The organism is Paraburkholderia sp. NPDC080076 (assembly GCF_050281145.1).
Classification (GTDB): Bacteria; Pseudomonadota; Gammaproteobacteria; order Burkholderiales; family Burkholderiaceae; genus Paraburkholderia.
This window is the reverse complement of the sequence record NZ_JBNNWQ010000011.1, coordinates 227,059-283,271: the sequence shown is the minus strand read 5'-3', so window position 1 is coordinate 283,271 and position 56,213 is coordinate 227,059. Positions and strand designations below refer to the sequence as shown.

Annotated in this window: 55 protein-coding genes (2 of these 55 only partly in view); 16 read left to right on the top strand and 39 right to left on the bottom strand. The window is 60.1% G+C overall.

Annotated elements, in window-relative coordinates; all coding sequences use genetic code 11:
* From ACQKRQ_RS34480 to ACQKRQ_RS34450, 7 genes are all read right to left on the bottom strand, one after another.
* Positions 1-3,107 carry the 5' portion of an alpha-2-macroglobulin family protein gene (locus ACQKRQ_RS34480; RefSeq protein ID WP_427481957.1) on the bottom strand. The gene continues 1,711 nt to the left of window position 1, outside the view, so the window shows 3,107 of its 4,818 coding nt (coding positions 1-3,107); its start codon is at positions 3,105-3,107; its stop codon lies off the left edge, out of view.
* The gene (locus tag ACQKRQ_RS34475) at positions 3,104-3,760 is read right to left on the bottom strand and encodes a DUF1175 domain-containing protein (RefSeq protein ID WP_427481955.1); all 657 of its coding nucleotides are present in this window, start codon (positions 3,758-3,760) and stop codon (positions 3,104-3,106) included. Before ACQKRQ_RS34475 ends, ACQKRQ_RS34480 begins: the two co-directional genes overlap by 4 nt.
* Before the next feature lie 45 nt (positions 3,761-3,805).
* Positions 3,806-5,590: a DUF2138 domain-containing protein gene (locus ACQKRQ_RS34470; protein ID WP_427481953.1), complete on the bottom strand. Its 1,785-nt coding sequence runs from the start codon at positions 5,588-5,590 to the stop codon at positions 3,806-3,808.
* Positions 5,591-6,047: 457 nt separating this feature from the next.
* Positions 6,048-7,244, bottom strand: a complete 1,197-nt coding sequence (locus ACQKRQ_RS34465; protein ID WP_427481979.1) for a PLP-dependent aminotransferase family protein — start codon at positions 7,242-7,244, stop codon at positions 6,048-6,050.
* A 122-nt stretch (positions 7,245-7,366) separates the two neighbouring features.
* Positions 7,367-8,539 carry an NAD(P)/FAD-dependent oxidoreductase gene (locus tag ACQKRQ_RS34460; RefSeq protein WP_427481951.1) on the bottom strand — a complete coding sequence of 391 codons (1,173 nt, stop codon included), beginning with the start codon at positions 8,537-8,539 and terminating at the stop codon, positions 7,367-7,369.
* A gap of 129 nt (positions 8,540-8,668) precedes the next feature.
* Positions 8,669-10,168: an L-piperidine-6-carboxylate dehydrogenase gene (amaB, locus tag ACQKRQ_RS34455; protein WP_427481949.1), complete on the bottom strand. Its 1,500-nt coding sequence runs from the start codon at positions 10,166-10,168 to the stop codon at positions 8,669-8,671.
* Positions 10,169-10,500: 332 nt separating this feature from the next.
* Positions 10,501-11,388, bottom strand: a complete 888-nt coding sequence (locus tag ACQKRQ_RS34450) for a LysR family transcriptional regulator (protein ID WP_408178606.1) — start codon at positions 11,386-11,388, stop codon at positions 10,501-10,503.
* 447 nt (positions 11,389-11,835) lie between these two features.
* Between ACQKRQ_RS34450 and ACQKRQ_RS34445 the strand changes: the two genes are divergently transcribed.
* Entirely contained in the window at positions 11,836-12,204 is a 369-nt protein-coding gene (locus tag ACQKRQ_RS34445) for a response regulator (protein WP_132383951.1), read from the top strand.
* Between the two features lie 177 nt (positions 12,205-12,381).
* On the opposite strand, the gene ACQKRQ_RS34440 is transcribed toward ACQKRQ_RS34445, so the two are convergent.
* From ACQKRQ_RS34440 to ACQKRQ_RS34415, 6 genes are all read right to left on the bottom strand, one after another.
* On the bottom strand, positions 12,382-13,761 hold the full coding sequence (locus ACQKRQ_RS34440) for an MFS transporter (protein ID WP_427481947.1): 1,380 nt from the start codon (positions 13,759-13,761) through the stop codon (positions 12,382-12,384).
* A 244-nt stretch (positions 13,762-14,005) separates the two neighbouring features.
* Complete coding sequence (locus ACQKRQ_RS34435) at positions 14,006-14,818, bottom strand: HpcH/HpaI aldolase/citrate lyase family protein (RefSeq protein WP_427481945.1); 813 nt, start codon at positions 14,816-14,818, stop codon at positions 14,006-14,008.
* Positions 14,815-16,203, bottom strand: a complete 1,389-nt coding sequence (locus tag ACQKRQ_RS34430) for an MmgE/PrpD family protein (protein WP_427481944.1) — start codon at positions 16,201-16,203, stop codon at positions 14,815-14,817. Before ACQKRQ_RS34430 ends, ACQKRQ_RS34435 begins: the two co-directional genes overlap by 4 nt.
* Positions 16,204-16,272: 69 nt before the next feature.
* Positions 16,273-17,451 (bottom strand): CaiB/BaiF CoA transferase family protein, encoded by a 1,179-nt coding sequence (locus ACQKRQ_RS34425; protein WP_427481942.1) that lies wholly within the window; start codon positions 17,449-17,451, stop codon positions 16,273-16,275.
* An 18-nt stretch (positions 17,452-17,469) separates the two neighbouring features.
* Positions 17,470-18,633, bottom strand: coding sequence for an acyl-CoA dehydrogenase family protein (locus ACQKRQ_RS34420; protein WP_427481941.1), 1,164 nt, complete (start codon positions 18,631-18,633; stop codon positions 17,470-17,472).
* 30 nt (positions 18,634-18,663) lie between these two features.
* Positions 18,664-19,506 (bottom strand): FAS1-like dehydratase domain-containing protein, encoded by an 843-nt coding sequence (locus ACQKRQ_RS34415; RefSeq protein ID WP_427481939.1) that lies wholly within the window; start codon positions 19,504-19,506, stop codon positions 18,664-18,666.
* A 289-nt stretch (positions 19,507-19,795) separates the two neighbouring features.
* Here ACQKRQ_RS34415 and ACQKRQ_RS34410 point away from each other — a divergent pair, with 289 nt between their 5' ends.
* Together ACQKRQ_RS34410 and ACQKRQ_RS34405 are read left to right on the top strand one after the other, a co-directional pair.
* Positions 19,796-20,614 (top strand): 2OG-Fe(II) oxygenase, encoded by an 819-nt coding sequence (locus tag ACQKRQ_RS34410; protein WP_427481938.1) that lies wholly within the window; start codon positions 19,796-19,798, stop codon positions 20,612-20,614.
* A gap of 313 nt (positions 20,615-20,927) precedes the next feature.
* On the top strand, positions 20,928-22,847 hold the full coding sequence (locus ACQKRQ_RS34405; RefSeq protein WP_427481936.1) for an FUSC family protein: 1,920 nt from the start codon (positions 20,928-20,930) through the stop codon (positions 22,845-22,847).
* Positions 22,848-23,047: 200 nt separating this feature from the next.
* Here the strand turns inward: ACQKRQ_RS34405 and ACQKRQ_RS34400 are convergent, their stop codons facing one another.
* A complete protein-coding gene (locus ACQKRQ_RS34400; RefSeq protein WP_427481934.1) occupies positions 23,048-23,299 on the bottom strand; it encodes a PAAR domain-containing protein in 252 nt (83 codons plus the stop codon).
* The gene (locus ACQKRQ_RS34395) at positions 23,296-23,871 is read right to left on the bottom strand and encodes a hypothetical protein (RefSeq protein WP_427481932.1); all 576 of its coding nucleotides are present in this window, start codon (positions 23,869-23,871) and stop codon (positions 23,296-23,298) included. The genes ACQKRQ_RS34400 and ACQKRQ_RS34395 overlap by 4 nt, the downstream gene beginning before the upstream one ends.
* A 190-nt stretch (positions 23,872-24,061) precedes the next feature.
* Here ACQKRQ_RS34395 and ACQKRQ_RS34390 point away from each other — a divergent pair, with 190 nt between their 5' ends.
* Positions 24,062-24,391, top strand: coding sequence for a hypothetical protein (locus ACQKRQ_RS34390; protein WP_427481930.1), 330 nt, complete (start codon positions 24,062-24,064; stop codon positions 24,389-24,391).
* A 35-nt stretch (positions 24,392-24,426) separates the two neighbouring features.
* Here the strand turns inward: ACQKRQ_RS34390 and ACQKRQ_RS34385 are convergent, their stop codons facing one another.
* The 4 genes from ACQKRQ_RS34385 to ACQKRQ_RS34370 form a co-directional block, all read right to left on the bottom strand.
* Entirely contained in the window at positions 24,427-24,813 is a 387-nt protein-coding gene (locus ACQKRQ_RS34385) for a hypothetical protein (RefSeq protein ID WP_427481928.1), read from the bottom strand.
* Between the two features lie 112 nt (positions 24,814-24,925).
* Positions 24,926-26,680 (bottom strand): hypothetical protein, encoded by a 1,755-nt coding sequence (locus ACQKRQ_RS34380; protein WP_427481927.1) that lies wholly within the window; start codon positions 26,678-26,680, stop codon positions 24,926-24,928.
* Positions 26,681-26,699: 19 nt separating this feature from the next.
* The gene (locus ACQKRQ_RS34375) at positions 26,700-27,218 is read right to left on the bottom strand and encodes a M23 family metallopeptidase (protein WP_427481926.1); all 519 of its coding nucleotides are present in this window, start codon (positions 27,216-27,218) and stop codon (positions 26,700-26,702) included.
* 20 nt (positions 27,219-27,238) lie between these two features.
* A complete protein-coding gene (locus tag ACQKRQ_RS34370) occupies positions 27,239-29,725 on the bottom strand; it encodes a type VI secretion system Vgr family protein (RefSeq protein ID WP_427481925.1) in 2,487 nt (828 codons plus the stop codon).
* Positions 29,726-31,132: 1,407 nt separating this feature from the next.
* Here ACQKRQ_RS34370 and ACQKRQ_RS34365 point away from each other — a divergent pair.
* The gene (locus tag ACQKRQ_RS34365) at positions 31,133-31,597 is read left to right on the top strand and encodes a glycosyltransferase (protein WP_427481923.1); all 465 of its coding nucleotides are present in this window, start codon (positions 31,133-31,135) and stop codon (positions 31,595-31,597) included.
* Between the two features lie 807 nt (positions 31,598-32,404).
* Here ACQKRQ_RS34365 and ACQKRQ_RS34360 read toward each other — a convergent pair.
* The 14 genes from ACQKRQ_RS34360 to ACQKRQ_RS34295 all read right to left on the bottom strand — a co-directional run bounded on the left by ACQKRQ_RS34360 (position 32,405) and on the right by ACQKRQ_RS34295 (position 42,786).
* A complete protein-coding gene (locus ACQKRQ_RS34360) occupies positions 32,405-32,737 on the bottom strand; it encodes a HigA family addiction module antitoxin (protein ID WP_427481921.1) in 333 nt (110 codons plus the stop codon).
* Positions 32,738-32,798: 61 nt separating this feature from the next.
* On the bottom strand, positions 32,799-33,077 hold the full coding sequence (locus ACQKRQ_RS34355) for a type II toxin-antitoxin system RelE/ParE family toxin (RefSeq protein WP_427481919.1): 279 nt from the start codon (positions 33,075-33,077) through the stop codon (positions 32,799-32,801).
* A gap of 394 nt (positions 33,078-33,471) precedes the next feature.
* On the bottom strand, positions 33,472-33,744 hold the full coding sequence (locus ACQKRQ_RS34350; RefSeq protein ID WP_427481917.1) for a hypothetical protein: 273 nt from the start codon (positions 33,742-33,744) through the stop codon (positions 33,472-33,474).
* Entirely contained in the window at positions 33,744-36,143 is a 2,400-nt protein-coding gene (locus tag ACQKRQ_RS34345; RefSeq protein WP_427481915.1) for a DUF6531 domain-containing protein, read from the bottom strand. The genes ACQKRQ_RS34350 and ACQKRQ_RS34345 overlap by 1 nt, the downstream gene beginning before the upstream one ends.
* 386 nt (positions 36,144-36,529) lie before the next feature.
* The gene (locus tag ACQKRQ_RS34340; protein WP_427481913.1) at positions 36,530-36,802 is read right to left on the bottom strand and encodes a hypothetical protein; all 273 of its coding nucleotides are present in this window, start codon (positions 36,800-36,802) and stop codon (positions 36,530-36,532) included.
* A gap of 86 nt (positions 36,803-36,888) precedes the next feature.
* Positions 36,889-37,098 (bottom strand): hypothetical protein, encoded by a 210-nt coding sequence (locus ACQKRQ_RS34335; protein ID WP_427481911.1) that lies wholly within the window; start codon positions 37,096-37,098, stop codon positions 36,889-36,891.
* On the bottom strand, positions 37,095-37,736 hold the full coding sequence (locus ACQKRQ_RS34330; protein WP_427481909.1) for a hypothetical protein: 642 nt from the start codon (positions 37,734-37,736) through the stop codon (positions 37,095-37,097). The genes ACQKRQ_RS34335 and ACQKRQ_RS34330 overlap by 4 nt, the downstream gene beginning before the upstream one ends.
* Positions 37,736-38,101, bottom strand: coding sequence for a hypothetical protein (locus tag ACQKRQ_RS34325; protein WP_427481907.1), 366 nt, complete (start codon positions 38,099-38,101; stop codon positions 37,736-37,738). The genes ACQKRQ_RS34330 and ACQKRQ_RS34325 overlap by 1 nt, the downstream gene beginning before the upstream one ends.
* 53 nt (positions 38,102-38,154) lie before the next feature.
* Positions 38,155-38,769 carry a hypothetical protein gene (locus ACQKRQ_RS34320; RefSeq protein ID WP_427481905.1) on the bottom strand — a complete coding sequence of 205 codons (615 nt, stop codon included), beginning with the start codon at positions 38,767-38,769 and terminating at the stop codon, positions 38,155-38,157.
* A complete protein-coding gene (locus tag ACQKRQ_RS34315; protein WP_427481904.1) occupies positions 38,753-39,070 on the bottom strand; it encodes a hypothetical protein in 318 nt (105 codons plus the stop codon). Before ACQKRQ_RS34315 ends, ACQKRQ_RS34320 begins: the two co-directional genes overlap by 17 nt.
* Positions 39,067-39,471: a hypothetical protein gene (locus tag ACQKRQ_RS34310; protein ID WP_427481902.1), complete on the bottom strand. Its 405-nt coding sequence runs from the start codon at positions 39,469-39,471 to the stop codon at positions 39,067-39,069. Before ACQKRQ_RS34310 ends, ACQKRQ_RS34315 begins: the two co-directional genes overlap by 4 nt.
* Before the next feature lie 3 nt (positions 39,472-39,474).
* Positions 39,475-40,050 carry a methyltransferase gene (locus tag ACQKRQ_RS34305; RefSeq protein WP_427481901.1) on the bottom strand — a complete coding sequence of 192 codons (576 nt, stop codon included), beginning with the start codon at positions 40,048-40,050 and terminating at the stop codon, positions 39,475-39,477.
* A gap of 70 nt (positions 40,051-40,120) precedes the next feature.
* Positions 40,121-41,740: a DUF3560 domain-containing protein gene (locus tag ACQKRQ_RS34300; RefSeq protein ID WP_427481900.1), complete on the bottom strand. Its 1,620-nt coding sequence runs from the start codon at positions 41,738-41,740 to the stop codon at positions 40,121-40,123.
* A gap of 545 nt (positions 41,741-42,285) precedes the next feature.
* Positions 42,286-42,786: a hypothetical protein gene (locus ACQKRQ_RS34295; RefSeq protein WP_427481898.1), complete on the bottom strand. Its 501-nt coding sequence runs from the start codon at positions 42,784-42,786 to the stop codon at positions 42,286-42,288.
* A 130-nt stretch (positions 42,787-42,916) separates the two neighbouring features.
* Between ACQKRQ_RS34295 and ACQKRQ_RS34290 the strand changes: the two genes are divergently transcribed.
* Positions 42,917-43,162 carry a hypothetical protein gene (locus ACQKRQ_RS34290; protein WP_427481896.1) on the top strand — a complete coding sequence of 82 codons (246 nt, stop codon included), beginning with the start codon at positions 42,917-42,919 and terminating at the stop codon, positions 43,160-43,162.
* Positions 43,163-43,418: 256 nt separating this feature from the next.
* Here the strand turns inward: ACQKRQ_RS34290 and ACQKRQ_RS34285 are convergent, their stop codons facing one another.
* Entirely contained in the window at positions 43,419-44,138 is a 720-nt protein-coding gene (locus tag ACQKRQ_RS34285) for a hypothetical protein (protein WP_427481895.1), read from the bottom strand.
* Positions 44,139-44,473: 335 nt separating this feature from the next.
* On the opposite strand from ACQKRQ_RS34285, the gene ACQKRQ_RS34280 reads away from it, so the two are divergent.
* From ACQKRQ_RS34280 to ACQKRQ_RS34265, 4 genes are all read left to right on the top strand, one after another.
* Positions 44,474-45,457 (top strand): SIR2 family protein, encoded by a 984-nt coding sequence (locus ACQKRQ_RS34280; RefSeq protein ID WP_427481893.1) that lies wholly within the window; start codon positions 44,474-44,476, stop codon positions 45,455-45,457.
* A 122-nt stretch (positions 45,458-45,579) separates the two neighbouring features.
* Complete coding sequence (locus ACQKRQ_RS34275) at positions 45,580-45,834, top strand: hypothetical protein (RefSeq protein WP_427481891.1); 255 nt, start codon at positions 45,580-45,582, stop codon at positions 45,832-45,834.
* Between the two features lie 136 nt (positions 45,835-45,970).
* The gene (locus ACQKRQ_RS34270; RefSeq protein WP_427481889.1) at positions 45,971-46,510 is read left to right on the top strand and encodes a hypothetical protein; all 540 of its coding nucleotides are present in this window, start codon (positions 45,971-45,973) and stop codon (positions 46,508-46,510) included.
* A 156-nt stretch (positions 46,511-46,666) separates the two neighbouring features.
* Positions 46,667-48,016 carry a hypothetical protein gene (locus tag ACQKRQ_RS34265; protein ID WP_427481888.1) on the top strand — a complete coding sequence of 450 codons (1,350 nt, stop codon included), beginning with the start codon at positions 46,667-46,669 and terminating at the stop codon, positions 48,014-48,016.
* Here ACQKRQ_RS34265 and ACQKRQ_RS34260 read toward each other — a convergent pair whose 3' ends face one another.
* The 3 genes from ACQKRQ_RS34260 to ACQKRQ_RS34250 all read right to left on the bottom strand — a co-directional run bounded on the left by ACQKRQ_RS34260 (position 48,017) and on the right by ACQKRQ_RS34250 (position 49,798).
* The gene (locus ACQKRQ_RS34260; protein WP_427481886.1) at positions 48,017-48,673 is read right to left on the bottom strand and encodes a hypothetical protein; all 657 of its coding nucleotides are present in this window, start codon (positions 48,671-48,673) and stop codon (positions 48,017-48,019) included.
* A 96-nt stretch (positions 48,674-48,769) separates the two neighbouring features.
* The gene (locus ACQKRQ_RS34255; RefSeq protein WP_427481884.1) at positions 48,770-49,453 is read right to left on the bottom strand and encodes a hypothetical protein; all 684 of its coding nucleotides are present in this window, start codon (positions 49,451-49,453) and stop codon (positions 48,770-48,772) included.
* 45 nt (positions 49,454-49,498) lie between these two features.
* A complete protein-coding gene (locus tag ACQKRQ_RS34250) occupies positions 49,499-49,798 on the bottom strand; it encodes a hypothetical protein (protein WP_427481882.1) in 300 nt (99 codons plus the stop codon).
* 159 nt (positions 49,799-49,957) lie between these two features.
* Between ACQKRQ_RS34250 and ACQKRQ_RS34245 the strand changes: the two genes are divergently transcribed.
* Complete coding sequence (locus tag ACQKRQ_RS34245; RefSeq protein WP_427481880.1) at positions 49,958-50,929, top strand: DUF2971 domain-containing protein; 972 nt, start codon at positions 49,958-49,960, stop codon at positions 50,927-50,929.
* A 237-nt stretch (positions 50,930-51,166) separates the two neighbouring features.
* On the opposite strand, the gene ACQKRQ_RS34240 is transcribed toward ACQKRQ_RS34245, so the two are convergent.
* Positions 51,167-51,349, bottom strand: a complete 183-nt coding sequence (locus ACQKRQ_RS34240) for a hypothetical protein (protein WP_427481879.1) — start codon at positions 51,347-51,349, stop codon at positions 51,167-51,169.
* 53 nt (positions 51,350-51,402) lie between these two features.
* Positions 51,403-52,185 carry a hypothetical protein gene (locus ACQKRQ_RS34235; RefSeq protein WP_427481877.1) on the bottom strand — a complete coding sequence of 261 codons (783 nt, stop codon included), beginning with the start codon at positions 52,183-52,185 and terminating at the stop codon, positions 51,403-51,405.
* Between the two features lie 101 nt (positions 52,186-52,286).
* Here ACQKRQ_RS34235 and ACQKRQ_RS34230 point away from each other — a divergent pair, with 101 nt between their 5' ends.
* From ACQKRQ_RS34230 to ACQKRQ_RS34210, 5 genes are all read left to right on the top strand, one after another.
* Positions 52,287-53,783: a hypothetical protein gene (locus ACQKRQ_RS34230; protein ID WP_427481875.1), complete on the top strand. Its 1,497-nt coding sequence runs from the start codon at positions 52,287-52,289 to the stop codon at positions 53,781-53,783.
* Positions 53,780-54,274, top strand: coding sequence for a hypothetical protein (locus ACQKRQ_RS34225; RefSeq protein WP_427481873.1), 495 nt, complete (start codon positions 53,780-53,782; stop codon positions 54,272-54,274). The genes ACQKRQ_RS34230 and ACQKRQ_RS34225 overlap by 4 nt, the downstream gene beginning before the upstream one ends.
* A gap of 296 nt (positions 54,275-54,570) precedes the next feature.
* Positions 54,571-55,650 (top strand): hypothetical protein, encoded by a 1,080-nt coding sequence (locus tag ACQKRQ_RS34220; protein WP_427481872.1) that lies wholly within the window; start codon positions 54,571-54,573, stop codon positions 55,648-55,650.
* 173 nt (positions 55,651-55,823) lie between these two features.
* Complete coding sequence (locus tag ACQKRQ_RS34215) at positions 55,824-56,096, top strand: hypothetical protein (RefSeq protein WP_427481870.1); 273 nt, start codon at positions 55,824-55,826, stop codon at positions 56,094-56,096.
* Positions 56,097-56,107: 11 nt separating this feature from the next.
* Positions 56,108-56,213: the 5' portion of a hypothetical protein gene (locus ACQKRQ_RS34210; RefSeq protein ID WP_427481868.1), read on the top strand. Its footprint extends 416 nt past the window's final position; 106 of the gene's 522 nt are visible here — the first part of the coding sequence; the start codon lies at positions 56,108-56,110; its stop codon lies off the right edge, out of view.

Here is a 56,213-nt window from a genome sequence, read left to right as displayed (position 1 = left end):
CGCAGCGTCGCATTGATCACACCATCTTTCAACGCGCCGCTCGGCAGACGCAGATAGTTCGCGCCGCGCTTGAGCGTGACCTTCTGATTGAGCGACAGCCCGCCGCCTTCGACCACCCACTGCGCGTCCATGTCCGCGTCGGTCTGATTGAAGGCGATCATGTCGATGGCCGGCTGATCGTTGACGCGGAAGTGCGACGGTCCGCTCCACTTCAGATACAGCGCCTTGTCCGAACGCACGTAAGCGGTGCGCTGACCGACCATGCCGTCCGGCGCCGCCGCGCGCACCGTGATGCGCCAGCGCGCCAGCGAATCCGGCATCTTGAACGTCATGGTGGCATGGCCGTTCGCGTCGGTTTTCAGACTGCCTTCCCACGCGGCCGTGTCCTGATCGTCACGGCGTGGCCGTTCCAGCACTTTCACGCCGCGCTCGTTGTAGTTCGCGCGTTGCGGTCCACCCGGCGCGCCCTTCAGCGGCGAGCGCGCAAGGTCATAAGTGATGAACGACAGGCTCGACGAAGTCCGCACGTTATTGCGGCGCGGGTGATAGAAGAAGTCGACGATATTCGGCGCGATTTCCGGCTGCAACACGTAGACCATTTCATCGACCACGCTCACCGTCAGATTCGCCGCTTCCGGCTTACCGTTCAACGTGCTGTCGAAATTCAGCGTGACCGTGTCGCCCGGACCGTACACCGGCTTGTCGCTCTTCACGTTCAGTTCGATCTGCGGCTGCGCGACCACAATGCCTGCGTTCTGGAACACGTATTCGCCGGCGTGCACGTACAGCACCGAAAACGTCATGTTCGGAGCGAAGTCTTCACCCACCTCGATGCGCGCTTTCCATTGCGACGGCGCCACGCGCTGCAATTGCAGCCAGTCGCCACCCGCCGTGAGCAGCGCGCGACGCTCGACGTTGTCGCGTTCGAGCGTGAGCAACGCGTCGTCCACCGGCATCGGGAAGGTAATCAGGGCTTCGGCGGTATCGCCGATCTTGTACTTGTCGCGATCGAACACGATCTCTACGCTGCCCGGAATCGCCTTCAGGCCATCGCCCGCGACCCAGTGGCTGGACGCGGCGAGCAGGTTGCCCAAGTCGTCCTTGACCGACAACATGTAGGAACCCGGTTCGTCGAACGTCACCGGGAACGACAGCTTGCCGCCCGCGCTCGCGCCCTTCAATGCACCTTCGCCATGCGTTTGCGATTCGAGGCGCGTCCATTCCCATTTCGACGGCGCATGCGACGCCGGATCAATCGCGCCGAGCGCCTGCAGATCGAAGCTGACTGCTTCCTTCGGTTGCGAGAACGATTTGGCGGTGGTCAAACGATACGGCGTCGCGCCACGCGCAATCAGCACTTCGCGCGTCACGCGCACCTTGTATGCCGCGCCGTCCTGCGCGAACAGCGTCAACGCATAGCGGCTCGGCTCCTTCGCGGCCGGCAGCGTGAGACTCGCGTTGCCGTCGCTATCCGTCTTCAGTTCCTGCTGTTCGAGCTTGACCGGAAAGAGTCCCGCATAACGCAGTTCGCCGTCGACGATCGTCACTTTCTGCGCGCGCAGCGTGACCGAGATCTTGCTGTCGCGCACCGGCTTGCCGTCCGGATAGCGCAACTGGATCTTGCCCTTCAGCGTCTCGCCGGTCGCGTAGTCGGCTTTGTCCATCGACAGGTTCACGTCGAAGTGCGGCTTCACATATTCGGCGACGCGAAATGCGCTGCCGTATACATCGCCGTTGTAGTCGAAGCGTAGCGTGTAGCCGCCGGCGGTGGCATCGGCGGGCAGCGTGAACGCGGTGTCCGCGCCCGTGTCCGACGCGAAATGCACCTTGCTGGTCGCCACCGGCGCGCCGTTCGGATCGAGCACGTCGAGCTTGATATCGGCCTCTGCCGGCGCCGACGATTGCGTCGCGTTCTGGAACGTGCGGCCGATGAACTTCACATGCACCGGATCACCCGGCCGGTACATGGGTCGGTCGGTCACTGCATAGATCTTCGTGTTGTAGATCTCGCTGTCGTAGTAGAAATTCTCGGAGACGAACACGCCGCCTTGCGGATCGGTGCCGAGCACATAGCTGCGCTCGGGGCTCACGTGTTGCAGCACCAACGCGCCGTCGTTGCCGGTCGAGCCGCTTTGCAGGACACCCACGCCGTCGGTCCAGTTCACTTCCGTATTCGCCACGGGCTTGCCGTTATCGCGCCGCGTGCTCCACACCAGCATGCCGCTCGATGCCGCTTTCACCACCGCCACCGTGTCCGACACGAACAACAGCGTGTGCGCGCGATAGTTGCCGATCACCGCCTCGACGATATACAGCCCCGGCGGCAGCTTGCCGACCGGAATCATCACGTTGCCCGAACTGGCTTCGATAAAGTTGCTGCTGCTGCCCGCGAGGTTCACGCCCTTGGGCGGTTCGATCACTTTCGCATCCCAGATCGGATAGCGGAAACGCGCGACCATGTCGTAACCTTTGAGCGGCGCGAATTGCGAGTTCGGCTCGAATTGCGTCGGCTTGCCGGTCTGCTCGCCGAGTTTGAATTGCGGCGCCGCTTCGGTCGCCTTGCTGCGGGTCGCGAACGACAACACACGCTGCCATGCGCGGCGTGCTTCGGTAAACCAGCGGTCCCACAGATACGCGAGCGTGTTCGCCAGCCCTTCGCCCTGATAGTTCGGCGCGACATTCAACCGATGCAGATTCTTTTGCGCCTTCAGAAAGTCCAGCGGCTTCGGCACGCGATACACGACGATGTCCGCGCCGCCAAAAGCCTGCAACGCGTCTTTGAAATCGCGGCCGGGCGCTTCGAGCCGCACCTGCGCCAGTTGATCGCTGCCGAAGCTCGCGTCCGAAAGCAGGAAGAACGGCTGACCGTCGACCTTCTGTGAACTGAAATTGCTCGACGGCGCTGTCTGCAGCGTCGGATTTCCGGCGATGTTGGCATCGGCGGCGGCGGCGCTCGAGGCGTCGTCGTCGGCATGGGCGGCCGGTGCGATGGCGAGCATCATGGCCGCGAGCAAGACCGGGAGCAATGCGGCGAACGTGCATGCCGCGCGACGGCGCGCATTGCCCAACCAAGCACTCGATGGCGTGACGGAAATCATTCGGGTCATGGTGTCAAAAAGTCCAAACGAAACACGCCGACGAAATTCGGATTGCCGTCGAGCGGCTGCCAGCGGGAATCTTTCCATTGCATCAGGTCGGAAACGGCGACGGCGCGCAGACCGGTATCGGTCGGCGTGACGGTGCCTGTGTGATAAGCGATGTAGCGATCCAGCCAGATCATCAGATGCTGGTCGTCGCCCTGGTCGAAGAACAGCAGATCACCGGGCAACGCCTGGTTCACGTCCTTCGAAACAAAACGGCTATTGCGTTGAATCAGTGCGATCGCTGATGCGTACGCGCCGGTGGAACCGTCGAGCTGGGTCCAGCGGTTGGCGATCGTGCGCTGCGACGCGGACAGTTGCAGCTCGGGCGGCATGCTGCTGGTATCGGCGAGACTGGTCATGCCGTTGGCGCGCAGCCATTTGGTGTCGTGCGGCCTGAGTGTCTCGCCGACGGCGAAGCGCACGAGACCCGCGCAATCGCGTTGCGTCCAGCGCGGGGTCGGTCCGCGCCGCATCTGCTGGTCGACGATGCGCGCGAACCACGCGCGAAACGCCGCGGATTGTTGCGGTGAGAGTGCGTCGGGGTCAGGGGATGCGGCGGTGCTGGTGAGCGCGCGCGCGCAGGGTGCGAGGCTTGCCAGCGCGCATAGTGAAGCCATGCGCGCGAGCCATGCGCGGCGCGAGGAGACACGAAGGCGGCGCACTCAGTCGCCCTCAGTGCCGGGCTGATCCGCGGGCGTATCGGCAGCGGTGGTATTCGCACCGGCATCGGCCTTCGCGCGATCGAACCACCACTCCACCGGCACCCAGCCCGTCGAGCCCGGCAGGTCCCGCGGCAGCGTCAGCGAAACCGGCGGGTAATGAGCGAGCGCGTGCAGCTTCGGCACCAGGTGCGTGCGCGACGCGTTGCGGAACACCGCTTCCTGATCAGCCGGCAACGCCGCGCCGGCCTCGCGTTCGATCAGCGCGGCAGCCGACGACGGCGTGAGCGTCAGAATCGTGCGCGGCAGACGTTGCGGCGCGAGCGTATCGGCGAGCGCCGGATAGCGCTTGTCGAGCACCGCGAGCGTGTCGTCGACGAGCCGGCCGTCCGGCGAGAAAATCAGATAGCCGTGCGCGAGTGCGAGCGTAACCGGGAAATAGCGTTCCGCCGACAACTGCGACGCGAACGACGCCTTGCTGCTCACCGCCGTGCCCGAACGCGCGCTAACCGGACGCTGCCACACGGTGACATCCGCCCCTTGGTCACGCATGGTGACCGGCAAGCGGCGATAGCCCGAATCGGCGCCGTCGGCTTTGGCCGCCTTCGCTTCATAGGCGCCGATCACGTTGCCGAAAGTCTTGCCGAGCGCGGTCTTCAATGCGGCGATGCCGGCCGCGTCCTGCTGCTTCACGCGCGCGACGAACACCGGCGCGACCAGCGTGGACTTCGCATACCAGCACACCGCCGCGGGACCGGTGAGCTGGTCGCCGATCGCGGCGGCGTTGTCCGCGCCGCCGTCGGTCACCTTGTCCAACAGACCCGAGGCCTCTTTCCCGTCCGCCGGCAAGCTCGTGCAGACCGCCGCATTGGCCGGCAAAGCGCGCCACAGGTCGGCGCCGTTCCATTGCTGCGGCAACTTGCCTGGCTCGATCAGCGCCGAGGTTTGCCAGTTCGCCGCGGCGTTGCCGTTCGGCGAGAACTCAAAGCGCAGCGCGTCGATGCCTGAGAAAAACGCCTGATAACCAAACGACAGGTAATTCGCCGACACCACCAGCCGATGGCCCTTCGGCGCGTCGCCGGACGCGTCGAGCCGATAGGCATGCGCGGCGTCGTCACGGCCCGATGAAAGCATCTCGGACACGGCGTCGGCACGCTCGCTCAGCAAGCCGCCCTTGCCGTCGAGCAATACGCCGGGCGCGGACAGCACTACCAGGCGGTCCTCTTTGGTGGCGAACAACAGCGTGCGGCCGACCGCGAGTTTCAATGCATAGACCGGCACGTCGCCGGAGAGCTTCGCCACCTGGCTCAGTTGCGCATCGCTCGTGGCGAGGTTGCCCACGCCTTGCAGCAGCTTGGCGAAGCCGTTGCGATGCATCGATATCACCCAGTAGCCGAGGCGGCCGTCGGGCGAGCGCCACAGCAGCACGTGCGCGGGTTCGTCGAAGACGCGGCGGATCAGTTCGTCGCGCCAGTCGAGTTGATGTTCGAACGCGAGACGCCGCAGCGCGCCTTCGGCGGACAGCCGCGTATTGCTCGATTCGTAGTAGTCGACGAAGTCTTGCGTCAGCACGTCGTGCAATAGCGGCACGCGCAGAATGTCGCGCGGCAAACGCGAGAGCGCTTCGCTGTCGATCACCGCGTCAGGGTGATGAATATCGAGGACGACTTCGCTATTCTCGGCAACTTTGCGATGCGCAAATGGACGCCACACCGCCTGAATGATCACGCCGGCCACGACCAGAAGACCGACTACCAGGATTGCAATCTTTTTGCGCGACATCTTCATCTGATTTCTTCTGGTTCGATGCGACGGTATTAACGCGGATGCCCGGCTGATTAAGCCAGCGGGATCAATCTCCGAAGGCAGCGATGATAACCGATATTTTTAACTGAAAACCAGCGACGCTTCCTATTTAACAGTCGGACTTGCTTGAGGAGTTTGACAAAAATCGGACATGTGCCTCATTAAGCCATTAGGAAACGTGTTTGTTGGATGCGCCGATTCGGTTCGTTAAACCGGCGCAAGCCAGTGCGGCACTTATAGGCAGGAACACGTGGCACATGGCTCGACGCTTTGCGCACAGGGCCCATCGGCATACATGGCATTACTCGTTCGGAGCCTTTATGCTAAATCCGCTTAATTTAGCGTACGCGTAAAAAAACCCGGCTGCACGCTGTGTGCTCGCCGGGTTTATTTCAAGCATCGTGATTACTACTTTACGCGAGTACTGCCTTAGCCGTCGTCAAAAATGCTCGAGCGCCAGCTTCATTCTCTGCACGCCGGTTTCGATATCGGCCACACCGGGCGCGGCAAATGACAAGCGCAATGCCGACGAATCGATATTGTCTTTATAGAACGCGACGCCCGGCACAAACATGACATTACGCTCGATACAAGCGCGCAGATAATCGGACGCATTCTGACCGGCCTTCAATCGCGCCCACACGAACATGCCGCCCGCAGGACGATGAAACGCGATCTGTTCCGCCAGTTGCGCGTCGAGCGCATCGCACAGCGTGCGGCATTTCACGGCGTAGGCGTCGACGATGCGCGGCAAATGACGCTCCAGCGCACCGCTCGCGAGGTACTCCGCGGCGATCGCCTGGGTCCACGGCGAACTGCACAGATCGACGGTCTGCTTGGCGACGACGCAGCGCCGAAGAATCTCCGCGTGCGCGAGCATCCAGCCGACACGCAAACCCGGCGCGACGATCTTCGACAGACTGGAAAAATGCACGACCCAATCGCGCGAACCTGGCACCTGCTCGCTCAGGGCGAGCAGCGAAGGCAACGCTGTGCCGCTAAAGCGCAGATCGCCGTAGGGATCATCCTCGACGATCAGAAAGCGGTGACGTGCCGCCAGTTTCAGCAAAGCCGTGCGGCGTTCAAGAGACAAAGTCGCGCCGGTCGGATTGGCGAAGGTGGGCACCGTGTACAACAGCTTCGGTGCGCGGCGCAGTGTGCCGGCTTCGAGAAGCGCGGCGAGCGCGTCGACATCGAGGCCGTCCTGATCGACGGGGATGGTGACGACGTCGGCCTCTTGCAGCTTGAGCGCCTGCAAGGTTGCAGGGTAAGCCGGCTGCTCGACCAGCACGACGTCGCCGGGCGCGACCATCACGCGCAGCAGCAGATCGAAGCCTTGCTGCGAACCGGTCGTCACCAGCAATTCCTGCGGCGTACACGACACGCCACGGCGCGCCATCAGCTGCGCGAGTTGTTCCTTGAGAACGAGGAGGCCGTCGGTGGGACCGTATTGCAGGCAGAGCGTGGTGTGTTGCGACGCGCGTGCCGCAGCGGCGTCAAGCCCTTCACGATCGAACAGATCGCTCGCCGGATAACCGCCGGCAAACGAGATCATGCCGGGTTGCGCCAGATACTTGAAAAGCTCGCGGATTGGCGAACCGGTCGGCGCTTCGAATGCGGGATTGAACGTGAACATGGTGACGGGCCGCTTGTTTCGAGAGGGAAGATCGGCGTCGATTGTGGTCGTCGTCAGGATGGGCGGCAAACGATATCTACGCACTACGTATTGCGTTTTCCGCATCACCCCGGCGCGCGCGGCTACACCACGTTCTTCTCCACGATGGGCCGGTTTTCGAGCACGCGCGTGAAGCTCAACGAACCCAGATCGAGTGTGGTGTAGCGGCCATGCAGAATCAGTTCGCTGATGCCGCGCCCCGTTGCCGGGCCTTGCTGCAAACCGTGTCCGCTAAAACCGTTGGCGAAAATGCAGTTATCGACATCCGGGTGATAGCCGATGATCGCGTTCTGATCCAGCACGTTGTATTCGTAATAGCCGGACCAGCAGTTCTGCACACGCAGCGCCTCGAATTGCGGCACACGATGCGCGAGCGTCGGCCAGATCACCTCGTCGAAGAGTGCATGATCGACCTCGTCGAGTGGCAGATCGTCAGGGTCGTTATCCGCTGACGGCGACGTGCCGCAGATAAACGATTTGCCTTCAGGACGGAAATACACGCCGCTCGGATCGATCAGCAACGGACACCGTTCGAGCTGCCCCGGCGACGTGACGTTGAAAATACTGCGGCGCCGCGCGTAGACGGGGATGTCGATGCCGACCATTTGCGCGACTTTGCGCGACCACGCGCCGGCGGCATTGACCACCACATCGCAAGCATAGGTCTCGCCGTTCGCCGTCTGCACTTGCGTGACGCGTTTGCCATCGCGATGGATGGCGGTGACATCGGCGGCAACGTAGCGCGCACCGAGCGACTGCGCCTTCTTGCGCAGCGCCTGCACGAGTCCGTAGCCGTCGAACCAGCCCTCACCACTTTCACCGTATGCACCGGCCACGAGGTCTTCCGTGTTGAGCCAGGGAAAGCGCGCTCGCAACGCGTGGCTGTCGAGCAGACTGATATCGGCGCCGAGACTCGTTTGCAGCGCGTGGTTCTCGCGCAGCGTCGTCTCGCCGGCGGGCGTCGCGAGGAATAGATAGCCGCCTTCGTGCAGATCGATCGACGGCTTGGCGCCGTCGACCTCGAGCCGTTCGCCGATCGAGCGCAGAAACTCGATGCCGAACAACGACATCTGAATGGACAGCGGTGTGGAGAATTGCTGACGGATCGACGCCGCCGACAATGCCGACGACGAGCGCGCATAAGTCGGATCGCGTTCGATCACCGTGACGCTGACTGTCGGATCGGACAGCCGCAAGAAATACGCAATCGAGCTGCCGATCACCCCACCGCCGACGATCACGACTTTGGAACTCACGTCTTACTCCACGAGTAGCGTGGCCGCTCGTAAACGCCGGCGGCGCAAACGGATTGCTGAAGAAGGTTGTGTAAAGCCGCAGCGGCGCAAGAATGCGCCGCTGCTTTTTGGCCGCTGGAGCGAACGGTATCAGCCGATATTGAAGTCGATACCCTGCGCGAGCGGCAGCGCCGACGAGTAGTTCACCGTGTTGGTGGCACGGCGCATATAGGCCTTCCACGCATCCGAACCCGACTCGCGGCCGCCGCCGGTTTCCTTCTCGCCGCCGAACGCGCCGCCGATTTCCGCGCCGCTCGGTCCGATGTTGACGTTCGCGATGCCGCAGTCGCTGCCCGAGTCGGACAGGAAGCGCTCCGCTTCGCGCAGATCGGTCGTGAACACGCATGACGACAGACCGTGCACCGCCGCGTTGTTCGCCTCAACTGCGTCGGCGAAATCGGTGTAGCGCAACACGTACAGAATCGGCGCGAAGGTTTCCTTCAGCACCACCGACGTTTGCGACGGCATTTCGACGATCGCCGGACGCACGTAGTAGCCGTTTTCATAGCCCTTCACGTCGACGCGTTCGCCGCCGAACACTTTGCCGCCTTCGGCGGTGGCCTGTTGCAGCGCTTCCTGCATGCGGCCATACGATTGCTTGTCGATCAGCGGACCCATCAGCGTGCCCTTTTCGAGCGGATTGCCGATCGGCACCTTGCTGTACAACTGCTTCAGACGCTCGATGGTTTTGTCGTACACGCTCTCATGCACGAACAGACGGCGCAGCGACGTGCAACGCTGGCCCGCCGTGCCCACTGCCGAAAACAGAATGCCGCGCATGGCGAGCTCGTGATCCGCGGTTTGCGTGACGATGCCCGCGTTGTTGCCGCCGAGTTCGAGCAGCGAGCGGCCGAAGCGCTTCGCCACTTCCACGCCGACCGTGCGGCCCATTTCCGTGCTGCCCGTCGCGCTGACGATCGACGCGCGCGGATCGGCCACCAGCTTCGCGCCTGCATCGCGGCCGCCGTTGATCAAGGCGGTGAGGCCGGCCGGCGCGTCGCCGAACTCTTGCAGCGCTTCGCTGAGAATCTGATTGACGGCGAGCGCGGTGAGCGGCGTCTTTTCCGACGGCTTCCAGATCACCGCATTGCCGCAGACCAGCGCGAGCGCCGCATTCCACGACCACACCGCGGCCGGAAAATTGAACGCCGAGATCACGACGCAGGTGCCCATGGGATGCCACGTCTCCGCCATGCGATGCCCCGGACGCTCCGAGGCGATCGTCAGACCGTACAACTGACGCGACAGACCGACCGCGAAATCGCAGATGTCGATCATTTCCTGCACTTCGCCCAAGCCCTCCTGAAGAATCTTGCCGGTCTCGAGCGTGATGATGCTGCCGAGCGCCTGCTTTTTCTCGCGCAGACGATTGCCGAGCAAACGCACCAGTTCGCCGCGCCGCGGCGCGGGGACGTTGCGCCAGGCGGTGTACGCCTCTTTCGCCTGGGCGAGGGCCGTGTCGACTTCCGCCACCGTATTGCTGGCCACGCGGCCAATGAGGTCACCGGTGATGGGCGAGTGAACCGCGATGTCGCCGGCTTGCGCCGCGTGGGCGATGCCGAGGTCGGCGAGGATGGTGGAAGCGTCCATGAGAATCCCTTTAATTTCCGATGCGAAACAAGAGTAAGTTCGGAAACTATACACGCGGGTTTTTGCGGCGGCAAGGGTATTTGCCCGAAGCCGGCCTGCGGAAAGCTCGGGAAGGCTTGCTCTGCATGGACTGGCTAGCACGTCGAGCCCACCGCGCCGTACGTTGCCGGCACCGGCACGAACCACGCGCCAGCACGCCAGCCCTGCCGCGCTCGTTTCTTATTGGAAATACGAGGCCTCTGACTTCGACGCGTTCGCACGGGCCGCGCTGGCGGCGCCTTGGCGCAACCGGGCCGACAACGCGCAGGAGTGAACGTCAACGGACGTCGGCCTCAAATGCCCGCCATCAGCCTGTCGACCAGCACACGCGCGAACGGCGGCAGGTCCTTGAGGCTGCGCACGCAGATCTTGAGCTTGCGCTCCGCCCACGGGTCGTTCAGTCCGACCGTGGCGATCTGCATCGTCTTCTTGTGCCGCAGCGCGACCGATTCCGGCACGATGCCGATGCCCACGCCCGCTTCGATCATCCGGCAAGCGGCTTCGAAATTGCCAACCTGAATGCGCAGTTTCAGCCGCGCGCCAAGCGCATCGGCGGCACTGGTGATGAACGCGTGAATCGCGCTCGACGTCGGCAAGCTCACGAAATTGGCCGTGAGCACTTGCGCAAAGTCGACCGACGCCAGACGTGCCAAAGGATGATCGCGTGACGTGACCAGCACCAGCCGGTCGTCGCGATACGGCAGCATTTCCAGATGCTCCGCATGCACATTGCCCGCGACGATGCCGATATCCGTCGCGCTGTCCGCCACGCCTTTGACGATTTCGCCGCTCAACACTTCGCGCAGGTCGATGTTGACGTCCGGATGATCGCGCAAAAAATGGCTCAGCACGGCCGGCATGAACTCGCTGATCGCGGTGGTGTTCGCCCAGATGCGCACGTGTCCCTTGATGCCTTCGCCGTACTCCTGCATGTCGCCGGCCAGATGCTCGACCCGTTCGAGCACGAGCCGCGCGTGATGCACGAAGGCTTCGCCCGCGGGCGTCAGCGTCACGCCCTGGCTGGTGCGATAGAGCAGCTTGAAACCCAGTTGTTCCTCGAGATTCTTGACCCGGTTGCTTGCCGCCGGCGCCGACAGATGCGAGCGCTCCGCCGCGCGCGCGAGGTTTTGCGTGTCGGCGATATTGAGGAGCAAGCGCAAGTCCACGAAATCGAAATGCATGATGAAGGCCTGGGTTGAAGCGCCGCTGGGCGCTCGCAAGACAAAGGCCAATCTTAACCGGGCGTGCGGGAAGCGCTAAACCGTTTCGGCAGAGCTGCCGGTCTCGCCCGCAACTTCATGCATTGGACGCAGCAATACAGGTAAGCGTTGAACCGCTTACCGCTCGCGCTCCGACCTTCATGCCCGGATCGGCGCGCGCGACCTTATCGATTCCCTGCAATGCGCTCTCGTGCCCCCTCCGCGCTGTGTTGCACGGATTCTGGCCGGCGCATTCTGACTCCCCGCAAGCCACGGTTACGCGCCGCCGCATATCTCTAGGCACAGCACTTGCTTTAACCTGTGGCTCGACAGGACAACCCCCATGGCAATTTAGCCCACGTCCCTGTCACGGCTGGCGCCACGAATACCCGAGGCCCAGTCCAACCGAATATTTCAGGCATAAGCAATATGAGTCGCGTATTACTGGTCGACGACCAACCCGAGGCATTGTCCGCGCTGCGCGCCGTGCTGGTCGGCCGCGGTTACACGGTCGCCACGGCGGCGGACGGCGCCGAAGCTTTTGAACGACTGCAACGCACGCGCGTGAGCGCCGTGGTGTGTGACTGGCGCATGCCCAACATGGACGGCGCCGAACTGATCGAATCGATGCAGGCCCGCAGTGAACTGGCGTCCGTACCCGTCATTCTGACGAGCGGCAGCGGCGAAGCGCCTGCCTTACCCGTCAAAGGCTTTCTCAGGAAACCGTTCGCGCTGGACAAGCTGCTTTCGTTGCTGGCCGAATGCGAAAGCGATGCGGCGGCACCGGCCGTCTGCTGAACGCTTTACGTCCGCGGCGCAAGCGTCGTCGATACACGCGCCAGCCAGAAGCGCGCACAAAAGCGGGGCACGCGCTGGTCCGCGAGCGCAGTGGTGCGGCATCGAGGTGCGGTTCCTTTGGAGCGCGATCGCGTCTGAAAGAGCGAATCGACGGACCGCGCTCATGCGCTCAATCGCCTATACCGACTTCTCGAACAACTCTCCGGCTGGCGTCAGATCGGCATCGGGCGAGATGTCCTCGAGCGTCTGCTGACTCGTCTCGATCCGCAGCGCGAGGATCGCCACGCTCAGCAACAGCAGCACCCCGCCGACCATAGTCAGCACGCCGGTCACGCCGAAGTGCGTGTACAACAACAGCGCCACATAAGGCGTGGACATGGACGCGGCGCGTCCGCATGTGCCGGCGACACCCGTTCCCCGCAGCCGATGCGCAGTCGGAAACAACTCCGGGATGTAACCGAACAGTCCCAGCGTGCAGACCGTATAGATCGCCGTCACCAGCGCGAACCCAACCACGGAAATCGCCGCCGGCGTCCGCATCTGCACGTACACGAAGCCGAGCGCGATCGTCACGAGCGAGAACAGCACGATGCCGTTGCGCCGGCCGATCCGATCCGTGACCAGATACCCGACCACCGCGCCGGCCGGCGCGCCGAACGACATCAACAGCACGAATCCCAGCGACTGCACGATCGTCAGCCCTTCCTTGACGAAGAACGTCGGCAACCACGCGACGAATCCATACAGCGACATGTTGATCGCCATGCAGGTCAGCGCCGCCACCAGCGTGCGGCCGATCATGCCGCGCGCGAACAGCGCCGAGAACGGCGCGGCCGGCACCTCATGACTCATCACGCGCGCCACCGGCGGCAACTTGCCCACACGCGCTTCGACTTGCCGCTCGATCGCCGACACCGTCGCCTCGGCCTCGTCGAGCCGTCCGACCGTCTCCAGCCAGCGCGGCGATTCCGGCATCCGATGCCGCAGAAACCACACGACGAGCGCACCGATCCCGGCAATCGCAAACATGTAGCGCCAGCCCAGATGCGGGATCACCCAATAGCCGATCGCCGTCGCGCCGAGCAGGCCGGAATTGATGATCAACGCGAGCAGCGAAGTCCAGCGTCCGCGCGTGGCCGGCGGCACGAATTCGCATAACGTCCCGGCCGCCACCACCAGTTCCGCGCCGAGCCCCACGCCCATGATGAAACGCAGCAGAATCAGCCAGTAGATATTCGGCGCAAAACACGCGGCAATCGACGCGAGGCCGAAAATCGCCAGGTTCGCCTGATACGAATAACGCCGGCCGAACCGGTCGCCGAGATAACCGGACAGACCCGCGCCGATCATCATGCCCATGAAGGTCGCGGAGATGAAAAACGAACCGAGCCTTAGATCGGTGAAGCCGCTCTTGACCATCGCGGCTAACGCGCCGTTGGCCAGATAGATATCGAATGCGTCGAGGAAAGCGCCCGCGCCGATCAGGCCGAGAATATTCCAGTGGAAACGGCTGATGGGCAGGCGGTCGAGCCGCGCGCCGGAATTGACGGTTGCCAAATTGTGTCTCCTCGTGGTCCGTGCGCGGCTGGACCGCGCACGCAAAACAGTTATGCATGGCTGTCTTTATATGGCGACGGCTCTATGCATGGTCTTGGGTAACGCGGCGCGAATGCGCCCCTCCGCGTGACGTCAAGATTGCGTCACGCCGCTTCTTCAGGGAATTGGCATTATTGGAAGCCGATGTTTCGTCGCGGTTAATGACCAGGCCGCGCCTATGCGTCGGCGATTCGCTGGCCTCGGCCTATGCGCCCGCCAGGATCCTTCGCGCCTTCAGAATCACCGGCATATCGACCATCTTGCCGTCCACCGCCACCGCCGCGCCGTGACTTGTTTCCACCGCGGCCAGCACACGTTGCGCCCATGCCTTGTCCGCCTCGCTCCACGCATAGGCGCGATGCACCGCATCGATCTGCTTCGGATGAATGCACAGCTTGCCGCCGAAGCCGAAGCGGCGCCCGCGGCGAGCGTCGGCTTCGATACTGTCGGTGTCGCTGATGGTGGTCGATACGCCGTCCACCGGCGCGCCGATCCCGGCAAGCCGCGAGGCCAGCACGATCTGCGAGCGGAACAGATGCAGTTCCTCGCCGTCGCCGTCGATACCGAGATCGATCTGAAAATCCAGCGTACCGAACACGATGCGCTGCACGCGCGGCGCGGCGCACAACACCGCGAGGCTCGCAAATCCGCGCGCCGTTTCGACGATCGGCAAAACGCTCAGTGTGGAATGCGCCGTCGCCAGCACTGCGTCGATCTGTTCACGCGTCTCCGCTTTAGGCAACACGATCGCGGCGACCCCCGGTTGCCCGGCGAGCGCGGCGACATCCTCGTCGAACCACGACGTGTCCGAGCCGTTGATGCGCACCCATGCGGGCCGCGATGCATCGCCCGATACAGCGGCCAGCACCGCCGCGCGCGCCGCCGGTTTTTCATCGGGCTGCACGGCATCTTCGAGATCGAGAATCACTGCGTCCGCGCCGGCCGCGTGCGCTTTTTCGAAGCGCTCAGGGCGATTGCCCGGCACGAACAGATAGGAGCGCGGCAGCGCGACGCTCATGCGGCCACCGTCGCGTTGGACTCTGCTTCGAAGACCGACCCAACCTGCGTTTGCCCCGCGATTTGCCACGCGTTGCCGAGCAATCGCGCGGCCTCGCCTTCGGTGGCCGCGCCCGCAAACGCCGCCAGTCGATGCAGCTTGGTGGCGATCTCATCGCGTGACAGCGTATTGCCTGGGTCGCCTTTCGGTTCGTCGACGCGGCCCGTGAACGTGCGGCCGTCGGTGGTCGTGACCGTCACCTTGCCGATCCAGCGCGCGGGATAGGCGGCATCGACTTCGGCGTCGAAGGCCATCTCGACGTTGTCGCGGAAGGCGGCGATCGCGTCCGCGTCGAAACCCTGCTCGAATTCGGTCACGCCCGCATAACCGTGATGCGCGACGAGTCCCAGCACCGTGCCCATATTGAACTTCGCCTGATGCACCGTGCGCGGCGTGACGACCGCGCCGAGCACGTCGATCGCGCCTTGATGGACGTGCGCCACGACCTTCGCGATATCACGCGGTGCGAGACGGTGTTCCTGCACCACGGCGAGCAACGCGTCGGCCGCGGGATGTGTATGACGGCATGCCGCGTGATACTTGAACGATGTCTCCGCCGTCGCCCACCGGCTGCCCAGGCGGTCGACGAGGCGCGCCGGATCCGCGTCGCTCGACATGCCCGCCGCCATGCCTTGCGCGCCTTCGAGAATGTGCGTCGCGCCCTTGAAGCCGTCGGCCGCGAGTTGCGCGGCCATCAGTCCGTTGGCCGCGGCCATGGCCGTGTGCAGTTGCTTCGAGTCGGCGGCGTCGCGCAGAAACTCCCACAGGCCGCTTGCCTGCGTGCCCGCCGAGCCGAACGCGTCGAGCATCTGCACCGGCGACAAACCGAGCAGCCGTCCCGCCGTGGCCGCCGCCGCCAGCGTGCCGGCCGTGCCGGTGGTATGGAACACCTTGTAGTGCGAGCGACCCAGAAACTCGCCGATGCGGATGCCGACTTCGTAGCCCGCGACCGCCGCCGCGATCAAATCGCGGCCCGACTTGCGATGCGCTTGCGCCAGCGCGAGCGCCACCGGAAAGACGACCGTCGCGGGATGAAACACCGAGCCGTTGTGCACGTCGTCCTGTTCGGCGAAGTGCGACGCCGCGCCGTTGATCATCGCCGCGAAATACGGCGTGGTGCGGCTGCGGTCGATCAACACTTCGCTCGGGCCGTCGTTCGACGCGCCGCCGGCCTGGCGCGCAAACCGCGCGATCGTCTCGACCGGCCGTGCGCCCTTGCCGGCCAACGCCGAACCGAGCCAGTCGACGTAAAGGTTGACGGTGCGCTCGACCACTGCGTGCGGGATGCTGTCGAAGTCGAGTTGAGCGGCGAAGGTGGCAAGCGTCAGACTGGGATGGTCGTTCATGATGAGATCGCGTCGTATTCGTTCAGGTCGCCGGCGTGGCATCGTTCGCGCGCCGGCACAGCAAAACATTCAGATCGTGCCGGCAGCTCGCAGCGCGTCGATACGCGCGCTGTCGTAACCGAGTTCGCGCAGGATCGCGTCGGTATGCTCGCCGAGCGCGGGAACCGGGTCCATGCGCGGCTCGAAGTCCGCCGGCAAACCTGGCGGCAACAAGGCGGGCACCACGCCCGCCGCCGTGCCGACTTCATGCCAGCGCTCGCGCGCCTTCAACTGCGGATGCGCCCATACGTCGCCGAGCGTGTTCATCTGCGCGTTGGCGATGCCGGCGTCATCGAGCCGTTCGATGACCTGCGCCGCGCTCAGTTTCGCAAAGGCCGCGACGATCACCTCGCGCAAGGCGTCACGCGCGGACGTGCGTTTCGAGTTCGAGTTGAAGCGCTCGTCCGTGGCGAGTTCCGGTTGCACCAGCACGCGCTCGCAGAAGAGCTTCCATTCGCGTTCGTTTTGCAGACCGAGCATCACCGTCTTGCCGTCGCCGGCGGGGAACGGTCCGTATGGATAGATCGTGGCGTGCGCCGCGCCGGAGAGCGCGGGCGGCGGTTGACCGTCGATTGCGTAATAGAGCGGATAACCCATCCACTCGACCATGCTTTCCAGCATCGACACGTCGATGCGGCAACCGCGTCCCGTGCGACCGCGCAGGAGCAGCGCGCTCAGAATGTTCGAATACGCGTACATGCCCGCCGCGATATCGGCAATCGAGCATCCCGCTTTGGCCGGCTCGCCCGGCGAACCGGTGATCGACAGAAAACCGGATTCGCTCTGGATCAGCAGGTCGTAGGCTTTCTTGTCGCGGTAGGGGCCGTCGGAACCATAGCCGGAAATATCGCAGACGATCAGCTTCGGATACTTCTCGCTCAGCGTGTCGTAACCGAGACCGAGCCGGTCCGCGGCGCCGGGCGCGAGGTTCTGCACCAGCACGTCCGCGTCGGCGACCAGAGCGTCGAGAATCTCCGTCGCGGCGGGCTGCTTCAGATCGAGCGCAAGACTCTCCTTCGAGCGATTGGTCCAGACGAAATGCGACGACAGTCCATGCACGCGCTCGTCGTAGCCGCGCGCAAAGTCGCCGACGCCGGGTCGCTCGATCTTGATCACCCGCGCGCCGAGATCCGCCAGTTGGCGCGTACAGAACGGTGCGGCGATCGCGTGTTCGAGCGTGACGACTTTGATACCGTCGAGTGGTCTCATGGTGTTTGCGCCCGAAAGTCAGAATGAACGCGGCAGCCCGAGAATATGCTCGGCCACGTACGAAAGAATCAGGTTGGTGGAAATCGGCGCGACCTGGTAAAGACGCGTTTCACGGAATTTGCGCTCGACGTCGTACTCGCACGCAAAGCCGAAGCCGCCGTGAAATTGCAGACACGCGTTGGCCGCTTCCCACGAAGCATCGGCGGCAAGCAGCTTTGCCATGTTGGCCTGGGCGCCACACGGTTGATGCGCGTCGAAACGGCGCGCCGCCTCGAAGCGCATCAGGCTGGCCGCCTCGACATTGATGAACGAGCGCGCGATCGGAAACTGCACGCCCTGGTTCTGGCCGATCGGACGGCCGAACACGATGCGCTCTTTCGCGTATTCGGTGACCTTGTCGACGAACCAGTAGCCGTCGCCGATACATTCGGCGGCGATCAGCGTGCGTTCCGCATTCAGACCGTCGAGGATGTACTTGAAGCCCTGCCCTTCTTCGCCGATCAGATTCTCGGCGGGGATTTCAAGGTTATCGAAGAACAGTTCGTTGGTCTCGTGATTGACCATGTTCAGAATCGGCTGCACCGTCATGCCGTGTCCGATCGCTTCACGCAGATCGACGATAAAGATCGACATGCCTTCCGATTTCTTCTTCACATCCGACAGCGGCGTGGTGCGCGCGAGCAGAATCATCAGGTCCGAATGCTGCACGCGCGAGATCCACACCTTCTGGCCGTTGATCACATAGCGGTCGCCGCGTCGCTCGGCGGTGGTCTTGATCTTCGTGGTGTCCGTGCCGGTGGACGGCTCGGTCACGCCCATGGATTGCAGACGCAAGTCGCCGCACGCGATCTTCGGCAGATACTTTTGCTTCTGCTCTTCGGAACCGTGGCGCAGCAGCGTGCCCATGTTGTACATCTGGCCATGGCAGGCGCCCGAGTTGCCGCCGGCGCGATTGATTTCCTCCATGATGACCGACGCTTCCGTCAGCCCCAGCCCCGAGCCGCCGAAGTCCTGCGGAATCAGCGCGGCCAGCCAGCCGGCTTTGGTGAGCGCGTCGACGAATTCTTCCGGATAACCGCGTGCTTCGTCGATTTTGCGGAAATACTCGCCGGAAAATTGCTGGCACAGATCGCGTACGGCTTCGCGAATGTCCTGGAAGGAATCCTGCTGCGTGGTTTGCATTAATCGAATCTCTTGTAGGTCAGGCGAAGCTCAGGCAATGGCCGCCGTGGCGCGCATGGTCAGATAGCCTTCGTGGTCTTTGGCCCATAGCTCGATGAGCTTGCCGTCGGCGGAAGGCTTGCCGCACACCGTGAAAGGCTGGCCTGCGAAGGTCGGACGCACTGCCTTGAAGGCGAAACTTTGCAGCGTGGCGTCCGGTTGTTCGCGGCGCACCAGGTCGACCAGCAGCGTTGCAATCAACGGACCGTGAACGATCAGGCCTGGATAGCCTTCGACTTCCGTGACGTAAGGATAGTCGTAGTGGATACGGTGGCCGTTGAAGGTCAGCGCCGAGTAGCGGAACAGCATGACAGCGTCGGCGTCGATCGCGCGGCGCCAGGTTTCGCCTTCCGGCGCGAGTTGCGGCTGCGGGGGCCGCGCGCCTTCCTGCGGCGCGTCGCGATAGACGATGTCGTGCTCTTCTTCGAGCTTCAGTTCGCCACCGGCTTCGATGGTGTGCTGCACCGTGACGAACACGAGACGGCCGGACCGGCCGGTCTTGTCTTCGATATTGGCGATCGTCGAAGTGCGCGTGGCATGCTCGCCCACCTTGAGCGGCGCGTGAAAGGTCAACCGGCCGCCGGCCCACATGCGACGCGGCAGCGGCACGGGCGGCAGAAAACCGCCGCGCTTCGGATGGCCGTCCGGGCCGACTTCGGACATCGGCGCAACCGGCAGAAAGTACAGCCAGTGCCAAAGCGGCGGCACGCTGTCGCCGTTTTCCTCGCGATCGAGCGTGGCGGCCATCGCCTTCAGGGGAAAGGCGGTGATGTCGTCTTTGGCGACCTCCTCCTTGTCAAGCCAGTCGTCGAGTTTCTGCGGGGAAGCAGACATGGGCACAGTCTCCGGATACGCGCATTGGGTTTAATAGGGTCCTACTATGAACGACGCGGCACATCCCGCGAAGTTTGCATTTTCGAAGCGGGCGTTTGGATTTGCTTAAGGCTCGCGGGGCCGCCGTGTGGCGGGCGCTGCCGCCGGATCGCTCTGAACATGATGCGCTCGTTGCCGAGGCGCCGGCCGTGAACAGCACGGAATTGAAAAGCAAGAGTCGGAGTGCGCGGCATGGCGCGCGTGCTTACACTCAATCATCGTTCTGGTGATTGCTTGATGGAGATGGCTTATGGATACGGTTGCGAAGGGTACGCAGTCCCACTCGCTGGCATTGGAGCTCGACTTGAAACCCGGTACGGGACGGAAGCCGGACGTGAAAGACGCTGAGGCGCCAGCGCACCGCTCGCTTGCGCAGCGCGTCGGCGCGATCGACTGGTTCGATGTCGAAGAAGGCTTGAACGCGTATGGCTGCGCGATGCTGCGCAATCTGTTCAGCTCAGAGGAATGCGACGCGCTGACCGCGCTTTATCCGTGCGATGCGCTGTTTCGTAGCCGCGTCGTGATGGCGCGGCACGGTTTCGGCCGCGGCGAATACAAGTATTTTGCGTATCCGCTGCCGTCGTTGATCGGCGACTTGCGCACCGCGCTTTATCCGTGTCTCGCACCCGTGGCGAATCGCTGGAATGAGGTGATGGGTATCGATGTCCGCTATCCGGCGGCGCACGCGGAGTTTATCGAGCGTTGTCACGCGGCCGGGCAGACGCGCCCCACGCCGCTGATGCTTCAATACGCCACCGACGACTACAACTGCCTGCATCAGGATCTCTACGGCGAACACGTGTTCCCGCTGCAGGTCGCGATTCTATTGTCCGAGCCCGGCGCGGATTTCACCGGCGGCGAATTCGTGATGACCGAGCAACGTCCGCGCATGCAATCGCGTACGGAAGTGGTGCCGCTCGGCAAGGGCGATGCGGTGGTGTTCGCGGTCCATCATCGGCCGGTTCAGGGAACGCGCGGCCCTTACCGCGTGAATCTGCGGCATGGTGTGAGCCGCTTGCGCTCCGGCCAACGGCACACGCTCGGCGTGATTTTCCACGACGCGGCCTGAGGTTTGACTTAGCTCGGCTTGACGTGCGCTACTGCGCCGCCTGCTGCTGCGCTGCGGCAAAAATTCGACAATCGCAATTTTGACCCGGTATCATCCGGGAAAACCCGAACCCGCTGGATGCGCTGCGCCACCCTTTGCAGCGCATTCGGCGTGTCTGTTCGCGTGTTATCGCCCATCGTCGGATGGGGCTTTCAGCCGGTGATCCCGGCATGGCGGCCCAGTTCGACGATACGAAGGTGGCGGGGCCACGTGCCCGCCCTGTCGCAATCGGCCAAAAGCCGGTGGCGGCCATTTAGCCTGGATATCATCGATCATGATTGCTGCTGCGTTTTCGCGCGTCACCGACCGCCTGCTAGTTGCGGACCCGGGACTCGTGCGTCTCCATACCGCGCTGCGCGTTGCGCTCGCCTGCCTGCTGACCGGCGTGGTCAGCATCGCGTGGACCGTCTTCCAGGGTCAGCCCATCACGCTCGCCGCGCCCGGCATTCTGTTTGCGATGGTCGCGCCGCTGTTCGTGCGCGAGACGCGGCGGACCGCCTGGTTCAGCACGCTCTTCTACCTGTATCTCTGCGCTTGCGTGTGCTTCGCTACGGCGAGCTTACTGTGCCGTTATCCGCTGGCCGGCGATGCGGGCTTCCTCGTCGTGATGTTCGCCGGCATGCTGTGCCAGGCGTGCGGGTCGCGTGCATTGGGTTGCGCGATGCTGGGCGTGGTGTGCTTTTACCTCGGCCTGTATCTACATCCTTCGACGACGCATCTCGCGCAGTCGCTCCTGCTGTCTGCGTTCGCCCCGTTGATGGTTGCGCTGGTAGGCCGCGTGATCGTGCCGATGCGGACGGCGGCGAGCTTTCGACTCGCCGTTCATACGGTGACGCTGCGCGCGTCGCGTGTGCTTCACGCTCCGGCTGCCGCCGCGCATCTCTCCGCGTTGAACGAAGCCGCACTCTCACTCGAAGAACACTTGGCGCTGCTGAATCCGTCGGATGCTGAAACGATTCGTGAACGGATCGTCGAAGTGGAAGTGGCGGCCGGGCAGCATGCGTTTGCATCAGGACCCGCGGATGGCGGCGTCAAGGCGAGTGCCGATGTATTGCGTCACGCGATTGCGCGGCTCGGGGAGATTGCGCATCGAGGCGACACGCGACGCGCTTCGTCTGCGCCGGCGAGCGGTGCGGTTGCGCTGACTGCGGCGCAGCGCTTTGCCGACTTGCGCAGCAAGCTCTGCTGGCTTCCCGCCACACGCGCCACGACCGCTGCGTTGCTCGCGATGCTGATCGGCCACTCGCTTTCGCCGGAGCGTTGGTTCTGGGCGGTCATCACGACGTTCGTCGTGTTTCTCGGCACGCGGTCGCGCGCCGATACGGTGTATCGCGGCGCGCAGCGCCTCGTGGGGACGTTGGCCGGCGCGCTCGTCAGCGTGTTGCTGGTCGCGCCGCTGCACGACTCGCCGGTGTTGCTGGTGGCCGCGATGGCGCTGTGCGTGTTCGGCTGGGCTTACTACATCCTGAGCGCGTATGCGCCGGGGGTGTTTTTCATCACCGTGCTCGTCGGGTTGGTCTATGGCGAACTGGGGTTCGCGATGGGGCCGCTGGTCGAGTTGCGGATCCAAGAAGTGCTGGTGGGTTGTCTCGTGTCGTTCGCCGTCGCGATTCTGATGATGCCGCTTGCAGCGACGCGGCACGTCGAGGCGAGACTAGGCACGGTGTTGGGCGCGTTGCGGGAGGTGGTGCGTTTGGCTGGGTCGGGTGCGCGAGCGGATGATGCAGTTGCCGCGATGCGTACGCTCGATCGCGGTTGGCACGATCTGCGGATCGCGCTGCGGCCGCTGCAGACGCAGCGGGTGGTGGTGTGGAATCCGGACGTCGAGTTGGCGACTGGTGCGTTGCTGTGTTGCCTGCATTGGGCGCGCGTGTTGAGTGGGTTTGCGCGACGCGGTGGGTTGGAGGATGAGACGGCGCTGAATGCGGCGGAAGTGGGTGCGGCTCATGTCGCGTCGATCGTGGCGCGGCTTGATTCGTTGATTGCGCGTTATGGCGATGCGGCGGCGGGTGCTGCGCGTGGTCGGTCAGATCAGCATGTGCCGGTCGTGCCCGCCGTCGATTTCGACGTGAACCAGGCATCGGCACTTGCGCAATTGGATGGCACGGTCGCGCAGTTGTTCGATCGGTTGATGCAGCCGGTTTTGGATACGCGGCGGGTGTTCAATTGGGCGTTGAGGGGGAGGAGTGTGTAGGGCAACGCGGCAGGACTGCTTGGCTATTTAAGCGGAGAAGGCCCGATACGCGAGTTTTCTTTGTTTGTATTTCCCGCTACCGGTCGAGCCCATCCACGATGAAGGCACCGGCGCTCATGTCCGGCAGGAAACTCAAGGTCATGAACCACACCCTGTGATTTCCATTTCCGGCAGCGACTCTCCAGCATCGAAGCAAGGCATCAGACAAGACTCGAAATCAGGCTGCACCCGCACGTGGCATGATGCCCCTGCCGCGCGACGGGCGTGCCGCGATCCGTGATTTTCCTGTCGCCTTCGAGGATCATATTAGGCTGGACTTCGGGATGCAGCGGGCACTTCACGAGATCGCCCACGCGGGCCACGCGCCGTCCGGCGTAGCGCATGGTTTGCGAAGCGGTGATGACTTCGCCGCCGTGGTCGGTGGTGTCACCGAGCCGGATAAGGTCGATCATTGATCCTCCGCGCGCTGGTGTGCGTCAAACGCTGTGATTTCTTCCGGCGTCGTTGGGTAGTCGTGTGCGAACTCCACATAGTTCTTTTGGCCAGCGAACTCGACATAACCATTTAATGCCTGCGGCTCCGATACCTGCTGAATAGCGACGCTCACTGCAATCAGGTAGCGGCCTTTTTTGAAGAGATTGCTCGGGAAAACCATATATTGTGCATAGCGGGTTTGGCCGGGTTGAAGACGTAGGACTTCGCCTGAGAAATCGCCGTGATTGAGTAGCGCTGACGCACCGATAAATCCAGTGTCGAACTCCAGGCTTTTGTTGTGTACTTTGATATTGTCGTCGCGAACACCAGACACAACGGCCCACGATCTGCTGGCTATTGGGTTATAACGCCCCTCCCATACAGACGGACTGCTAAACGCAATCTCCTCCTTTCCGGAATTCTGGAAAGCCAGTGTGACCAAAAACCCTCCATTCTTGGGGGCAATCGTCGGCTTGACGTCCAACTTGGCAGTTTTTGAGCCTGCATCGTAGAAGGGCCGAAGGTATTTAAGCGAGTGGTAGAAATCCACGTAACCCCGCTCAACCCGCACCGTGTCTACTACTTTCCTTAACCCTTGCGGTTCTGTTAGTTTCACCCTGCCATGTCTGTTTGTTCGGATTGTTCTATGCCAGTGGTACATCGACGGTTCGATCAGACTTGATGTATTGTTTGTGAACCGCACCCCCGTCCCAGTAATATTCGTCTGGAAAACTCAGCAGATGCCCGACTTCGTGGGTTTCAACATGATGGACCGCGATTTCAATCTCGCGGCCAGTCTGTGGGGATATGTACGTCACCTTTTCGGATCAGTTGGCCGAATCTGCGCGCTCCGATTTAATGTGAAGGTTAATACTGGTATGGGCGCGGTTATCAGGGTCTTCGGTCATCAGGTCTACCTTGAAGGACACAGGAATCCGACAGGAGCAGGCACCTCCTTTCGGGCAATCGGCGATGGTAAGCTGATATCCGTTCTGGTTCAAATCTCTTTCCACCTTTGCCTTGGTCAACGACAGACATATTGCCCAAAACAATTTTTACCTTTTTCGTGACCTAGTCCTTAGTCGTTTGACCGTGAGTCAAACGACTATTGATATGCTTCATTGCAGTTGAACGACTTCCAGCGTCCGTCATTCCCTTTGTAGCAATTTGCTGGTACGTAGATCAGATCTTTGGAGTTCCACTTGTACAAAACTTTCATCTCCGGGAAGCCGGGGGGAGCTTGCGTGACAGACGTCCACGTCAATGGCCGCCGCAACGTCGCCGACACAGGACCGGGAACCAAGGCTGCAACAGGCGGTGAGGCTAGAACTACACACCAATTAGTCGAGCTACGTCGCTCGAAAACCGTTTTTTGGGAGTTGGTTCCGGAAGTCGTATCGCTTGCAATTACAAAGTAACGTAATCCCATATGTCGAGGAATTTGCAAGATATTTTTATCTTCTTCAAAACTGATGCCATAGGTGTCAGACATTCCCGCCTTCAACGACGAATAGCATGAAGCGTAGTGAGAGTCGTGCCACGCTTGCGGAAGTACCACCACTTCGGCGGCAATCACGTTGGACCCGATTGCAATCACGGCGATGCTAAGGAATTTGCGGAACATAGTTAACATGGAAGGTTGAAGTTGCCGCGACCGTCTCAGGGGGAAAAGTGTGACATAGCTCTGGCTGGCCTGGAGGGGTTAACGGTGGATAGCAAATGGTCTCCTCATGGACATTACTGGTATCGTCCGCCAGGACGCGGCGGAGCAATGCCGCGAATTGCTGGCGATTTGCGTATCCCGCAGCTCCGCCATTGATAAGCCAGCTAATAAAGCCGACAATCGCTGGCCCCACACCAAGGTCTGCGGCACGGTTAATATTGGTCTTCCCTCGAAAATGTTTGGAAACCCAAAACATGCCAGAAGAATCTGCGGCATCAGTTAGATTGGACGCTATTCGGGCTGGATCGTAGCGTGGGAACCAACGCCGGGGAGGGGCGCCGGTTGACCATTCATGTGTACTCGTAGCGGTGATCCGCGAGTCCGAATAAGTCGACCCACTGATATTCGGCAGCAGTCTGAAGGCTCCATATTCATCGTAGTTACTCGGCCAGGTAAGCTGGAGGTAGCCTCGTCCGTAGAACGGGCCATATGGTCTCTCGTGGCCAGTGCCTCCCTCGTTTATCAGACTCAGGATACCTGTCTCAATGTAGGCTTGCGCGAGGAAATGCACTAGTCGCGGCGTACTTTCGCCAAGATACTTGCGACGGAGCATATTGATCGATTTGTAATGCACGGTGGCCCGCTGGTGCGCCTCGTTCCAGCTAATCTGTCCAGTCAACGAACGACGCGGCAGACATTGGGCCAGTTCTGCCACACCTAGCCAATTGCAAGTTCGCATGTGTCTGATAAAGACGACTGGCGGAAAATGCCAAACCTCATTGGCATGGGGCAGATCGGGATCGCTAATGTCCTCCCAGAAAGCCAGATCACGCGCATGGTCCATCAGCTTGCCGAAATCGGCTTCCGACAACGGACTGGACAATGCCTCATGCGGACTCTTGAGCCAGTGATAGCGTGCCTCCAGGCCGCTTCGGCTCCACTCGGAAGGGAACTTGCACACGGCACGCGCGAGGCGCTGCCGGATCGCATCAACGCCCAATGCCCCCACGGCGTCAGCATGGCTCACATGTCCGGAATGATTGACGTCCAGCCAGTGCCTTACCGTTGGTGAATCGCACAGGCTGTCGGGCGTCGGATCGTCATTGACGAAACTCCAGCCGGCCCATTCGGGGAAATCGGCATCGCTATACACGCGCACTCCGGCCTTCGACAGGTTGATCCAGCCGTCGCCGTCCGGCGTGTTTACCTTGCGCCAGTGATTGAAGCGCGCACCGCTCGCGAGCTGGTCGTCGATGCAACGCCCGAAGCGGATCATCTCGAAGATGGCACTCGGTGAAGGCACCGCGATCCCAGCGGTGATGCTCGCCAGGCTGCTGTCCGTATAGCGCCGACTGAGGGCGGTTGCCCGCGAGAACAGGTTGTATTCTGCCTCGCTTTCCGCAGGCATTGCGCCGCTAACGGACCAGCTCAAATCCATATTCTGCTGGTAGGTCGTCAGCGTGCAGTCCTTCTCGTAATGCATGCGGATAACCAGATCGCGACTGGTTCCAGCCGGAACGAGAGGCGCCTGGGGATGCAGCGTCGCAATAGCCGGAAAGCTATCGTCCTCACGATACGGGTGAGGCTCATTCGCAAAGAGCTTTGTGCCGCGAGGAACGAAGAACCACACGTCGCCGTAGACCGCGTCCGTGCGCGCGGGACTGTTGCCCAGCGATCCAGGGGCGCGCCCGATCATCTTCCTCAGATTTGCCTCGTCACAGACGATTTCGAAATGGATCTGCGGAAACTGCCCGTAAAATCTGGCCAGGGGTGCCGATAAGGTCCTTGCGGTATATTTTCTTGCCCACCGCAACGGACGTAAGCACCTGCTGCATGTGCATGTATACCGAGTAGTAGGTAATCTTCGCGTGATCGCCTTCGCCGATTTCCGTGTCGTGCCGGATGACCACGCAGCCATCATCCGTGCGGACGTTGCGATACTGGAGCGTCGCCTTGTGAGTCGTGTCAGTGCGGCGCACATAGACGATCTTGCCGTCTGCAATGGCGCGCACCGAGGCAGGCTGCGTACCGTCTGTGGGTGCCTTCAGATGTACACCGCCATGCCAGCCGAGGTTGAAGCTGACCGGATAGGCACCGTTGCCTGGCGCGCATTCCAGCATGTTGGAAGTACACACGTCGCTATCGGGCACGACCGTGTTGCCCGCGTCCGCCGTGGTCATCGCGTCATTCTGCTGCGGGTGCGCTGCTGAAAGAAAAGGTGGGCTGATAATCATGAAACCCGATCGCGAAGTGGTCAGAGTGAATGGGTGTACCCGTCAGTCGGCGTGCCGGAACCGAACGGAGCGAAAACGGGCATGCGGGCATCGGGGCCTGGAACGTCCCAGGATGCGGTCTTTTCCAGGATCGGCCCCGGCGACGCATTGATGATCCCGCTGCCGTTGATCTGGATATACGAGCCACCCGCGCCGATCCACACTTCTTTCGCCGCCGTGATGACGACCCGTCCATCCGTGCTGGTGATCGTCACGTCTTTTAATGCAGTGAGCGCTATCTGGTCACTTTGCGCCTGAATCTCGACCTTGCCCTTTGCCGCGATCAGCCTCACGCCGAGCTGATACGCGAACAGCGAAACGGCACCACGCACGGCAGCGAACAGCGAACGGCCCGATGCAATGCTCACGTCTCGCCCGGTCGTGACCGCGAGGTCATAGCTGCTTGCAAGATGGGTGCTCTGCGCCGCCGTCATACCGATCCCCCCCGCGCTCGCGAGCACCATGTCGGGCCGCGCCAGTTCCGGGAATGGATTGCCGTCCGTTATCGCGCTGCCACGGATGGCATCGTTCTGCGCCTTGATCTCGCCAATGGCGTCGCGCTGGTCAGCGCCGTCCTGCTGGGCGTTGTGCTGCCGTGCAACCTCCGCCATATCCTCATGCAGTTCGCGCGCCTGTGTGAGCCGCTGCACCGTCTCGCCCATGTCCTTGACGGGAGCCGTTGCACCCGCGCGCGTTTCGGTGCTGATGAGCATGCCCTGGCCGGCGCGCAGCACGCCCCATGCGTCTGTCGCCAGTTCCCAGCCTTCACCTCGCGCTTCCTTGCGCCCCTTGTTGCCGTCGATGCGCGTGTTGTAGCCGAGCACCAGCCGTGACTGCGCATGGTCGCTGCTGACCTGAACCTGAAGTTTGCCGGGCGTGTCGTCGGCGACGATCTGGTTAGCCTGAAACCCTTTCAGTTCCTGCGTCCGCGTGCCGCTCAGTGCGTAGTTGGCTGGCAGTAACCACGGTGGCTGCCTGAACCGGTTGACCATGCGGTCGGCAATATAGGGCTTGTCGGGGTCGCCCTCGTGGTAGTTGATCGTCACTTCCTGGCCGATGCGGGGCACGTAGATCGAGCCGAACGAATTGCCCTGCCACGGCGAGGACACGCGTACCCAGCAGCTCGCGTTCTCGTCCTTCGGCCTGTCCACGTCCCACAGGTAGCAGATCTTGACCCGGCCGTACGCATCGACCCAGGTCGTCTGGTCCTTGGGACCGACCACCACGGCTGTCTCGGCGTAACAGCGGGGCTTCTTCTTCGGCCTGTTCCTGAAGAACCGGTTCGGCGACTGCAGCACGAAGTCGGTCACGCACTGGTACTGGTCTGCGCCCGGCGTTCTGGCCGATGTTCTGCCCGATATCGTCGTCTCGCTCACGTTGCGGATATCGAGCGTGGTCGACACCACCAGGTACTCGGCATTCACATCTGACTCCGGGTGATCCGTGAGAAAGAACGTCCTGCCCGTCTTCAGGCCGAGCAGGTTGCCCCGCCCCCTGAGACGTTCGTTGCGCGAGTAAAGCGCATGAGCGCGCACGCCCGCGAGATAGTGTGCTTCCTCCAGATAGTTGTTCGGCTGGCCCGACAGACCCGTTGCGCCGGCAAGGGGCTGCGAGTAGTCGCCCCAGTGGCGTTCCTCGGCCTTGTGCAGTTCTCCGAACGCATCATGTTCCTCGACGAACTTCTGCGCTCCACGCGTATAGTCGTAATCGACAACAGTCACCCTGGCCGCCGTGATCCTGCGTGACGCCTTCAGCTTGTGGATATGTTCCTCGTCGATACGCGCACCGTCGGGCGCGTGATAACGGATCGAGTCATAGGCATTCCTGTGCGGCTCGTGGACACCGGGTCCATCGCATAGCACCAGCCTGTTGTTATCCTCAAAGTAATAAATGCCCCATTCTCGCCAAAGCCTGGTCAGGAAATGGAAGTCAGACTCCCACATCTGGCGGACGAAGTCGCGTTCCGGATAGCCGTTTTTCAGTCCGTGAGCGGACACCTTCACATCAAACAGGATCGGGTAATCGCGCAGCACGTCCAGCGTGATATCCAGCACGCTCCTGTTCTGGAATATGCGACTGCGCGAGGTCTTTGTGGTCAGCCACAGGGCGGGACGCACGACAAGGCGGTAGTACGTGTGGCGATCATCGACACCGGTCATCTCGACTCTGGCGATGATCCCCGTAATCGTCCTGACGCCCGCTCCGACATTTCCGGCGCCGCTATCGCCGGGCATCCCCGGAATGAATGTTCCCTTCCCGTCAAACTCGATCGAGATGGTGATTTCCTTGCCGACCAGCCTGGCGGGGACGATCTGAAATCTGGTGTTGTACTGGGAAAGCCCCGGCGTGTACGTTGTCGCCATGTCCAGCGTGTATCTGTACAGCTTGCCGAGCGCCTCCGTACCCCGTAGCCGCACGGGAGACAGGACCGGCACACCGCGATCAATCGGGAACGCCTCGCACGACACGCTCAAGGTGCGTGACTGGCTGGGGCTATACATGGCCCCTCCCTGGACTGACCTGATACAACCGGCTTCCGCATGACTTCATACGCCGCCCCCGTTCAAAAATTCACGTTCTCCATTATCAAAGTGACTTTTATGAGGCGTATATAAGACGACTGTAAAATCTGGTCAAAACAAAAAAATAGATAGGTACTTCGCATAACCAGGAAAACGCTCAATGGAAAAGCAGAAATTTGGGTAACTTTTTTTGAGGTATGCGAGGACAATTCCGTGCTAGGTGAGTGGAGTGCGCCACGCAGAATTTTTCAACTATGGAAAGGGCAATCCAGGTTGTCCCAAAGGTTCATGCAGTGCCCCGGAAATCACACCCAGCGATATTCTGTCCAGTCAGCGCAAAAAAAATCGCACGAGGCGGGCCAAGGCAGCCATGCTTGGAACGCGCAGATACGACGGGGGTTGCTGAGGGAGCTGGATAGTCCTCAGAGACAAGTGACTGGCAGACAGAAACGGGCGACCGGATTCGCCCGGAAGGTTCACGCGATACGGTTGCGGGTACTAGCGCTGTCGCGCGGACATTTCTGTGGGTCGCTGCTCAAGGACTTCGATCCAAGTGCGTGCCGGTGTAACGCGTCCCTTGCTGACGTGATGAAAGAAAGTCCAGTTGAGCCACGACCGGGCGGCGATGTGGTCAAGTGCTCTCCGCGACAAACTGCCGGTTCAGCATCCTCTCGCCATCTGGTTGAAAGTGTTCATTTGGCCGCGGTGTCCCGCGCGCAAAGTTATCAACAGAAATTGTTCGCAAATCTGTGGACAAATCACACCCTGTGATAAACAGCCACGCTGCACAAGGCTTTCCGGGCGACGTGTGGGGAAAATTTCTTTCCCCTCGCGCCCTCAAACATCCATTCCCCCACGTTTCCCCACACGCTGCGGTGCGGGAAAACCTTCGTCCCCCCGCAGAGGGACTGCCCTACATATTAGACATCTGTCTCGTTTGAGATTCAAGCTAACAGCGGTCCCTCGTGAGGACTTACAAGGCACGTGCCTTGTTTAAAGTACGAACAGGTGAACTGTCGATGCTGCGGTGCACGCAGTGCGGGTAACGACGCACGCGTTCCCCCAGGAAGTGTCCGGTCACCATTGCGGCTAAACCTGTGTGACGGCAGCACTCCGCCGTGAATGGCGTGGACCGGATCAGAAAGACGCATTACGGCGTTGCTCAACTAAGTTCGCGCTCCCGACCCGTCTGTTTAATCGCCTCAAAAAGACATCCGTGAGGTCGTTTTAGACATTAGATCGACTTGGTCGCGTGAGCGCTGTGCTGCCTCGGATGACCAGTAATTGAGATAGTCTTTCGCGGGCGGCCGATATATATAATTTGCCGCTCCACGGATACCTCGAAAATTCTTCATGCGAGTCGCCGTCATTAGCGCGTACTACAAAGAGCCGCTTCACGTTTTACGAAGGTGCCACGAAAGCGTCCTTGCACAGCAAGGTGACGTCACTCACTTTATCGTCGCCGATGGATTCCCTGCCGCCGACGTTGATAGCTGGGACAACGTGGTCCACATCAAGATTCCAAATCACGCTGACTTTGGTGATACTCCTCGCGGTGTAGGTGCCGCTTGTGCGGCTGCCAATGGGTTTGATGCGATCTGCTTTCTCGATGCCGACAACTGGTACGAGCCAAACCACGTCGAAACGATGCACACAATAGCCGAGATAACGGGTGCGCACGTGGTCACGGCAGCTCGGACAATTTTTGCGACAGACGGCCGCATGCTCGGCATCTGCAAGGAATCCAACGGAGTCGATTTCAACGACACCAATTGCTATTTCCTCACGCGAACTGCTTTTCCCGCATGCGCAGCATGACTCGTCAAAGACTCGTCTGAAAGCATCGTCGGCGACAAGGTATTCTGGAACGCCGTGCAAACCGGCGGCTACATGCGAGTCCACTCAACTGTGCCAACCGTCAACTACGTGACCACACTCGCATTTCACTACGAAATGTTTGGAGAAACCCCGCCCGACGACTCAAAGCTCATCGTACAGTTGAACGGCCACCAGCATTTTCAGACAATCAGTTACGCGCAGCTTAAAGCGATGCGCCGAGATGCCGGCTGCTAACAACGATCGTGTACCTAGCCATTTTCAGTTGTAGTTGCGCGTCGTGGCCGTCCGCTTAGGCTCCGCGATACGGCACGAGATGCGATAGCCTGAACGCAAGTCTAATACCGTGGTTGCCCGCAAGCGTGGTGGGACTTCTACTCCGCCACGGAGTCGCGCTGACTGAAGCGACGACTACCGAAAAACAGTGGCCCCGACTGGCCGACCGCTTCGTAAGGACCGCAGTGAGGTACGCGTCGTGGGCAACGATGTGCGCGTTCGCCACGGTGCATGATGATAGGGCTACAGGTTCCAGCGCTGGCCGTCGGCTGCAACCAGCCAGGGAACGCGGCAGCAGGGGTCTTCCACCACAGGTATGTTATTGAAGCTGCACGTGTTGTACGTGACGCCAGCACTCCGTACCCGCAACTCGTCGCTCAGCACACGCTTATGTTCCGAGTGAAGAACCAGCTCCGCAGGTTCCTCCCCCTCTTACTCTTTCAGATACCGGTAAAGCCCATCCACGATGAAGGAACAGGCGCTCATGCCCCGCCAGAAACTCAAGATCATGAATCACACCCTACGATTATCAGCGGGACGGCCCGACGCCTCTACCGGTGCCCGCCTGACCGCCCTGGGTGCGTGCTTACGGGCCTGCCACAGATCGTAGTCAAGCTGCATCCCCAGCCAAAGGTCAGCCCGCCCTCCACGCTCCACACCGAGCCACTGCTCGATGCGCAACGCCATTTCAGGGGTGATTGCTGCATGCTCATTCAGAAGCCGCGAAAGCATAACCCGCGACACACCAAGCTGGCTGGCCGCCTCGGTAACGCTCAAATTGAGCGCGGGTAGAATATCCTCACGCAGGATCGCCGCAGGATGCGGCGGATTAGACATACCAGTCATAGCTTTCTTCACTATGCGAACTCAATAGACGCCATGCTTCGGCGTTGGAATATGGAAAATGCTAATGGTAATCTTCGTATTCGACAAGAATCGCGTCCTCGCCGTCAAACTCGAATGTCAGTCGCCAGTTACCGTTCACCTGAACCGACCAGCACGCCTTCCGTTTTCCCTCCAATTCGTGAAGTCCCCAGCCAGGCTGGCTCATATCGTCCGGTGACTTTGCCCTGTTCAGGGCGGTCAGTAGACGACCCAGTTTCGATGCGTGCGCGGCCTGAATGCCGGCTTTGGAGCCGGTCGAGAAGAAGCGCTCCAGACCTTTGTGTTTGAAAGACTTGATCATTCTTAATCGCCTGCAACCGCGCGCCCGACGCGTCGATCAGACCCCAATTTTAATATACATTATAAACTGTAAATTTACACTTTACAAATTAGCGCGCACGTCGCCACTCCGCTATCCGTGCGCGGCGCGCGACCGAGGCCGCCCGTGGATGGGAGGTAATGATAGGGTCGACCCACGACGTTGCAGACAGGTCCAGCGCCAGAAACGGCACGCTGGGCCGCCATTTTTTTTACGGATCGACGAGAGATTGAATCGTACGCCAGCGGGCGACGCCAAGGCGCAGCCTCCCGCTGCAACAAAGTTCACACGCAGTCGTTATCGTCACTGCGACCGGCAAGCCATACCGTCCGAATGAGTGGACGTGGTTCGGCCGAGGCACCGAACCCCAGACGGACTACTCCTCCGACGACCGATCGATCGGGTCATCCGCAACGCTCATGTATTGCTTGATGCTCGGCTGCCCCAGCGCGATCGTGTTAAGCATCCCGACGCCAAGCTGTCGCGCGAATTCATCGTCAAGCTTGAAATCGTCCTCATCAGCCAGCACCACCCCCATTCGCCCGGCCAGGAGGGGAGCCAGCAAGTTTGGCTCAATTGTGTAAGCGATTAACTGTTGCAGGTTCTCGTCGTAGCTCAGAACCACGGAATACGGCGGATGTTTGGCCATCAATAACCTCTGCATTCTTGATATCTTGTGAACGCTTTTGCCATGCACAGCGCTTGCAGACGCCTGCTCCTCGGGCCGGCGAGCGCAGTGCACACGTCCCGATCGTACTCGAATTGGTTGTAGCACTTACTCTCGTGATCTTCTCGACCGCCGCACTTTACTATTCCCCCGTCCCCGCTTCCGGTTCCGGTTCCGGTTCCGAAGAGGGAACTGTAAAGCGTCGACCTCTTCGCCGAACTGGTCAGATCCGGCACAAGCACAGGATACGGGACCTGCGACTGATCGCTCAGCATCAGTTCCGTTGTCTCGCCCCATGCTGGAAGTGTAGCGCTCAGTTCACTTCCGAAAAGTTTCCCCGTCAACGTGGCTTTCCAACGCATGTAGCACTCGACGCAGATGTCTGGTACGAATGCCGGAGTATCCGACTGCAGCCCTGTGAGACTGGCGGACGGTGCAACCGGGTCATTGCCCAGTTCCCAGTTGGTGAGCCACACTCCTAGCTCAGCGTCGCTGATCGGCTGCCACCACGCGCCGCTACTTGAGACCTTCGCTGAATGTGACAAAACAGTGCCATTTGCGGCGTACTGGTAATCGACTGCCAGTACACGGGCGAGTCCACCATTTACCGAACTTGCCGGTTCGCTATACTGAAAAGACTTTACGCGACCACGCTCGTCGTAAGCGATGCCTGCCTGGCCACTGTTACCCGCAATCTGTGTCGCACGGTTCGCGGCATCACGACCGAGTGTTCGCATTGCCCAACCTGATACGGCATCCTGCGTCGTCGCGATATTGCCATGTGCGTCATACGTGTAGGTCCAGTCTTCAGTCTTCGCGCCATTCCGGATGACGGTGGCAGACAGGAGACGGCCGGCCTGATCGTAGCGCGCCCCGACTGTCATCTGATAGCCCGTCCCAACCGCCTGCATTCCCTGTTCGCCCGTCAGGTCGGTTGTCTGCTGCTCTGCGTAGCCAGTGACGTTGCCTCCTGTGTCGTAGACGAACGCCCTGATCTTGCCCGGTGTGGAGACCAGATGCGGGCGCAATGAGCTGCTGTCACTGTACTCAATCGTCGTTACTGTCTTGCTGCCGGCGACTATTGCAATTGCTTTCGTTGGTCGGTTGGCGCCGTCCCACGTGTACTGTGTATTCCCATCCGGGCTAACTCTTTGCTTCAAGTTCCCTGACGTATCCCACGTACGTGACACCGTGCCACCAGGTGTGACAATTGAGCCAGGACGCGACGTGTCTCCGACAGTAAAGGAATAGCTGCTGTTGCCCGACATGTCGCTGACCGTGGTCGCGCTCGAGCCATAACTTAGTGAAACATTGCGTGTCGTGTCAGGATGAGTGACTGAGATTGCACGTCCGCTGGAGTCGTAGGTCCATGTTGCGATCCTCGAGCCGGATTCGTCCTTGACGCCGGTCAATGCATTCGGAAAGCGGACGTCCTCGTACAGATATTGACGAATGTGGTCGTATGGTGCCGTAACCGAAACAAGATTGCCCTTTCCGTCGTACGCATAGGTTGTGGGCATTCCCAAAGGATCGACCAGCATAACGATACGGTCGTTACTGTCATACTCCACGCGGATAGAGGTCGCAGTCTGCGACGTCACGTTATCGACTGGCCACTGGGCTATCGATGACAGGCGCTGCTTGCCGTCGTAGATAGCCTTGCGGATCACTCCCGTTCGGGTCGTCTCAGAGTAAAGCCGACCGGTGCTATCCGAGTAAGCCTCAGTCGTACCAAGCCGTTCGTCTTTCAGGTAGAAGTATCCGTCGCCAGCTTTCGTCAACGAAAGACCCGAAGTTCCCGGCACAGCCCACGCTCCACTGACCCACTTGAATATTAGAGGCTGCCCGTTACCCCGATAAGCGGCGATTTTAGGCACGCTCGCATTGATCGAGGTCAGGTCAAGCCGTCGCTGCCAGTTGCTGACCCAATAGCCCCCCATCGCTGTCTGGGCTTTATCGAACGGCTTCGAAAGATAGCTACGGCTGAACACAAGTGGCGAAGTGTCGCCGCTTGCAAAGTCAGCTTCAGAGAGCGTGACAATCCCGTTTGCCGGAAACACCGGGTCTGCCACGGGGCAGGTATCGTCCGGCGTACCGCCACCCGCACCGCCGCAATAGTCCGACACATAAGACGTATTCCCGCAATTGTAGTAATACATTGCATTATGGGAATCCTCCGGTCCGTTCGTCCCCGGCATGGTGCCTGCGACCTGTACCGCGCACATTGGTGTACCGGGTACTCCTAATGACTTTCTGTACAGACTAAAGCATTCATCCTCTGTTGCCGCATTAATGTGGGCAACAGTCATTAGCAGCCCAGTGGCAACAATGAGGCGAATAACCCCGCCCGATAAACTATTAGTGAATTTCCGCGCTTTCATTTTTCTCCTTCGAATTTTCGCTTTTAAGAACGGTGCGACAACTTTCAGTGAGATTGCAACAGCCGCATATCCGACAACTCCTAAAATTGTTGCTCTCTTGCGCCGACACAAACACGTTCGGCTAACTTACCCAATCGCGCAGGAAAATTCGTACACGTCTGTCAGGGCGGGACGAAATGTGAATGCGGCAAATGAAAAGGCCGGACCAAAACAGAACGTAGAACGCGCGGGGAAATCACACGACCGAACTCAAGAAAAAGCGGGGCGCCTTGATGGACGCCTCGAAATAAAAGTGAAGGCACTGTAGACGTTTACAATTCCGATAGTAATCCGACCTACTATCCCGATAAACTCATGCACTTCGCATCTGCAAGTCACTTGCTGTGCTACCCCCTGCTTCCGCCCCCCGTCTCGTACCACCGTACTCCCGGCATGTCGTCCTCCGTCTGCGCGAGCGCGCGCCGCGCTTCATCGCGCGCATTGCCCTTGCCAAGTTCGGCCCAGCGCTGCAGGCAGCGGTGAATCTCCAGCACCTGCAATGCGGTGGCACGGTCCTCGCGCACAGCCGTGATGGCGGCACTGCGCGACGAGTCGTACGGCGCGGTAGCCGTAATGCGTGCGAGCACGTCCGCCTGCTCGCGTAGCGTCATCGTGTACATGGTGTTCTCCTTCAGACTCTGATCGGTATCATCCTTGCGCCTGCCGTGGCTATGCACAGCACTTCGAAATGACCTGGCTCTGCGCATCACCCGTTCCTCCCTTCCTTTATCTCGTCCATCCGTTCCGCGATGCGCAGTGTGTCGAAGAAGTACCGCCATCGAGTCGAGTCCTGGTCTTCCATCACATGCGAAACACACAGCACACCCTTGAGCATCGCAAACTCATCGGCATTGCCCCTGAAGTAGTCGACCAGCTTTTCCGTGCGCGCCTTGCGGCCTTCCAGACGATCGCTCATACCGTCTCCACGTCGCGCTGGTTCCAGTAGAGGCACTCGGCTGCTTCACGCACCAGCCCCTGCGCCAGCCCCCCGGCCATTTCCCGCGCCGTCTCCCGCAGGCAATCGTCCGCGTCCGACTCCATGCCCCACAGCGAATCGCTTACGCCATCGACCGCATCGCCATCCGCGTCCAGCAGTTCGACCACCAGACCAACCCAATGCCACTGGTCGTCGCACCAGCGGCGCAGCTGCTCGAAGTCCCGGCGTACCGCCTCCACCGTGATCTCACCACGGGTCAATGGCTTCCACGGACCCGGCAGCTCCTGCAGGATGTAGCGCCCACCCGCTCCGGGCTGCGCAACCCTGGTGCGGCGCAGGCGCTCCAGCAGTGACGCCTTGTCATCGTCACCCAGCCCCCAGCCATCACGCCGCGCAAGCTTCATGGTTTCCTGCACGTTGTAATAGCGCCGCGAACGGCGCTCGCTTGCCAGCACGATTTCGCCGGGACGCTTGTCCCGCGTGGTCCAGTCACTGACGACGCCGTGACCGTCGTGTTCTTTCCACGGCTCTCCCATGCCACAGTCCGCCTCGATGCGTGCACGGAACGTGAAACCCATCGCCTCAACTTCGAACGTCTGTCCCGGGTACATGTCCATTACCTCACCCAATACGTCACACCGTCGAATTCGACCGACAGCCAGTCAACGCGCGCGTCATCGGCGGCGCGCTCCCAGTTGACATGCGACATGGGCCAGCCCGTGCCGCAGCGTTCCTCGGCCTGTGCCCTGACGTATTCCGCAAATGCGGTGTCCCGCACCAGGATTTCACCCGACCATGCACGCGCCAGTACATTGCACACATCGCACTCAAGTTTCTTGAGCGTCGTGAACTCGGGCATCAGCGAATCACGTTCATCGTCACAGTCGGCGGCGTCAAGCGCCTTGAGCACTGCGTCCAGCTCCACCAGCCGTTTCTTCACGTCTTCACCCGTGATGAAGCTATCGAATTTTTCGATTCTCATTTTTCGTATTCCTTATTATTTAAATGAAAAAAACACGCCCCGTGGCATTCAAGTCACTTGCTTTCAGCCGCCGTGCGCAGCACACGCATGGCCTCTTCCACCGTCAGCCCGCCAATGGCGAGCTTCACCCTGCCCTCACGACCGACCGTGCCGAACGCCAGCATCCGGCCGTCCGGCCCGATCTGCGCCGCGAAACGCCGGTCATCGCTTGCCACCGGCTTCACGCCGCACGCCTGAACCATCTGGTCAACGGCACTGCGTGAGCGCGCCGACTTCTGCGCCAGTGCGACGCGTGTCATCACCAGTGCGGGCAGATAGAGCGGCAGCAGCAGGTGACGGATCTGTTCCACCATGTCGCGGGTGGAGGACGCCAGCGGCGGAAGCAGGATCAGGAATTCACGCGCGCCCGACACGTCTCCAACCTCGTCGTACGGCATCGGCCAGATGTCACGCCGGTGCAGACTGTGGAAAGGAAAGATGCCGCGGATCGCAACCAGATGGCCGCTTTCATGCTCGACCAGACCCAGCTCAAGATGCGCATCCGCGTCCTCCTTCGGCAGCGCGAGCAGGAACAGCGCTGTCTCGGGCGGCACAGCCGAACCCCGCTCGACCGAGCCCTGAAGTTCGGTAGCGATCTCATGCACCTTCGTTTCAAACTCTGTGTTCATGTGTGTCTCCTGAAAAATCACACCCTGTGATTTCCTGCTCCACGCGCACGAAGTACGACGCGTAGTACCCGGTTTCACTGCAGTTACAGTTGTACGATTCGAAGTCGCGCACCACGTCATCAAACGCGCGGTTTGCGAAGCCCGAACGGTTCGCAAGCATCGACGGCCTCCACCCGCCGAACGGATACAGCCTGTGCGGGCAGAACACCACGTCCTGTCCCGCGTCCCATGCCTTGCGTGCGTGGGTCCTGCTGACACGGCGATAGCGGGTAGCGCCGTCGATTGCGATGTAGCGGTTCATGCGGCGTCCTTCTGCGCGTTCGTGATAGGGGTTTCTCTGTTGCAGGCCTCAAGCGCCTGGATTGCCGACTTCAGTTTCTCGCACCCATACTCCGCACTATTGGCAAGCGAGGTCTGCAGCGTCTCCAGCTCCGCCACCAGTTCCAGCAGTTCCCTGCGGGTGTCGCCCCGCATGCGCTTCGCCAGCTTCTGCATGCGCTCGATCAGTGCGGCGGCACAGTCCTCATCGGGGAAGCCCGCCTTCGCCTCGTCCACGTCACAGGCCACGCCGCCGAGATCGGGCGCAGCCGCCTCGCGGTCGAGCAGCGCCTCGATGCGGTCGATGCTCATGGTGCCGTTCAGGCGGTAGAACTCTGCGTTCGACAGTCCTGATGCTTCGATATACCTGTTTAACGAGTCCATAAATCACACCCTATGATTGTCACAACCCACTGCGAGCAGCAGCGTATGCACACCGGTTCCCTGTTCACTGAACGTGCCAGACGGCAACGCCCGCCACGTGCCTCCGCGTTCCTGCACGAGCGACACGAGCTGCTCCGCCTGACGTGGACCCGCTGCACAGATCGCCGCCATGCGGCCGTCCGGTTTGAGCATCGACAGCGCACGGCGGATATGCACGATGTCCGCGCCGCGTTCGAACGGTGGATTCATGAGGATGCAGTCGAAGCGATAGGCCGGTGCCCATTCGACGAAGTCCGCGTGTATCACATCGCCCTCGGGGTCGATGCGCCTGAGTGCTTTCACCAGATCAGCATTGATCTCCACCGACATGCGCCTGCACGCGGGCTGCGCACGCAGGATGGCGCGCAGAATCTGGCCGGTGCCCGCGCTCGGCTCCAGCACGCTCTCGTCTGGCTGTGGCGACACAAGCTGCACCATGTGGTTCGCAAGTGATGTGGGAGTCGGGAACAGCTGGTTCGCAGCGACCACCTGAATACCTGCCTTCAGCTGCTGTTTCATCGCAGCCATGCGCTGCGCCATTTCATTGCGGTCCATAAATCACACCCTATGATTTTTCTGTGGGGCGCACTGCGCCCCCTGGTTGTCGGAGTTACGCGGCCTGGTCCATTGCGGGCGTAGCAGGTGGGTCGATGCGTTTGGCGTCCGTCAGATAAACTGCGACCAGCCCGCCAGTCCGGACAACCGATCGCACACGGTGCCGCCCGTACTCCGCCGCGCCGTCAACTGCACCCCTGACGTCCGGACGGTAGCCGCCTGGACGACGCGCACCCTGACCGAGTTCGCGCGAACCCTTGTAGTCCTTGCAAGTGCTGTCCCACTCAGCCTTCGTCATGTGGTGAAACCCGTCACCGGGGTAATTGCACATCGGCGGCAGCTTCACTGCGGCCTTCATGCGCGCAGCGTCCTCCGCACTCGGAGCGCGGTAGTCCTGCACCTCCTCGATGCCACGTACCCGCACATAGCGGCACGTGGTGGTTACGCTGACGATCACGCCGTCCTTGCGGGTAACCCGTACGACGGGCAGCCATTCGCCGCGCACCTTTACCTGGCCACCTGGTTCGATCTCGAAGCGATCCGCCATCAGACCACCCTGCTCACCCAGCATCGCGCGCTCGTACAGCAGACGGTTGTCGTAATGGGCGATCCAGCGGCGGTTCCATGTGATGCCACGCTCGTAGGCAGGTACACAGAGATCGCGTGCCTGTTCGACAGTAACAACGCCGCCCTCAAGCGCCGACCAGATGCTCATGTCGCCTTCGTACTGGCTCGCTGGCGGATTGCGCGGGTAGTCGGCTAGCGGGAACGTCCGGTGCAGCGTCGAACGACCTGCCAGCGCAAGCGCATGCTTCATGTCCAGACCGTCCGTGCGCCACAGCTTCACGAACTTCTCACCACCCTGCAGGCTGCGTTCGAACCTGCGACGGTCACTCTCGATACGCTTGATGCGGCGGTGACGGACGTCCGGCCGCTCCTTGTACTTCGCATTGCGCAGCGCACCCTGGGCGCGCTGCTCCCAGTATTCGGACGTCTCCCACATCTTCACGGCATGGCGCATGCCGTTCTCGATGCGCTCGGCATCCTTGCGGGCACGCCGCTCGCTGTGATGGCCCACGAGAATTGGCTGACCGAACGGAATGTGTTCCGTGATGGCAGAGACGGCACGATGGGCGCGATCCGCATCCACGGCACGGCGCTCGCTATATCCCTCGAAGCGGTCGGCACGCTGTTCCGCACGGTCCACCAGACCCGTGTCCTCGTCGCCGATCTCCCCGCACAGTTCAAGCAGCAGGTCCTCACGCAGAGGTGTCCACATGGGGGCGACGAACAGATCCTGCTTCGGTGCCCAGGAAAAGCCCGCTGCCTTCACGCGCCGGTACGTTTCCTCGTCCAGCCTGAACGTGGAGTACAGACGCAGCTTGTTGTCCTCGGGTGAATAGGTTGCTGTCAGGGTCATTTCTTCTTCCCGCCTGGCGATGCCTGCCGCACCCAGCGCACGCTGGACCCAGTACCCCGCCTGGTTCAGCGTCATGCCCTTCGCCTGCATTTCCTCTACCGTCATGCAGCGGCGGCGCGCGGCTTCGCCTGGTGTGCCGAAAGGCCCGGTGCGGTGCGCATCGAATGAGGAAGTGGAATTGAAGAACTGGCCGCAGCCGGGACACTGGTTGCGGTCGCCAGCCAGCCGGCGGTGCGTGTGCTGCATACCGTTCATGGCTTTCTCCGGTTACCCCGTCGAAAACTGCGAACGAATGCACCCACCATGCCGTGAAGGCATGTTCAGAAAATCATGGGGTGTGATTTATTTGGACTACTAAGTACAACGTCGAAAAGAAACCGCGCCGCCCGCTGACTCACGGGACCTTGCAGCGCGGAGTGGGCGCAGAACGTAGCGCCAGGAAGGCCTGCTCTCCATGCAGAACGGGGTGACTGCATGGAGTTTCCAGTATGGGTCATCTTTTCCGTGATTTCAAGACAACGCACACTTTCCTGCTGCGATTGTCCGTTTAAACAAAACAAATGTATTGTTAAACCCGACCCTTTAAACGAATCGCACTGCATGGACATGCCGCCAGCGAAAACCCCGCGTGTCGCCGGACAGTGACGCGTAAAAACCGCTGGCGGGTATAGGCCGGTATCAATACATGGGCGTGGCCAGCGGCCGGAAAATGCCCGCACTGTCCAAAAGTGCGGGCGCGTCATTTATTCAACGGCTTAACTGTCCAATCCGCAAGAGGCGCGGAGCCGGAAAATCACACCCTATGATTTTCCGTACTCCTTATCGTTTGCGGCATGCTCAAGCAGTTCAGGCGAGAACGTGAAGCCGCCCGCGTTGTCCGCAGCGCCGCGCCGGTATTTCGCCATGTCGCCGCGCGAGATACCCAGCACGCGACACGCATCCGCAAACGAGGCGAATATCTGGCCGGTTTCGCTGCACCGCTGGCCGTGCGTGCGGCGCGTGCCAGGGCCGATTGGTTCCGGTTCGGACTGCAGCGGGAATGCCGCATTGAGCCAGCCGCACGCGTTACGGATGATAGGGCTCGTGTCGTGCGGCGTGGCATTGGCAAAGCCCCACTCCAGCCAGGCGAGCGCATGGCGCACCGCGTGCGCTTCGTGCGTGTTGCGGGTTATGCGCTGCAGGCGTGCGAGTGCGCGCCGTGCTGCGCCCAGCGTGTCGGCGCACGGCATCGATTCAAGCGTGACAAGCGCACGGCGCGCGCGGCTGGTTGCGCCTTTGTGCTGCGTGGGATTGGGAAGCATAGGCAAGACTCCAGAGGTTAAAGGCTATCGGCGACTTAACGCGGATAGCTGCGAAAGGAAGAAACGAGGCGAATCAAACAGATAGCGTTTTGCGGCTGGAAAATGCAGGCGTGCAAAGAAAAATGCAGGCGTGAAAACGCAGAATGCAGGTGCAAAACGGCTAAATGCTTTTGGCCCTGATAAGAGAAAGGCTAGAACAATCAATAGTTTAAATTGGGGACATCTGCATTTAAGCAAAATGCAGGTGTTTAAAACAGGAGGCTACACTACCAGCCACTCCAGTCTGCAGGCGCGCGCCTGTGCGCGCGCGTGGGCGTGCGAGCGGGCACGCGTGCAACGTCTTAAATTTTGGAGCCTGCATTTTATGCATATTTAATATATTTATTATTTATTATATTATTATTATGCAGTTTGCCATTTTGCAACAACAAAACACGAACACCATTGGGCACGCATTCGAACAAGTCACAGGCATTTTCGTTTGCATTTTAGAAAAACGCCTGCATTTTGAGTAAATGCAGTATGGGGCATAGCTGCATATCTGCGTATCTGCATGTTTTTTAAGCACACTTGGACCAGGCACGCAGCAAAAAGCCCCGCATGTGCGGGGCGAACGGATCGTAAATGCAGTATCAGGCGGCACGAATCACGCGCGAATCATTCGCTGCTTCTGCACTACTGCGCGCCCATGCCTTGAACATTGCAGGGTTGGCGACGGCGTAGGACAGCGCCGTTGTAAATTCCGGATCGGTGTTGAGGAGCGTGTGAAGTGCGCTCAACAATTCCGACCCTTCGCCTGGCGCTTTCTTGTCGCGCGGCGCGCGGTCAACGTCCGCGTTCGGCGCTTTCGGCGCGACCCAGCCCTCTTTCTCCGCGCGATCTTTCGCCCGCTTCACTGCATTGGCCGCGACCTTGTAAAGCTCGTGCTCACTCTGTTTTTTCAGGCCGAACCATTTCTCTGCTTCCTGCTTACCCGCACGCCCATGGATATAGCCATAGATTGCGTGGCGTGTCGCCTGCTTCAACTCTTCCCACGTGCGGATCGGCTTGAACAGGTCTGCGCACACGGCCGTTTTGCTATCCGTGTTCGTATCGGCCTTTGCCGAATCCGCAAATGCCTTGCGGAATTTTTCAATGTCCAGGTGGAACGCTTCGCGCACGTCGGCGATCTTTGCGGGCGAGTCTTTACCCGATTCGTTCGCCTGGGGTTTTGCGGCCAACTTGACAACCTTGCCGACTTCCTGAATGACTCGCGTTTGTGCGTTTACGTCCTGCTCAACGGTGACACTCTTTACGGTGGCGTTCTTTGCCTTAGCGGTCGTTGCCTTTGCTGCGTTTTTCTTCGTGACCATTTTCTATTCCTTTGCAGTACTGATGTTCTGAAGGTTTGCCCCTTGCGGGTTCCGGGTCTGCTGCATCGCTGCAGCGTTCAATCGTTATCCCGACAGACAAGTGACTTGTCAACACTGCAAATGCACAAAATCACACCCTGTGATTTCTGGCTTCTGTGTGTTTTGTACGTATGCCGCCCCCTAATTGGACCGCGGGGGGTGTTGGGGGGGCGCGTACACCATATAGGGTGGTACACGAGGGTTTTGCGGTTTTCAGCGATATACCCCATATGCTCCAGACCGGCCCGAGATAAAATCGGACAACAGTTCTTACACGACAAAGGAAATTTGAAGTTATGAGTCGCTTGCTTTTGCTTGGTGCTGGATTTAGCCGCAACTGGGGAGGATGGCTTGCATCTGAGGTCTTCGAATATCTGCTCGGTTGTCAAGAAGTCAACATGTCCAGTTCCATCAGGGACTTGCTTTGGAAGTGTCAACAGGACGGCACCGGATTCGAAGGCGCGCTCGCCGAACTGCAGGAGGCCGTGCGTATCGATCCTGAAAGGCGCACCGAGTTGCAGTCGCTCGAAGCATCCGTATCAGCTATGTTCCGAGAGATGAATCGCGGGTTCTCAAAGATAAATATCGACGACAATGGTCCCGTCAGCAAGTCGCTCCGCACATTCCTCTCGCTATTCGAAGCGATTTTTACGTTAAATCAGGACTCGTTGCTGGAATACCAGTATCTGGACGTTATCAATCGGTCTCGTCAGCGAAATCCGCAGGAAGGGCGACGCGTAGAACTTCCGGCGATGCGCGTACCGGAACAAAACCTATATTTCGACCCACAACCGGGCCTGCCTTGGACGGGTCGATGGGTTCCGGTTTCACCGGATGAGTTCGAGGTTGACCCGCGCACCCAGCCCTACTTCAAGCTCCACGGATCGGCTAACTGGCAGGATGGCAATGGTGGATCAATGCTCATCATGGGCGGAAACAAGGTGCGTGAAATCGAACTTTCGCCAGTGCTCCAGTGGTACCAGCAGCAGTTCGAGGAATATCTGTCCAGCGGAAATAGCCGGCTCATGGTAATCGGTTACGGTTTCAGGGATCGGCATATCAATGACGTGATCAAACGAGCGGTTTTGAAAAATAACCTGAAGCTTTTCATCGTCACACCTGACGGATCCAGCCAGGCTGAGAAGGTGGCCGACTTCGATCCGGACCTAGGAGAAGTGTTCAAAATAGGGCTAACTGGCGCCTCGCGGCGACCACTGCGCGAGACGTTGGCTAGCCAAGACTCGGTTGAGTTTTCAAAACTTTTCAGATTCCTGTCCTGACGCGACTTCTGTGTTCCGTGGCCTAGGCAGTACTCATACCCCATACGGTTTTATAGTCCTCAATTGACTTTCGTATGGGGCATTGATATGTACCGTACTAGCGCTTTAATCAGGAGTGCGTGATGCCCGATCTGAAAGTCATGCCCATTCGCGAAGTGTCGCTGTCTGATATCGCGGGAATGCTCCGCAGGCTGGCCGATGCGATCGAGCACGGCGAGCATGAAGGCATCCGGGGTCTGGTGGTCGTGCTCGATGCCCCCGCAATGCCGGTGTTCGGCTTCGGCGACGCGCCGCCCGCCGTCGCGGGCGAGCTGCTCGCCTGCGCGCACCTGAAGATGATCCGCGCGCGGCTGGGCGCCTATGGGCTGGAGCTGTAGCAAGTGACTTGATGGAGTGCCGCCATGGCAGGCAGGTATCGCAACCCTTCGTATCGCCAGTACCTGCCGCAGGAGCTGCTTGACGAACTACGCGCGGTCTCAAAGGCGACGCGCCGCCCGATGCAGCAGATTGTCCGTGTCGCTGTGCGCCGGTTTCTCAGTGAGCTGCGCGCCCCGGGAGAACGTCGTGGATGAGCCTGCCGTCCCCCAGGTCGCCGAACCGCGTGAGTTCGCCAAGGCGTCGTGGGGTTCGCTCGCGTTCGATCTCGTGCTGCGCGTCGCGCCGCTACCGGAGATTCTGGCGACCTACCGCCTGACCCAGCGGCAGTTCGCGGTGCTGCTCGACACGCCGGCATTCGTCGCGGCGCTGCGCGATGCCCAGGCGCAGATGCGTGCGCACGGTGCGCAGGCCGGTTTCGTGTTCCGCTCGCGGGCGCTCGCCGAAGACCTGCTGCCTGATATCTATAACCTCGCGAAGGATGGCCGCACGGATGCGGTGCTGCGCCATCGCATCTTTGAATCGCTCGCGCGTTATGCACTGCTCGATCCGGCCAGCACGAAAAAAGGCGGCGACGGCGGCGGCGGCGTGCAGGTCGTGTTCAACCTCGCGGCGGGTATCCGCGGCATGGAACACATCACCGGGGTTCCGGTGCGCGGAGACAGCGGTGATGACTGAGGCGTCACAGCGCTCACCGACCGGAGCGCTGATCGACTACCGCCCGTCGCCGACGGTACTCGCGCTGCACAATTCGAACGCGTTCATCAAGGCCATTGCGGGTCCGCCTGGCGGCGGCAAGTCGGTCGGTGCGTTCATGGACGGTCTTTTACGTGCATGCGCCAGCCTGCCGACCGTGAGGGGGTGCGGCGCTTCCGTCTCGCCTGTGCGCGCGCGACCTACCCGAAGCTGAAGACCACGACGCTGAAGACCGTGCAGGACTGGATGCCGCACGAGTTCGGCGACGTGAAACTGACCGCGCCGATGGAGGGGCTGTACACGTTCCCGCTGCCGGACGGCACGCGCGTGCGATTTGAAGTGCTGTTCATCGCCTTGGAGGATGAGCAGGACATCGAGGACATGAAGTCACTTGAAGTGAGCATGTTCTGGCTGCATGAGGCGACGGAACTCTCCGAGGCGATCCTGCGCATCGCGGTGCAGCGCGTCGGCCGTTACCCGTCGATGAAGAATGGCGTGATCTGTGCGGAGCCGGGGGTGGTGCTGGACTTCAACCTGCCGGACCAGGCGCACTGGCTGTACAAGCGCTTTGTTGAAGGCGAGCCGCTGCCGGTGATCGAGCTGCTGGACGGCAGGACATTCGTGCCGACACTTGAACTGTTCCTGCAGCCCGCTGCGGTCATCTGCGAGAACGAGGAAAGTGTGGAAGCTGACGGCGCGCCGCCCCGCTTCAGGCTCAATCCTGACGCGGAGAACCTGCATAACCTGCTGCCGGACTACTACGCGAACCAGCTCGCGACGCTGCGCTGGCCGGAAATCCGTTCGTTCCTGCTGATGCGCTGGACCCCGACCGCGCTCGGCAAGCTCGTGCATCCGGAGTTTTCCGCGCAGGCGCATGTGGGGAAGCTGCGCACGGCACCGGTGACCGGCGAGGAAACGCTGATTGGCATCGACACGTCGGGGCTGCATCCCGGCGCGGTGTTCGGCCAGCCGCAGGCGGGCCAGCTCGTCGTGATGGATGAGGGCTATGCGCCGGACATGGCGTTCGAACAGTTCATCCAGGAAGTGCTGCTGACGATCATCGCGAAGCGCTACCACGGCACGCCGCTGCTCGCGGTGTGCGACCCGTCGAACCCGAGGGATGCGAGAACGGGCCTCACGCCCGTGCAACTGCTGCAGCGCTACCAGATCAGGGCGATCCCTGCGGCCACGAACCGCTTCGCGCTGCGCAAGGCGGCAGTCGCGCGGCTACTGAACCGCCGTCACGGCTGCGTGATCGACCCGGCCTGCACGATGCTGATAGATGGCCTGGGCAGGAGCTACGTGCACCGGAAACTGAGGGCGACCACCACGACCAGGCTCGACTATGCGAACGATCCGGTCAAGGGGCCGACTTCACACGTGGTCGAGGCATTCCAGTACCTCGCGGTGCATATCGCCCATATCGGCCCCGAGGAGGAAGTCGTGGACCGGTCGAGGGTACAGGTTGCGAAGCGGCGGGTGGTGTAACTAGCCAAGCCACCCCGCACTATTGCTCGCCTTCGTTTGCGCCGCGACTGGAAAGCGCACCTTCCCCTCTTCGCATATGAGCGTTTGCAAAATATCGAAGTAACTGTCAACAATCCTCGACACCGCCAGGTTGTTCGCCCTGATGCGCATCTTCCAGCTATGTTGTGCAAGTTTATATTCGAAATGAAAGTCCTCGCCCGCTTCATGCCCAACTCGGAGAAAGAGATCCAAATCGGAGATTCTCCGCAACTCCGCGTCTGAATAACGCTCACGGTGAACGTGGTTGCCGCGAATATTTATTATGTTCTCCAGAGGCTTGTAAACGAGATCGTTAACCAGCTTAGGCAAGTCACGAAACCCGTATAATCTGGAGACTTTTTTTCCGTAAGCATCCAGCCTCTGCTGAAGAATGTACATCTCCTGCAGATATGCACCGATAACAAAATTGATGTACTGATTTTTGCTAATGTTCTTCGACCTGGGCGGGGAAGTTGAAACGAGGTGTCCAGCGAGACGCAGGTTATCGATGGTATAACTTATCTCTGTAAATCCCCTAAAGATGCTTTCAAAAGCATCGTCTGAGCTACGCTCAAGACGCTGGCCATTATTGTGCGCCTCGTATGCAGGACGGAGATAGGCTGCTGCAAAATCAGCCATCAATCTTTCGTAACTCGAGTACCCCAGCTTTGCATCCATATGTGTTCTCTGTACTCCTGTTGCCCCACGCTTAGCGGCGGCCGTAGTTTGACATGGTCAAGGCTTGTCCAGCGGTTTCACTCGCGATTGCCGGATAAGCGCGTAATGCCAGTGGCCATCTTTGTATGTGCGCCCCTGACGGAAAAACATGGCGCATGCTGCTACGCTCAGTACGACCAGCGCGCAGTAGAGCCAGTTGAACGTCCCGTGAAAATTCAGTGGCAACGAATAGATAACGAGACACAGCCATAACAGGCAGACATACAGGCTGACGATCTGGTTGATTTTCGAGACCGAGAACGCGGACGGTCCCGTAACAAGGTGGTCCAGACGCTGTACAGCAGTCATGGTCGGGTTGCGCGAGAGCGTAATCTTGTATAGCGGCCCAGTCTCCCTGTCTTCGAGCATGTCAACATGGTTTTCCCAGTTTTCCTGCCAGTACTTGCTGCCTCGATTGACAAGTACCCAAGCGAACGAGAAAACCAAACCCAGGCATGACAGCACAACGGAGAGCATTTCCCGTCTCTCGGACGTGCCCGCTTCGACAGCGATGAAGCCCGCGAGCGTCGCGCCAATGAAAGTCCAGAAGTAGGTAGCGCGCTTCCAGTAAAGGTCAATTTCGAACTTGCGCGTATCCAGTGCGCGCTCCAGTGCGTCCTTTTCCTTTCCCTCGAAGGCCTTGGTATATTCTTCGGGTGAAATTCTTTTGGTTGTCGTTCGGCCCATCTGCTTCCCGTTCATCAAGTCACTTGTGGTTAGTAGTTTGGTGCCAAAAGTATAGCGGGATCAGAACTCGACGTCCCCACTGAGTTGGTCGTCCTCCAAGGTTGGCTTGCCCATCGTCGCGTTGCGCCACCCCTCCTCCAGCAGGATCACGCGCAGGTTTTCGAGCGCGACGAGGTTGCCGCCTACATCGGCCTTCCAGCACTTGTCGATGACCTCGTACAGGCGCTTCATTTCCTGCATCCGGTCGCGGGCGCGCACGATCCCCAGGATCAGGCAGCGAACCTCGGGGTCGTGCGCGTGCGCGACCCACAGGCGGCGCAGATCGTAGATCGTCGGGATATCGAAGTCGGGTAGCGGCACGGCGAAATACCTGTATGGATATACAGTAGCGTGAAGCGGCTCCAAGGGTGAACGTTGGTCGTCCGGCGCGTTCAGCGTTATGGTTGAGGAGCCGCGATAGAATATCTGTGGGAGTTCTCCTTAGACCCCCATCTCTCAAATATCTCGGGGCTCAACGCGATGACCGGCGTAATCGACTATTCCGAATTTTTTAAGCCCCTATGGACGGAGGGCGTTCAAACGGAGGGGCAATATCCCGGCGCTCGACCATTCATCGCTCACTACTGCTCGGTAAGTACATTGGAAGCCATTGTCCGAAACGAGGAGATGTGGTTTTCAAATCCTCTTTATATGAACGATTTTGAGGAATTAACTTTCGGAATTTGGCACAGCAAGACGAAGTTCCGGGAGAGCGAGCCGCTTCGGATGGCCTTTGGAGCCACGGAACGATATGCGGTGTTTCGCCAACACTTGGACGATATCTACGCCCAGTTCGAAAGCGGATTGGCTTTTGATGTCTACATCGCATGTTTTTCAGAGCACGATCCGGCCGACGACGACGGCCTACTTTCCATGTGGCGAGGCTATGGCGCAAATGGAGGCGGTGTAGCGATGATCTTCAACATGGCAGCTTTAACGGAAGTTCCCGATTCGCCACTTAAAATCGCCAAAATCACCTATGGGACTACCGAAGAACGCCTTGGTTGGATGGATCAAATTATCAACCGATTTGCTTCGCTAGTCGCGTCTGCATCAATTCCTGACGACGACCTTTTTTTGTGCGCAACCTACCTATTTGAACGACTACTGACGCTGTCCATTTTCACCAAGCACAGTGGCTTTAAGGAAGAAAAGGAATGGCGGATCGTTTACTCGAAGCACTATGATTCGAATAATGTCCTAACTGGCATGCTAGGTTACTTCATCAATGGAGGGATGGTTGAGCCGAAGTTGAAGTTCAAGATTGCGCCGATTCCAGGCACAGCCGAAGGCGGTATCACTTTAGAACAGTTCGTATCCAAGATCATCCTGGGGCCGCGCAACGCGTCCCCCCGATCAAAAATGGCACTGCAACGTATGCTTCAGATGCTGGGCAAGCCCGCTCTGGCTGAACGCGTTGTGACATCTTCAACCCCCTATCGAGAGAGATAATTTTGGGGGGTGACTTCTTGAATGTCAGCGACTGAGGATCGATGAGGTCAACCGGTTATTCGGCGAACTCCGTTGCGCCGGCCAGCTCCGCGACCAAATTGCAGGCTTTCGGCAGGTAGAACCACCGCAAGTAGAACGGCTGCTCAATCGTATCGTCGTGCACCACCTGACCATGCGGATGACGCTCGCGTTCGGGTCGTGATCGGTGGCCGGATAGCGCTCGCGCGGCGGATCATGTCAGTCTCCCCTGCCCGTTCTCAGCCGTTTAGCGACGCTGCCCTGGTCCGGCGCGGGCGACACGGTAAGCCCACCGTGACCGCCTGAGTCGTTGATCGAGTTGCCGTCACCTTCAATGGACACAAACGTGCAGGCGCACAGCAGCAGTGCCAGCACCGCCCAAGTGACTTGAAGGTGAACCATTGCGCACTCCCAGGCGTCCACGGTTATCGATGTAGCACGCATCCATAAGCCGGTCAATGAATCAGCTTCGATAAATCTTTGAGTGGAGGGGCAACAACAGTATGCAGTTCTTTGCCAGTCAGTTCATATTCGCGGGCCGCATGATTCACATATAGCGCAATGCGGTCCTTTGACTGGGCAAGGCGGATGCCTCGCCCAAGTTCTATCCCGTCCTTTACTACAGCGGTGCAAACAATACCGGGATGGTCACACCCGCGATCAAGGTCCCTTTGGGTGGTTTCGGCGTCCCTTATCCCGGCTAGGCGCCCAATCTGCCAAGGCAGCGAGACAAGAATTCCAATGACATACATCAGTACGATGAGCAATCCGATTGCGGATATCCCTAGGTTGAACGCTTCCAGGATGAGGGTCACATAAGACCGCTTCGGCGGGTTCAAGTTTGCGTGCACCTTCTGCAGGAATGGGCTTGTCAGCACGGCTTTGGCGACATCCCGTCTCAAGTATCGCCAGATGGAAAACATCACCCAGACGACCAATAGTGGAGCCACAACTAGCGCTACAACATCGAGGCGTGAAAGCAGCCAGTCGAATGCGGTACGCCCTATCGAGAAAATGGCCGCCGGACCTTCAATCAGGTATGCCTCTCTATCGAGGGGGAACGTGTGACTGTCGATATTGAAGTACTCAAGATAGGCGTTGTAGTAGGCGTACCCCACTGCATAGTCGAAGGCGATGATCACCACGCCAAACACGCCAAGGACAGCAGACCTCATCCAGTCGGGCATACCAGCATGACTGGGCGTCTTTGTTTCGTTTTTTGATTTCACGGCTGGCATGTTTACTCCGTCTAAATTGATCGAGCAAATCAGGCTTTCCGGAGTGTACCCGACGCTTGCCTCCCCCTTGACAATGCGCGCGTCCGGTGCAAGAACGCGGGATGGACATGACCTCGCAGTTTGCGACCGACACGCCCGCCCCGCAAAGCTCACTGCTTGATCCGGTGGCGGACCTTGTGCGCGACCGTTACCGGCGGGTGCGGCACTGGCGTGCGGTGGACCGCATCGGCAGGCACACCGTCGAACAGGTGCTCCAGAATTCCTACCGGCAGTATCACAGCATCCTCGATCCGCGCGATGCGGAGCTGGTCGAAGCCTCCGGTATCGACCTCGATATCTCGATCACGAAGCACAAGACCGATGTGCTGGTCGCGTGGATGCGTGACCTGCTGCTCAACAGCGCAGATGCACCGTTTGTCATCAGCCCGACGCCGGTCCCGGAGCTGTCTCCGATGGGCAAGGCGCAGGTTGTCCAGCAGGTCAGGAAACAGCTACTCACGCAGGGTACGATGGCCGCTCCGCCCGGTCCCGATGGCATCCTTGAAATGGTCCGTACGATGAAGGCGCAGCGGCTCGCCGCCGAACAGGACGTCGCGCAGGCCGCAGCGAAGGGTATGCAGCAGCAGATCGAGGACCAGCTCATCGAGGCGTCGTTCCGCGACGAACTGCTGCAGTTCCTGACCAACTTCGCGCTCTACCCGTATGCGGTCATGACCGGCCCAACGCCGGAAATGCGCCCGGTATTTGCGTGGCATGGTTCGAACCCGAAACAGACGCTGGAGCCGATGCTGGCGGTGCGTAACGTCAGTCCGTTCGACTACTTCTACTCGCCCGATTCTCCCGGCGCGGGCAAGGGAACGTTCGACATCGTGCGGGACCGGATGACGAAGTACCGGCTCATGATGAGCGCGACTCTGCCCGGCTACATCACGAAGAATGTCGTTGCAGCACTGGACCACTTTGCGCTGCCGGAGACCAACCGTGACTGGCTGAATCCGAACCCCGACAAGCCGATGATCGGCTCGATCCTGTGGGGGCTGGACGAGTCCATTGACGTGATCCGCCATTTCGGCCTGCTATCGGGCCGCGAGCTGCGCCAGTACGGCATTTCCGTGGACGACACCGAGTATCACGAGACGGAAGCCGTTGTGCTTGGAGGCTGGACGATCAAGCTCATGACTAACCCGAACCCGAATGTCTCGGAGCGCCCGATCTATGCAACGCCTACCAGCGCACACCGGGCAAGCTCGCGGGCTACGGCATCGGCCAGCTCGTGCGCGACATCGAGCGCGCATTCATGGCCGCGCTGCGTGGCACGCTGGAGAACGTCAGCTATTCGGTGGCGCCGCTGGGCGAGGTCGACTACCGGCGCATCCAGCGCTACATGGCTGAAGACCAGATCGGCAACGTCATGGCGGGCACGATGGTGCCGGTCGATCCCGATCCGGCGTCGGGCGGCAGGCCCGCGCACTACTTTCATACCGTGCCGAGCATCACATCCCAGACGATGCAGCTCATGCAGTTCTTCATCGACATGGCAGACAGGTGGACGGGACTTCCGGCCGCGCTTTCCGGCCAGCCGGTCGGCACGGGTGTGAACCGCACATTCCGCGGCATCATGGCCCTGTATGGCAACGCGCTGAAGGGCGTGCAGAGCGCATTGACCAATCTCGACATCGACCTGTTCGAACGTCTTGGTAATGCGTACTTCGACTGGAACATGAAATACACCGACGATCCCACGATCAAGGGCGATGCGAAGGTCAAGGCACGCGGAACAAGTGGGCTGCTGGAAAAGGAAGTGGCGAAGCAGAACGCGCAGGACATGCTGCAGTTCATCGCCCAGCTCGCGCAGGGCGGTCAGGTTTCCCCGGCAGTCATGCGGTGGGCCATCGATCAGGCGCTGACGGCATCGGGCGTGCCGCTCGACCAGTTCCCCGCAGAGAGTACGCCCGCTGCACAGCAACAGGCGCAGCAGCAGGCCGTGCAGGGCCAGCCCGGTGCGCCGGGTGTGCCGTCACCATCCGGAGGTCCAGGTGTTCCCGATTCGAACGTGGTTGCGTCGTCGGCTCCTGGTCAGCCCGTGTGACGTCGACTCGGCAATAGGCGACTGGATGGAGAAGGTATTCCCCACCGAGTGCTGGTGCTGCTCGGCGCTGCGGGGCATGCTCTACGGCGTGATCTTCTGCCTTGCTGTAGCACTTGTTGGAACTATAGTCATCCTCGGACGAGGTGTCTGACTGAGACAGGATTGCATCGGCTCCAGTCGCAGTATGCTGTACCTTTACACCGTCCCTAGATTGCCGGTGATAAATTGCAGGGATTAAATTTAGACAGAATCAGTTTTAACAAAACCGACAATGAACCAATAAAAACGAGGATAATATGCCATTGCACACGGATGAAATCCTGCTCTCGCAGCTTCGTCGCAGGATCTTGATGCGACGAGTTCTGAATCTTGCAGCCGTTTTCACGGGTGTATTATCAATCCTTTTTTTCAGCTCTGAAGGATTCAGTTATTTCATCCTTCGATCGTTGCCAGTATACGTGTCCAGAGGTACCGCTTCGTTCATCCTCGGTTTGATATCGATCACGCTCTTTTCTGTTTTCTACTTGCAATCAGGCGGAAGTAAAAAAGCAACGAGCGAGGCAGAAGTTGAAGCCTTGAAAGCCACACTATATGAAACTGCTAATAAAGAAATTGTTCTCAACGCTCTCATAGACCGACTCGACACCTTTGAGGATCGGGTGATGCAGCTCGAACAGGAGCGAGGATTCGATGCGGAAGAAAAAGCCGCGCTGGCCAAGACGATTGTTGAAACAACGGGCAAGGCGACCGTAGAGGAAATTTTCGCACAGAGTGTGACTGCACTACGCGAATCACTCAGGGATTCACTCAGTATTGAAAGGCTCTCAGATTCATCCATAACTATCAGGAAGCGCTTGAGTCGGGAAATATCTGACTTACGCCTGCGCTCGAACATCAATCTTGCGATTGGCATGGCAATCACAATTAGTGGGCTATATTTGTTGTGGACCACCGTTTCGATAATTGATGCATCAGCTCTGTTGAAAAATCTCGCATCAGAAGGAGCTGAAACCAATGCAAAATTCGTCAAGAACCTTGTCCTTCCGATGTTCCCAAGGGTGCTTTTGGTGGTCTTCATCGAAGTCTTTGCATATTTTTTCCTGCGGCTGTATAAGGCTGGGCTTGAAGAAATTAAATACTTTCAGAACGAACTGACAAACGTAGAAGCCAAGCTGGTCTCCGTTGAATTTGCGCACATCACGGGATCGACAGAGTCTTTGAAATCAGCGCTAGAAACCTTGTCGCACACGGAGCGGAACTTTGTCCTCGAAAAGGGGCAGACGACCGTGGAGCTAGAGAAAGCGAAATCCGAGTCAGAACTGACGCGCAACATCATCAAGACTATCCCATCCCTGTTCAAAAGGAAGGAAAAGTAGTTTGATCGACACGAATTGAATTGCGCGCCTTTTCAATGGAAATTTCAATAATCCTCTAGATAAAGCATCAGATTTCACGAGCTTTTTCTCTGAATGGAACACGAGTCGTGCTGGGTGCGTTGACAGTCATCGGGGCCTGCGCTATATGGCGTTGAGCGTTGCAGGAGGCCGCGATGCTGGACGAGGACAAGGTGTTCGCTGGCGACACGGTATGGGACATATTCCTTGGTGCAGGCCAGGTCGAGGAAGTCACACCGGATGGTGGTTTCTCGGTGCGCTATGGTGCGCGCCGCACGATGCGCTACACGCCTGACGGTTTCTTTTCCGGCGTAAAGCGGGTGTACTGGTTCAATCCGATCGTTGTCGTGCCGCGCAAGGGGCAGTACCGGCGTATCGAGTTCATCAAGTCACTTGTTGATGTGCTCGACCGCTACAGGGGTGTCTAGGAGAAACCGTCATGAACTGCGAGGTCTCCACCGGAACCCTGAGCTGTGCACCGGCCCAGGGAAGCATGGCGGGTGCCGTGTGCGACTCGCGCTACCGTACCGACGTGGTGTTCGATG

What these genes read in the sequence shown, in the direction of transcription:
- ACQKRQ_RS34345 (WP_427481915.1), bottom strand. Translation starts at nt 36,143, where the DNA reads ATGAAAGCGCGGAAATTCACTAATAGTTTATCGGGCGGGGTTATTCGC.
- ACQKRQ_RS34275 (WP_427481891.1), top strand. Translation starts at nt 45,580, where the DNA reads ATGCCCGATCTGAAAGTCATGCCCATTCGCGAAGTGTCGCTGTCTGAT.
- ACQKRQ_RS34400 (WP_427481934.1), bottom strand. Translation starts at nt 23,299, where the DNA reads ATGATCGACCTTATCCGGCTCGGTGACACCACCGACCACGGCGGCGAA.
- ACQKRQ_RS34280 (WP_427481893.1), top strand. Translation starts at nt 44,474, where the DNA reads ATGAGTCGCTTGCTTTTGCTTGGTGCTGGATTTAGCCGCAACTGGGGA.
- ACQKRQ_RS34365 (WP_427481923.1), top strand. Translation starts at nt 31,133, where the DNA reads ATGCGAGTCGCCGTCATTAGCGCGTACTACAAAGAGCCGCTTCACGTT.
- ACQKRQ_RS34330 (WP_427481909.1), bottom strand. Translation starts at nt 37,736, where the DNA reads ATGGACATGTACCCGGGACAGACGTTCGAAGTTGAGGCGATGGGTTTC.
- ACQKRQ_RS34380 (WP_427481927.1), bottom strand. Translation starts at nt 26,680, where the DNA reads ATGATCGGGCGCGCCCCTGGATCGCTGGGCAACAGTCCCGCGCGCACG.
- ACQKRQ_RS34245 (WP_427481880.1), top strand. Translation starts at nt 49,958, where the DNA reads ATGACCGGCGTAATCGACTATTCCGAATTTTTTAAGCCCCTATGGACG.
- ACQKRQ_RS34320 (WP_427481905.1), bottom strand. Translation starts at nt 38,769, where the DNA reads ATGAACACAGAGTTTGAAACGAAGGTGCATGAGATCGCTACCGAACTT.
- ACQKRQ_RS34390 (WP_427481930.1), top strand. Translation starts at nt 24,062, where the DNA reads ATGCCCGACTTCGTGGGTTTCAACATGATGGACCGCGATTTCAATCTC.
- ACQKRQ_RS34385 (WP_427481928.1), bottom strand. Translation starts at nt 24,813, where the DNA reads ATGTCTGACACCTATGGCATCAGTTTTGAAGAAGATAAAAATATCTTG.
- ACQKRQ_RS34375 (WP_427481926.1), bottom strand. Translation starts at nt 27,218, where the DNA reads ATGATTATCAGCCCACCTTTTCTTTCAGCAGCGCACCCGCAGCAGAAT.
- ACQKRQ_RS34230 (WP_427481875.1), top strand. Translation starts at nt 52,287, where the DNA reads ATGGACATGACCTCGCAGTTTGCGACCGACACGCCCGCCCCGCAAAGC.
- ACQKRQ_RS34310 (WP_427481902.1), bottom strand. Translation starts at nt 39,471, where the DNA reads ATGGACTCGTTAAACAGGTATATCGAAGCATCAGGACTGTCGAACGCA.
- ACQKRQ_RS34430 (WP_427481944.1), bottom strand. Translation starts at nt 16,203, where the DNA reads ATGAACGACCATCCCAGTCTGACGCTTGCCACCTTCGCCGCTCAACTC.
- ACQKRQ_RS34425 (WP_427481942.1), bottom strand. Translation starts at nt 17,451, where the DNA reads ATGAGACCACTCGACGGTATCAAAGTCGTCACGCTCGAACACGCGATC.
- ACQKRQ_RS34305 (WP_427481901.1), bottom strand. Translation starts at nt 40,050, where the DNA reads ATGGCGCAGCGCATGGCTGCGATGAAACAGCAGCTGAAGGCAGGTATT.
- ACQKRQ_RS34235 (WP_427481877.1), bottom strand. Translation starts at nt 52,185, where the DNA reads ATGCCAGCCGTGAAATCAAAAAACGAAACAAAGACGCCCAGTCATGCT.
- ACQKRQ_RS34265 (WP_427481888.1), top strand. Translation starts at nt 46,667, where the DNA reads ATGCGCCAGCCTGCCGACCGTGAGGGGGTGCGGCGCTTCCGTCTCGCC.
- ACQKRQ_RS34355 (WP_427481919.1), bottom strand. Translation starts at nt 33,077, where the DNA reads ATGATCAAGTCTTTCAAACACAAAGGTCTGGAGCGCTTCTTCTCGACC.
- ACQKRQ_RS34450 (WP_408178606.1), bottom strand. Translation starts at nt 11,388, where the DNA reads ATGCATTTCGATTTCGTGGACTTGCGCTTGCTCCTCAATATCGCCGAC.
- ACQKRQ_RS34325 (WP_427481907.1), bottom strand. Translation starts at nt 38,101, where the DNA reads ATGAGAATCGAAAAATTCGATAGCTTCATCACGGGTGAAGACGTGAAG.
- ACQKRQ_RS34405 (WP_427481936.1), top strand. Translation starts at nt 20,928, where the DNA reads ATGATTGCTGCTGCGTTTTCGCGCGTCACCGACCGCCTGCTAGTTGCG.
- ACQKRQ_RS34420 (WP_427481941.1), bottom strand. Translation starts at nt 18,633, where the DNA reads ATGCAAACCACGCAGCAGGATTCCTTCCAGGACATTCGCGAAGCCGTA.
- ACQKRQ_RS34360 (WP_427481921.1), bottom strand. Translation starts at nt 32,737, where the DNA reads ATGACTGGTATGTCTAATCCGCCGCATCCTGCGGCGATCCTGCGTGAG.
- ACQKRQ_RS34220 (WP_427481872.1), top strand. Translation starts at nt 54,571, where the DNA reads ATGCCATTGCACACGGATGAAATCCTGCTCTCGCAGCTTCGTCGCAGG.
- ACQKRQ_RS34415 (WP_427481939.1), bottom strand. Translation starts at nt 19,506, where the DNA reads ATGTCTGCTTCCCCGCAGAAACTCGACGACTGGCTTGACAAGGAGGAG.
- ACQKRQ_RS34475 (WP_427481955.1), bottom strand. Translation starts at nt 3,760, where the DNA reads ATGGCTTCACTATGCGCGCTGGCAAGCCTCGCACCCTGCGCGCGCGCG.
- ACQKRQ_RS34350 (WP_427481917.1), bottom strand. Translation starts at nt 33,744, where the DNA reads ATGGCCAAACATCCGCCGTATTCCGTGGTTCTGAGCTACGACGAGAAC.
- ACQKRQ_RS34465 (WP_427481979.1), bottom strand. Translation starts at nt 7,244, where the DNA reads ATGTTCACGTTCAATCCCGCATTCGAAGCGCCGACCGGTTCGCCAATC.
- amaB (WP_427481949.1), bottom strand. Translation starts at nt 10,168, where the DNA reads ATGGACGCTTCCACCATCCTCGCCGACCTCGGCATCGCCCACGCGGCG.
- ACQKRQ_RS34435 (WP_427481945.1), bottom strand. Translation starts at nt 14,818, where the DNA reads ATGAGCGTCGCGCTGCCGCGCTCCTATCTGTTCGTGCCGGGCAATCGC.
- ACQKRQ_RS34215 (WP_427481870.1), top strand. Translation starts at nt 55,824, where the DNA reads ATGCTGGACGAGGACAAGGTGTTCGCTGGCGACACGGTATGGGACATA.
- ACQKRQ_RS34255 (WP_427481884.1), bottom strand. Translation starts at nt 49,453, where the DNA reads ATGAACGGGAAGCAGATGGGCCGAACGACAACCAAAAGAATTTCACCC.
- ACQKRQ_RS34240 (WP_427481879.1), bottom strand. Translation starts at nt 51,349, where the DNA reads ATGGTTCACCTTCAAGTCACTTGGGCGGTGCTGGCACTGCTGCTGTGC.
- ACQKRQ_RS34470 (WP_427481953.1), bottom strand. Translation starts at nt 5,590, where the DNA reads ATGAAGATGTCGCGCAAAAAGATTGCAATCCTGGTAGTCGGTCTTCTG.
- ACQKRQ_RS34285 (WP_427481895.1), bottom strand. Translation starts at nt 44,138, where the DNA reads ATGGTCACGAAGAAAAACGCAGCAAAGGCAACGACCGCTAAGGCAAAG.
- ACQKRQ_RS34335 (WP_427481911.1), bottom strand. Translation starts at nt 37,098, where the DNA reads ATGAGCGATCGTCTGGAAGGCCGCAAGGCGCGCACGGAAAAGCTGGTC.
- ACQKRQ_RS34315 (WP_427481904.1), bottom strand. Translation starts at nt 39,070, where the DNA reads ATGAACCGCTACATCGCAATCGACGGCGCTACCCGCTATCGCCGTGTC.
- ACQKRQ_RS34295 (WP_427481898.1), bottom strand. Translation starts at nt 42,786, where the DNA reads ATGCTTCCCAATCCCACGCAGCACAAAGGCGCAACCAGCCGCGCGCGC.
- ACQKRQ_RS34300 (WP_427481900.1), bottom strand. Translation starts at nt 41,740, where the DNA reads ATGAACGGTATGCAGCACACGCACCGCCGGCTGGCTGGCGACCGCAAC.
- ACQKRQ_RS34445 (WP_132383951.1), top strand. Translation starts at nt 11,836, where the DNA reads ATGAGTCGCGTATTACTGGTCGACGACCAACCCGAGGCATTGTCCGCG.
- ACQKRQ_RS34410 (WP_427481938.1), top strand. Translation starts at nt 19,796, where the DNA reads ATGGATACGGTTGCGAAGGGTACGCAGTCCCACTCGCTGGCATTGGAG.
- ACQKRQ_RS34340 (WP_427481913.1), bottom strand. Translation starts at nt 36,802, where the DNA reads ATGTACACGATGACGCTACGCGAGCAGGCGGACGTGCTCGCACGCATT.
- ACQKRQ_RS34260 (WP_427481886.1), bottom strand. Translation starts at nt 48,673, where the DNA reads ATGGCTGATTTTGCAGCAGCCTATCTCCGTCCTGCATACGAGGCGCAC.